The organism is Shinella sp. H4-D48 (assembly GCF_022637395.1).
Taxonomy (GTDB): Bacteria; Pseudomonadota; Alphaproteobacteria; order Rhizobiales; family Rhizobiaceae; genus Shinella; species Shinella sedimenti.
This window is the reverse complement of the sequence record NZ_CP093337.1, coordinates 2,812,501-2,870,171: the sequence shown is the minus strand read 5'-3', so window position 1 is coordinate 2,870,171 and position 57,671 is coordinate 2,812,501. Positions and strand designations below refer to the sequence as shown.

Here is a 57,671-nt window from a genome sequence, read left to right as displayed (position 1 = left end):
CTTGTCTGTCATCTCAGCTTTCCGGCACGCGGCGCTTGAATTTATGTGTTTTCGACAGCATAGGGCGTTAAAAGGCCATCGCACGGTGCCGGCGCGCCGTTAGGGTGCGTGCATCATTGCAGGGAGAGAAACGTGACAACCATTATCGATGGGAAGCAGGTTGCCGCTTCCGTGATTGACGCCGTGAAGTCTGCGACCGCTGCTCTTCAGGCAGAGACGGGCATCAAGCCTGGCCTTGCCGTCATCATCGTCGGTGACGACCCGGCAAGCCATGCCTATGTCTCTTCCAAAAGCCGCATGGCCAAGGAGTGCGGCTTCAATTCAATCCAGCACACGCTGCCGGAAGAAACGACGCAGGAAGAGCTTGCTCGTCTCGTCGAGACGCTGAATGCGGACGAAAGCATCCACGGCATCCTCGTACAATTGCCGTTGCCCCGGCACCTGAATTCCGATCCGATCATCCAGTCGATCCGGCCGGAAAAAGATGTCGACGGCCTGCATGTCGTCAATGCCGGCAAGGTTGCGACGGGCGATCTCGATGGCGGTCTGGTTTCCTGTACACCCGCGGGCGCGATGGTTTTCGTGCGGCGCGTCCATGGCGACGACCTGTCTGGCCTGAATGCGGTCGTGATCGGTCGCTCCAATCTGTTCGGCAAGCCCATGTCGGCACTGTTGCTCGCCGCCAATGCGACGGTCACGACGGCGCATTCGCGCACGAAGGATCTCGCCGGCGTCTGCCGCAATGCCGATATCCTGGTTGCCGCCGTCGGCCGGCCGGAGATGGTGAAGGCGGACTGGGTGAAGCCGGGTGCGACCGTCATCGACGTCGGCATCAACCGCGTCGCCGCACCCGAAAAGGGCGAAGGCAAGTCCCGTTTGGTCGGCGATGTCGCGTTCGAGGAATGCGCCAAGGTGGCGGGCGTCATCACGCCGGTCCCGGGTGGCGTCGGTCCGATGACCATCGCGATGCTGATGGCCAATACCGTCATCGCCGCCTATCGCAAGGCAGGCAGGACCCCGCCGAAATTCTGATCCGGCAACTAAGACAGGCGCCCGCGGGCGCCTTTTTCATTTCTGCTGCTTTATCTCTCGGCTGGCGCAGGGCCGGTCGAGGCGCGCACGATGAGATCCGTCTTCCAAAGTTCATGCTGGGGCAGTGTTTCCAGCTGGAGGATCTGGGCGATCAGCCGACGGGCAATGCGCTGGCCTGCGGCGCGCAGCGACGAGCGCGTCGTCGTCAGCGGCACCATGAAGTTCTCCGGTTTCAGCATGGGTAGCACGTCGTCATGGGCGATCAGGGAGATATCCGAGCCGATCTTCAGCCCCGCCTGGTTGATGGCCCTGACGGCGCCGAGCGCCAGAACCGTACTGGAACAGAGCACGGCCGTTGGCGGCGCCTCGAGCCGCAGGAAAGCCCGCATGGCGCGAAAACCGTGTTCGTCGGTCATCTGCGCATGATTCACGCATTCGTCGCGCAGGGTAAGGTCATGCTCGGCAAGCGCCCGCACCACGCCTTTCCTGCGCCTGACGGAAAACGCCAGATAGTCCGGGCCATTTATGAGCGCGAAGCGCCGATGGCCAAGTTGCGTAAGCAGGCGGGCGGCATCGTAGAACGCGCCCGTATTGTCGATATCCAGATAGGGATAGTCATCCGGTATGCCGATGGATCGCCCATGCACGATGAACGGCGTTTTTAGCGACTTCATCATGGCGATGCGCGGATCTTTCTCGCGCATATAGGCCAGGAACAACGCATCCACATTGCCGCTCGCCACCAGCCTGCGGCAGGTGGCGACCTCGTCCTCCGGATGGCTCGGATTGATGACGAAATGGAAATCGTGCTTGACCGCCTCGTCACCGAGGCCGGCCAGGAATTCGCCGAAATGCACGTCGGATTCGATACCGTCGGCGGTCGGCATGACAAGGCCGATCGAGCCGGCACGGCCGGTGGCAAGGCGCTGGGCGGCGCGGTTGGGACGGTATCCCGTGTCCCGCACCGCATCGAGCACCCGTTGGCGGGTTTCCGCATTGACCTCCGGATAACCGTTCAGCGCGCGGCTCACGGTTGTCTGGGAGAGGCCCAGCAATTGCGACAATTGCTTGAGATTCACATGCTTAGCTTTCTAGAATAATTCGAAGCGCTTTGGATGCCGTCGGCGTCCTCATGCCTTGCGTCGTCGTGGGCCGCATCTAACATCAGAAGAACAAATGGAAAAAGCGGTTTCGGCCATTTTGCGGCGCAAAATGACGCTGCGCTGCATCAACCTCAGTTTTCATGCGTCGCTTTTCGGGGGGCTTGACGAAAGCGGCGGCGAAGTGGGATGAAAGGAAATCCAAAGCGCTTTGAATTTTGGGCTATTTTAGGAAATGCCAGCCCTGGGAGAGGGCGGTTCTGTTTTGGGAGGCAAATCAGGTGAAAAAGACATTGTTGATGACGGCTGCACTCGCTCTCGTGCTGGCAGGCAGCGCCGTCGCGGCCGATTTGAAGTTCAAGCCCGGCGAGGACGCCAAGTTCAACTGGCAGAGCTTTGAGGACTTCAAGAAGGGCCACGACCTCAAAGGGCAGACGCTCACGATCTTCGGCCCGTGGCGCGGTGAGGACGAAACCCTGTTCAAGGCCGTCTACGCCTATTTCAGCGAGGCGACGGGCGTCGAGGTCAAGTATTCCTCGTCCGAGAACTACGAGCAGCAGATCGTCATCGATACGCAGGCCGGCAGCCCGCCTGACGTTGCGATCCTCCCGCAGCCGGGTCTGATCGCCGACCTTGCCTCCAAGGGCTATCTGACGCCGCTCGGCGACGAAACGCAGAAATGGCTTCTCGACAATTATGCCGCCGGCCAGTCCTGGGTCGATCTTTCGACCTACAAGGGCAAGGACGGCAGTGCCGCGCTTTATGCCTTCCCCTACAAGATCGACGTGAAGTCGCTCGTCTGGTACGTGCCCGAGAATTTCGAGGATGCCGACTACGAAGTGCCCAAGACCATGGAAGACCTGAAGGCGCTGACGGAGAAGATCGTCGCTGACGGCGGTACGCCGTGGTGCATCGGTCTGGGTTCGGGCGGCGCCACCGGCTGGCCGGCGACCGACTGGGTCGAGGACCTGATGCTGCGCACGCAGAGCCCGGAAACCTACGACAAGTGGGTGAAGAACGAGATCCCGTTCAACGACGCCGCGGTCGTCGGCGCGATCGATGAATTCGGCTGGTTCGCCAAGAACGACAAGTTCGTCGATGGCGGTGCCGCTGCCGTCGCCTCCACCGACTTCCGCGACAGCCCGAAAGGCCTCTTCGCCTCGCCGCCCAAGTGCTACCTGCACCACCAGGCGTCGTTCATTCCGTCCTTCTTCCCGGAAGGGACAGTCGTCGGTGAGGATGCGGATTTCTTCTACATGCCGCCCTATGCCAGCAAGCCGGAACTCGGCAATCCCGTGCTCGGCGCCGGCACGCTGGCCATGATCACCAAGGACACCCCGGCCTCGCGCGCCTTCATCGAATTCCTCAAGACGCCTATCGCGCATGAGGTCTGGATGGCGCAGTCGAGCTTCCTGACGCCGTTCAAAGGCGCCAACAAGGAAGCCTATGCCAATGGCCCCATGAAGAAGCAGGGTGAAATCCTGCTGGATTCGACGACCTTCCGTTTCGACGGATCGGACCTGATGCCAGGCAAGATCGGTGCCGGCGCGTTCTGGACCGGCATGGTCGATTTCGTTGGCGGCAAGTCGGCCCCCGACGTTGCCGAAGGCATCCAGAAGGCCTGGGACGCTATCAAGTAAATCCCGGTGAACCGGTCGGCATCCGCCGGCCGGTTTTCAAAAGCATGGAAAGTGCAGCCGGACCTGCGGGTGCTTCGCGAAAGCGCCCGTGGGGACCGAAGTGAACGTCTGGGGAAGGTTCCTGGGGAGGGGTTGCCATGCAGCAGTTGTTATTCGCCATTCTCACGATGGTGGCGGGCGTTTTGGCCTGCGTCGTCTATTTTTTCGGAACGAACTGGCTTCTCGACAAGATCTTCCCCTCCAAGGGGCTGACGGGCCCGCAGGCCTCCAAGAACCTCCGGATCACCAATGCCATCCGGCCATGGCTTTTCATGGCGCCCGCGCTCTTCGCGCTCGGCATATATCTGGTCTATCCCGTCTTCGAATCGGTACGCCTCTCCCTCCACGACCGTTCCGGCCAGCAGTTCGTCGGTCTCAGCAATTTCCGCTGGATGCTGGGTGACGGCGAGTTCCGCCAGTCGATCTTCAACAATTTCCTGTGGCTGCTCGTCGTGCCGGCGCTCTCCACCTTCTTCGGCCTGGTGATTGCCGCGCTGACCGACCGCATCTGGTGGGGTAATATCGCAAAGACTCTGATCTTCATGCCGATGGCGATCTCCTTCGTCGGCGCTGCCGTCATCTGGAAATTCGTCTACGACTATCGCTCGGAAGGGTCCGAGCAGATCGGCATCCTCAACGCCATCGTCGTCGCCATGGGCGGCCAGCCCGAGGCGTGGATGACCATCCCCTTCTGGAACAACTTCTTCCTGATGGTGATCCTGATCTGGATCCAGACCGGCTTTGCCATGGTCATTCTCTCGGCGGCGCTGCGCGGCATCCCGGAGGAAACGATCGAAGCTGCCGTCATCGACGGCGCGAACGGTTTCCAGATCTTCTTCAAGATCATGGTTCCGCAGATCTGGGGCACGATCGCGGTCGTCTGGACGACGATCACCATCCTCGTCCTGAAGGTCTTCGATATCGTGCTGGCGATGACAAACGGCCAGTGGCAGACGCAGGTTCTCGCGAACCTGATGTTCGACTGGATGTTCCGCGGCGGTGGCGATTTCGGCCGCGGTGCGTCCATCGCCGTCGTGATCATGGTCCTCGTCATCCCGATCATGATCTGGAACATCCGCAACGCCACCAAGGAAATGGAGCGCTGAGATGATTGCCACGTCCCGTTCGCCCCTCATCATCGTCGTTCACCTTTCCGTTCTGCTGCTCGTCGCGCTCTGGACGCTGCCGACCGCGGGCCTGCTGATCTCGTCCTTGCGGGACAAGGACCAGCTTGCCGTCTCCGGCTGGTGGACGGCGCTTTCCACCTCCTCGCAGAACCTGACCGGCCGCGCGGCCTCGCCCGAAGCGCAGGTCGAGAAGGATGGCAAGTTCGTGATCACGGGCAATCTCATCGAAGGGGGAACGAGCAAGGTGTCCGCCTTCGGCGTCCGGCCCATGCAGCCAGCGGCGTTCGAGGCCGGCACATCCGCCGATATCGGCGATGGCCAGACCCTGACCGTGAATGAGGACGGCAGCTACGAGATCGTTTCGCCCACGCGGATGGAAGGCACCCGCGGCCAGCGCATCTTCTTTACGGCCGCGGTGCCGCCGCGCTTCACCCTCGACAACTATCGCGAAGTGCTCAATGCCGAAGGCATCGGCGCCTCCTTCATCAATTCGCTGACGGTGGCGATCCCGGCAACGATCATCCCGATCCTCGTCGCGGCCTTCTGTGCCTATGCACTGGCCTGGATGCCCTTCCCGGGGCGCGCGATCCTCATCGCCGTCATCGTCGGCCTGCTCGTTGTGCCCTTACAGATGTCGCTGATCCCGCTACTGAAGCTCTACAATGGCGTCGGCGCCTTCCTCGGGGTGCCTGCAAAGACCTATGTCGGCATATGGCTCGCCCATATGGGCTTCGGCCTGCCGCTCGCGGTCTATCTGCTGCGCAACTACATGGCCGGCCTGCCGCGCGAGATCATGGAGTCGGCCCGAGTTGACGGGGCCAGCGACTTCGACATCTTCGTGAAGATCATCCTGCCGCTGTCCTTCCCGGCACTCGCCTCTTTCGCCATCTTCCAGTTCCTGTGGACCTGGAACGACCTGCTGGTCGCCATGGTCTTCCTCGGTACCGGCAACAACGAGCTGGTGCTGACCGGCCGACTGGTGAATCTGCTCGGCTCGCGCGGCGGTAATTGGGAAATCCTCACGGCCTCGGCCTTCATCACCATCATCGTTCCTCTCATCGTGTTCTTCAGCTTGCAGCGCTACCTCGTGCGCGGCCTGCTGGCGGGATCGGTGAAGGGGGGCTGACAACCATTTCCAGCAATATGCGAACCGGCCGGGCGCTGTCACAGCGTCAGGCCGGCGCGCCCAGACAGGACATATGAGAATGACGACGTCGGGTTCAACGCTTCTCCAGCCGGACAAGGACTGGTGGCGCGGTGCGGTGATCTACCAGATCTATCCGCGTTCCTTTCAGGATACCAATGGTGACGGGATCGGCGATCTTCGGGGCATCACCGAGCGGCTTTCCCATGTCGCATCGCTTGGCGTCGATGCGATCTGGATATCGCCGTTCTTCACTTCGCCCATGCGCGATTTCGGTTACGACGTTTCCGATTACCAGGATGTGGATCCCATCTTCGGCGTACTCTCGGATTTCGATGCGCTGATCGAAGAAGCGCATCGTCTCGATATCCGCGTCATGATCGACCTCGTGCTGTCGCACACTTCCGACAGGCATCCGTGGTTCGTCGAAAGCCGCTCGCGGCGCACGAACCCCAAGGCGGACTGGTATGTCTGGGCGGACTCCCGGCCTGACGGCACGCCGCCGAACAACTGGCTGTCGATCTTCGGCGGTTCAGCCTGGCAGTGGGACCCCACGCGCCTGCAATATTACATGCACAACTTCCTGACCTCGCAGCCGGACCTGAACCTGCACAATCCCGAGGTTCAGGACGCGCTGCTTTCGGTCGCCCGCTTCTGGCTGCAACGCGGTGTCGATGGTTTCCGTCTCGACACGATCAACTTCTACTTCCACGACAAGGAACTGCGCGATAACCCGGCGCTCGCGCCCGAGCGGCGCAATGCGCAGACCGCGCCGGCCGTGAACCCCTACAATTACCAGGAACACATCTACGACAAGAACCAGCCGGAGAACCTGGAATTCCTCAAGCGCTTCCGCGCGCTGATGGAGGAATTCCCCGCGATTGCCGCCGTCGGCGAGGTGGGCGACAGCCAGCGCGGTCTGGAGATCGCCGGTGAATATACGTCGGGCGGCGACAAGATGCACATGTGCTACGCCTTCGAGTTTCTGGCGCCGGAGCCGCTGACCCCGGCCTTCGTGGCCGACACGCAGCATGCGCTGGAAAAGGCGGCCCCCGAAGGATGGGTCTGCTGGGCCTTCTCCAATCACGACGTCGTGCGCCACGTCAGCCGCTGGGGCGCGGGCGTGAACGACCATGAGGCGCATGCCAAGCTGCTGTCGAGCCTGCTGCTTTCGCTGCGTGGCTCCGTCTGCATCTATCAGGGCGAGGAACTGGCGCTGCCGGAAGCGGAGATCGCCTACGAGGATCTTCAGGATCCCTACGGCATCCAGTTCTGGCCCGACTTCAAGGGGCGCGACGGTTGCCGGACGCCGATGGTCTGGGAGAGCAATGACCCGACGGGCGGCTTCAGCGCCGGCAAGCCATGGCTGCCCGTGCCGCCAGCGCATCTGGAGCGTGCGGTCAACCTGCAGGCGGGCGACGATGCCTCGGTGCTTGCGCATTACCGCCGCTTCCTGACTTTCCGCAAGGAGCACGTGCCGCTCGTCAAGGGCGAGATCGAGTTTCAGGTGGCGGAAGGGGCGATCCTCTCTTTCGTGCGCTCGCACGGCAATGAGAAGATTTTCTGCACTTTCAACATGAGCCCGGTCGCGCGCATGGCGGATATTCCCGCCGGCACGCTCGAGGCGCTGGAGGGGCATGGCTTCGCCAGCCTCATGCATGACGACTATATCGAACTTCCGGCCTGGAGCGGGTTCTTTGCCCGCTTTGTGTAACCGGTCAGAAAACCAGGGGAGGTAGAGACATGACAGGGCTGGTGCTCAAGGATATCCGCAAATCCTATGGTGCCGTGGACGTGATCCATGGCATCGATCTCGACATCAAGCAGGGCGAGTTCATCGTTTTCGTCGGCCCGTCCGGCTGCGGAAAGTCGACCCTGCTGCGCATGATCGCCGGTCTGGAGGAAATCACCGGCGGGGACATGATGATCGACGGCGAGCGCGTCAACGATGTTCCGCCGTCGAAGCGCGGCATCGCCATGGTGTTCCAGTCCTACGCGCTCTACCCCCATATGACCGTTTACGACAACATGGCCTTCGGCATGCGGATCGCAGGCGAAAGCAAGGAGGAGATCGATCGCCGCGTGCGTGAGGCTGCAGATATCCTCCAGCTCACCACCTATCTCGACCGCCTGCCCAAGGCGCTTTCGGGCGGCCAGCGCCAGCGCGTGGCCATCGGTCGCGCCATATGCCGCAACCCGAAAGTCTTCCTCTTCGACGAGCCGCTGTCCAACCTCGATGCGGCGCTGCGTGTCGCGACCCGCATCGAGATCGCCAAGCTCAACGAGCAGATGGCCGATACGACCATGATCTATGTGACGCACGATCAGGTGGAGGCCATGACGCTCGCCGACCGCATCGTCGTACTGTCCGCCGGGCGTATCGAGCAGGTCGGGCCGCCGCTCGAACTATACGAGCGCCCCGCCAATCTCTTCGTCGCCCGTTTCATCGGCTCGCCTGCCATGAATGTCATTCCTGCGAAGATCACCTCTGCCGGCGCGGCCACCGCGCTGGAGCTGACCGGCGGGCGTACCGTCACCGTCGATATCGCGACGGCAGCATCCGAGGTGGGGACGTCCGCGAGCTTCGGCGTGCGCCCGGAAGACCTTCAGATCTCGACCGGCGACGATTTCCTTTTCGCCGGCACGGTGTCGATCGTCGAAGCGCTCGGCGAAGTCACGCTGCTCTATATCGAGGGCCTGGTGCAGGGCGAGCCGATCATCGCCAAGATCCCCGGCATCCTCGACGTCAAGCGCGGCGATACGATCCGCTTCACGGCAGACAGGACGAAGCTGCATCTCTTCAATGCCGCGGGGCAGAGCTACAGGTCTCTTTGAGAGACGGCGTCTGCTGAAAAAAGGCGTCGGACACCGTGTGGAATGGCAGGATTTAGGCCTGCCGTTCAATACGATGTTAAGCCTTGCGATCGTAGCATTTCCCAGTAATGCAGGGCCGGGGCTAGCAGTCTGATGGGATTTTACGGTGACGTATCGCGGGGAAGCTACCTGAACAAGGAAGAGTCCTTCATGTATGATCGGGAAAAAACGTTCCCGATGGAGGACACCTGCAACGAGGCCCGCATCGAATTCACGGAGACCGGCGGCCTCGTCAACCTCGTCTCCCGCCGTGGTGTGATCATCAAGCTGTCGCGCAGCGGCGCCGTGATCACGATGACGACGAAGTTCCAGCTCCCGCGCAATTTCTACCTTGATATCGTCAGCGCCCGCATCCCGATGATCGGCTGCCTGACGCAGCGCGTATACCCTAACGACATCGTGGAAGCCCGCTTCCTGCGACTGCTCTCCGAAAAGGACCTGCAGCGCATCTTCGTCTATTCCACGCACCGCAACCACCAGAACCGGACGCTGGATATCTACGGCTGACTTTATGGGCGTTCGCCCCTCATCGGGCAGCAGGATGAGGGGCCGCTTCCTCGCCTTACGCGAACAGCACACTCGCTCCATGGTCCGCCGGGCCGGCAATCGCGCGGAACGGAGCGAAGAGTTCGCGACCCATGCCGAATTCGTTGCCGGAAAGATCGGCCGCCGCCTGCGGGCGGGCGGCGAATTCGGCGGCATCCACGAGAACCTCGATCGTGCCGTGTGCGGCATCGAGACGGATGAGGTCGCCATCGCGGATGCGGCCGATCGCGCCGTTGTCCACGGCCTCAGGGGTCACATGGATGGCGGCCGGGACCTTGCCGGATGCGCCGGACATGCGTCCGTCGGTGAGCAGTGCGACGCGCTGGCCACGGTCCTGCAGGATGCCGAGCACCGTCGTCAGCTTGTGAAGTTCCGGCATGCCGTTTGCCTTCGGGCCCTGAAAGCGCACGACGGCGATGAAATCGCCCGTGAGTTCGCCGGCCTTGAAGGCTGCGTTCAGGTCCAGCTGGTCGTGGAAGACCTTGGCCGGCGCCTCGATGACGTGACGCTCTGGCTTTACAGCGGAGATCTTGATGACGGCATTGCCGATATTGCCGGTGAGCATCTTCAGGCCGCCGGTCGGCTGGAAGGGTGTCTCGATACTGGCAAGCACCTTCGGGTCGTGGCTGACCTTCGGCGAGGGCTCGCGCAGGACGGTGCCGTTGGCGCCGAGCCGGGCATCGACCGTATAGGCGTTGAGGCCCTGACCGTAGACGGTGCGCACATCGTCATGCAGCAGGCCGTGCTTCAGGAGTTCCTGGATCAGGAAGCCCATGCCGCCGGCTGCGTGGAAATGGTTCACGTCCGCAAGGCCGTTCGGATAGACGCGGGCGAGCAGCGGAACGACATCCGACAGCTCTGAAATATCTTCCCAGGTCAAGAGGATGCCGGCGGCGCGCGCCATGGCGAGGAGGTGCAGCGTATGGTTGGTCGAACCGCCCGTGGCATGCAGCCCGACAACGCCGTTGACGATGGAGCGCTCGTCGATCATCTCGCCTGCCGGCGTGAATTCGTTGCCCTGCGCGGTAATCGCCAGCGCCCGCTTGGCGGCTTCCTTGGTCAGGGCGTCGCGCAGCGGCGTGCCCGGGTTGATAAAGGAGGCGCCCGGCATGTGGAAGCCCATGATCTCCATCAGCATCTGGTTGGAGTTTGCCGTGCCGTAGAAGGTGCAGGTGCCGGGACCGTGATAGGATTTGGATTCGGCCTCCAGCAGTTCCGCGCGGCCGGCCTTGCCCTCGGCAAAGAGCTGGCGCACCCGCGCCTTCTCGTCGTTCGGCAGGCCGGAGGTCATGGGCCCGGCGGGAATAAAGACCGCGGGCAGGTGGCCGAAGGTCAGCGCGGCAATGGTGAGACCCGGCACGATCTTGTCGCACACGCCGAGATAGACGACCGAATCGAACATGTTGTGCGACAGGCCCACGCCCGCCGCCATCGCGATGAGATCGCGCGAGAACAGCGAGAGTTCCATGCCCGGCTGGCCCTGGGTGACACCGTCGCACATGGCCGGCACGCCGCCGGCCACCTGCGCCACGCCGCCCGCTTCCCGAGCAGCCTCGCGGATCAGTGCCGGGTAGGTCTCGAACGGCTGGTGCGCCGAGAGCATGTCGTTGTAGGAGGTGATGATGCCGAGGTTGGGAACGCGGTCGCCTGCGAGCGCGTCCTTCTCGGCGGGGGAACAGACGGCGAAGCCGTGCGCAAGGTTGCCGCAGGAGAGCGCCGAGCGGTGCACGCCGCTGGCAGCTGCAGCACGCACGCGGCCAAGATAAGGTTCGCGGTGCGGCTTGGAGCGTTCGACGATACGGGCGGTGATGGCTTCAATGCGCTTGTCGGCGGACATGGGATTATCCTGACTTCCTCGATTGCATTTTTACACGGCTGGGCGAGCGCGAAAGCTGCCACGATCCGCGGTTCAATGGCGCCATGCGCCGGGCATGTTCGGCTTCAGCCGGCTGAGTGCGCTCCAGAGCATTGAAAGCCGAAGAAATCTCCGGCGTGGGGCAATGCTCTAGGGCGCCCAGTAGATATCGACCGGCGTTGCCGCGCGCCGTAGAACGGCGCGGATCGGCATGTCGGTTTCCGGCCCGTCACTTTCGGCGGCGGCAAGGACGTCCTTCTTGCCCTGGCCCTCGATATGAAGCACCAGAAGACGGGCATCCTGAAGGCTGGCGAAGGTGAAGGTGAGGCGGGTTTCGCCGGCACCTTCCGCTTCCATCGTGATGACGCCGCGTGGCGTTTCGGCCGAGATTGCGTTGGCGAGATTGTTGCCGCCGGGGAAGAACGACGCGGTATGACCATCCGTTCCCATGCCGAGAATGACAACATCGAACGGCACGCCAAGCGCTTCGGCGTCTCGCGAGACGATTTTGGCGGCCTCGTCGGCGCTTTCGGCCGCACGGTACAGCGGCAGGAAATTCGCTGCTTGTGCCTTGCCCTGAAGCAGGTTCTCGGCGACGAGCAGATGGTTTGAGCGCGGATTGTCGGCCGGTACGAACCGCTCGTCGACAAGCGTGATCGTCACCTTCGCCCAATCGATGCCCCGCGTCGAAAGCGATTTGAAGAAGGCTTTCGGCGTGGAGCCGCCCGATACCGCGATGGTGGCCTTTCCACGGGCGGCCACGGCATCGGCAAGGGCTGCAGATACGCGATCCGCCAGACCTTCGGCCAGCGCCGCACCGTCCTTGAATTCATGCAGTCTCGCGCTCATCGGCCTTCCTTACGTTTCATGCCAGGTGCGGCCGTCGCGCTCGATGAGGGCGATGGCCTGGCTGGGTCCCCAGGTGCCGGCCGTGTAGCCCTGAACCTGCTGGCCGGTCGCTTCCCAGGCCTTGAGGATCGGATCGACCCAGCGCCATGCGGCCTCGACTTCGTCGCGGCGCATGAAGAGCGTCTGGTTGTTCCTGATCACGTCGAGCAGCAGGCGCTCATAGGCGTCGGCATTACGGGCGTCGAAGGCCTGCGCGAAGCTCATGTCGAGCGAGACGTTGCGCAGGCGCATGCCGCCCGGGCCCGGATCCTTGATCATCAGTGACTGCTTGACGCCTTCGTCGGGCTGCAGACGGATGATGAGCTGGTTCGCTTCGATACGGCCGGCCGAGGGGTCGAAGATCGAATGCGGAATCGGCTTGAAGGTGATGACGATCTCGGACATGCGCGCGGCAAGACGCTTGCCCGTGCGGATATAGAAGGGAACGCCCGCCCAGCGCCAGTTGCCGATCTCGGCCTTGATGGCGACGAAGGTTTCCGTGTTGGAAACGCCGCCGTCGAGTTCCTCGAGATAGCCCTTGACCGGGCCGCCGGCGGACGCGCCGGCGCGGTACTGGCCACGCACCGTGAGGCGTTCGACATTGTACTGATCGATGGGCTTGAGGGCTCGCAGAACCTTGAGCTTCTCGTCGCGCACGGCTTCCGCATCCATGGAGGAAGGAACTTCCATGGCCACGAGGCAGAGCAGCTGAAGGATATGGTTCTGCACCATATCGCGTAGCGCACCAGCCTTGTCATAGTAGCCGGCGCGGCTTTCCAGCCCGACGGACTCGGCAACGGTGATCTGCACATGGTCGATATGCGCGGAGTTCCACAGCGGCTCGTAGAGCGCGTTGGCGAAGCGCAGCGCCATCAGGTTCTGCACCGTCTCCTTGCCAAGATAGTGGTCGATGCGGAAGATCTGCTCTTCGCGGAATACCTTGCCGATTGTGTTGTTCAGCTCGTCCGCCGACGCGAGGTCACGGCCGATCGGCTTCTCGACGACGATCCGCGTCTGCTTGGTGATGAGCTTGTGATCGCGGATCTTCTCGGAGATGTCGCCGAAGATCCCCGGAGCGACGGCCAGGTAGAAAGCGCGCACACGCTCCTTGCCCTCGTCGAGCAGCTCCTTCAGCTTGTCCCAACCTGCATCGGACTTGGCGTCGACCGACACGTAGAACAGGCGATCGCAGAAGATCTTGACCTGCTCGTCCTCGAATTCGCCGGGCTTCAGGTGCTCCTTCAGCGCATCCACGGCGAACTTGCGGTATTCCGCATCCGTGAAGGCCGTCCGCGACGCGCCGATGATGCGTGTCGGGTCGGAAAGCTGGCCGGCGAGCTGCCGGTGATAGAGGGCCGGAAGGAGCTTGCGTTCCGCAAGATCGCCGGTTCCGCCGAAGACGACATAGTCAAAGGGCTCAACGGGAATGATCTGGCTGCTCATCGGATATCTCGATCTGTTCTATTGGCGGGTGTTATAATCTAATCGATTTAAAAACGCCAGCGTACCACGCAACAAAATCGACGCTTCGACTCGATCAGAGCTTGTCGCGTAGCGCGTACCACGTCATGGCGAGGAACAGAAGCGGCGAGCGGAACCGCGAGCCTCCGGGAAAGGCCGGGATTTTCAGGGCCTTCAACTGGTCGAGCTCCGCGCTGCCGCCGGTCACGTCCTCCGCGTAGAGCTTGCCACAGTAGTTTGACAGCATGACGCCATGGCCCGAATAGCCGCCGATCGTGGTGATGCCGGGCATGACATCGCGCACATAGGGTTTGCGCGGCATGGTGATGCCGACGGATCCGCCCCAGGCATGGGTAAGCTCTATGCCCTCGAGTTCGGGATAGACCTCCTCGATCTGCCGGCGGATGGGCGGTGTCATGTCGTCCGGGTTGTCGGAGGTATAGGCCTCGCGTCCGCCGAACAACAGGCGACCGTCGCGCGTCTTGCGGAAGTAACGGACGACGAAGCGCGTGTCGGCGATGGATTCCCCGCCCGGAATGATCGACGGGAACTTCCCGAGCGGCACGGTCGCGCCGATGAAGGAGCGGATCGGCATGACATGCGCCGCCGTCTTCGGCTCCAGATTGCCGATATAGGCATTGCAGGCGATCAGGGCCCTGTCGGCCCGGATGGTGCCGCGCGCCGTCGTGATCACCGCTTTTCCTCCGGCCCGCTCGATCTTGAGGGCAGGGGTCCTTTCATGAAGATTGGCACCCGCCTCATGCGCCGCCCGTGCGATGCCGACGATGAGCTTCATGGGATGAATATGGCCGGTGCCGGTGTCGCGGATGCCGAAGAAGAAGCGCTTCGAGCCCACGCGCTCCTCGGTTTCGGCGTGGTCCATGAAGTGCATGTGCGGATAGCCGAAGCGGGTCGCAGCGATCTCGATATGATCGCGGAAGTCCTTTTCGTAGCTTGCCTTGTGGCTCACATTGAGCTGGCCGGGCATGTACTCAATGTCGAGATTCCGGGCAGCGGCGAAATCGTGGATGTGCTTCTTGGCGTTTTCCGCAAGATCGAACAGGGCTCTGGCGCGCTCGTAGCCGAGTTCGGCTTCCAGTTCCTCCGCCTCGGCACGCTGGCCGGTGCCGAGCTGGCCGCCGTTGCGGCCGGACGCACCGTCGCCGAAGCGGTGCGCCTCGATGAGCGTCACGCGCACGCCCTTTAGGGCGAGGTTATAGGCGGCCTGAAGGCCGGTGAAGCCGCCGCCGACAATGGCGACATCTGTCTCCACCGAGCCGTCGAGGGGCTCATATTCGGGGCGGTCTCCAACGCTTGCTTCATACCAGGAGACGCCGGGTGAAATCGGGCTTTGCCAGGGCATAACGCACACTCATAGGGCAAGAGGCTGCGGCGGCGCACCGGGGCGCCGGCCGCTTCTCGGAAGGTTACAGGCGGCCCGGACCGCCGGCCGCTCAGACGTTGAGCAGCAGGAACTCGCGTTCCCAGGGGCTGATCACCTGCATGAAGGTCTCGAACTCGCCGCGCTTGACGCCGGCATAGAGCCCGATGAACTCCGCGCTGAGAACATCCGCCAGTGCGGGATCGGATTCGAGCAGCGACACGGCCTCAAGCAGGCCGCGCGGCAGATCGATCGTACCCTCGTTGGCGGTATCCTCCGTGGGAGGACTCGGTTCGATCTCGTTCATGATGCCGAGCAGGCCGCAGCCGAGCGATGCCGCGAGCGCGAGATACGGATTGGCATCCGATCCCGGCAGGCGGTTTTCGATACGGCGGGCGGCCGCGTCCGAAACCGGCACGCGGAAGGCCGTGGTGCGGTTGTCGTACCCCCAGGCATTGTTGACCGGTGCAGACATGTCGGGCGTCAGCCGGCGATAGGAATTCACATAGGGCGCCATCATGACAAGCGTCTTCGGCACATAGGCCTGCATGCCGCCAATGAAATGGAAGAACTCCTTCGAGGGCGATCCATCCGTATTGGAGAAGACGTTCCTGCCCGTGTCGAGCTCCACCACCGACTGGTGGATGTGCATGGCCGACCCGGCCTGACCCTGCATGGGCTTGGCCATGAAGGTGGCGTAGATGCCGTGCTTCAGCGCCGCCTCGCGGATCGTGCGCTTGAACAGGAAAACCTGGTCGGCCAGTTCGATGGGGTCGCCGTGGCGCAGGTTGATTTCAAGCTGCGCGGGGCCTTCCTCGTGGATCAGCGTGTCGATCTCGAGGCCTTGCTTTTCCGAGAAGTGATAGATGTCGTCGATCAGTTCGTCGAATTCGTTGATGCCGGCAATGGAATAGCCCTGTCCGCCCTGGATGGCGCGGCCGGAGCGGCCCTTCGGCGGATGCAACGGATAATCCGGGTCATCGTTGACGGCAACGAGATAGAACTCGATCTCGGGCGCGACGACCGGCTTCCAGCCGCGCTCGCGGTACATCTGCACGACGTTCTTCAAAACGTTGCGCGGCGTATAGGGCACGTTCTCGCCCGTCGATCCGACGATGTCGCAGATCACCTGCGCGGTCGGATCGCTTTCCCAAGGCACCACGGAAAGGGTGGAAAGATCCGGCACCAGCTTGAGGTCGCTGTCGCGCGGCTCATAACGGAAATTGCCGGTTTCCTCGGGATAGTCGCCGGAGATCGTGTGGCGATACAGCGCCGACGGCAGCGCCAGCGACGTGTTCGAGGTGAATTTCGACGATGGCATCATCTTGCCGCGCGGTACGCCCGCGAGATCCGGCGTGATGCATTCGATGTCTTCAATGCCGCGGGCACGAAGCCAGTCTGCGGCGTCCTTCCAGGTCTTTACTCCGCGGGGCACGCTGATGGCGGGAGGGATTTTCGTGGAGCGTGCTGCTTTCTCTATGGTGGGCGTAACGACTTTCTTCCTGGACGGCATGAGACACCGGGGTTGGTTGATGATGCGTCATCATAGACACAGATTGATGCTTGGCTAGCTCCCCCCTGTGGGTGGAAAGGACGATTCCCATCCTATTTCCCATTTTCCTCCCCGGATTGACATTCTTCGGCTATGGCCGAATGAGAGGGGAAAAGAGGATTTCAACGTGGCAGAGCGGCGGGACGTCGTCATTATCGGGGCCGGCGCGGCAGGCATGATGTGCGCCATCGAGGCGGGCAGGCGCGGGCGCCGTGTGCTCGTTCTCGACCATGCGAAGGCGCCGGGCGAGAAGATCCGGATTTCCGGTGGCGGTCGCTGCAACTTCACCAACATCCATGCCGGCCCGAAGAATTTCCTGTCGGCCAACCCGCATTTTCCCAAGTCGGCGCTCGCCCGCTATACGCCGCGCGATTTCCTCGATCTCGTCGAGCGGCACCGCATCGCCTGGCATGAGAAGACGCTCGGTCAGCTCTTCTGCGACAATTCGGCAAAGGACATCATCGCCATGCTGCTGACCGAGATGAAGGCTGCAGGCGTCGAACTCAGGCTTTCCGTGCCGATCGGCGACATCGCGCATGACGGGACGTCTTTCCGCGTATCGACGGAGCAAGGTGCTGTCGAAGCGGCCTCTCTTGTTGTTGCCACGGGCGGAAAATCCATTCCGAAAATGGGCGCCACGGGATTTGCCTATCGTGTCGCCGAGCAGTTCGGGCTGCCCGTCACCGAAACCCGTGCCGGCCTTGTGCCGCTGATGCTCGATCCCGCCACACTTGCCGCGCATGAGGGCTTGCCCGGCGTCGCGGTCGACGTGGCGGCACGCCATGGCAAGACCGAGTTTCGCGAGGCTGCACTCTTCACCCATCGCGGGCTGAGCGGCCCGGCCATCCTGCAAATCTCCTCCTATTGGCGTGAGGGTGAGGAGATCGGCCTGCATATTCGCCCCGATCTCGACTTTGCCGCGATCATCGTCTCTGCCCGCAAGCAGAACGGCCGGCAGGCGGTGCAGACGGTCCTTGCCGAGCATATTCCGAAGAAGCTCGCGCAACTGATCGTAACCGATCTTGGCATCGATGGTCCGCTCGCCGAACTTTCCGGAAAGCGGACCGATGCGCTGGTGCAAAAGCTGCGCGACTGGCGGTTCCGGCCGCCGGCCTCGGAAGGCTATCGCACGGCGGAGGTCACGCTCGGCGGCATCGACACGGCCGCGCTCGATTCCCGCAGCATGGTGGCCAAGGCGGTGCCGGGGCTCTATTTCATCGGCGAAGCGGTGGATGTTACCGGCTGGCTCGGCGGCTACAATTTCCAATGGGCCTGGGCTTCCGGCCATGCCGCGGGTCAGGAAGCGTAATTCCGTGCCGCTCTTTACTGTCCGTTAAGACCTCGGGGCGGATGCTCTCGAAATGTCGGCGTTTCCCGCCTTTCGGGATGGGAGACAACATGATGTGGGCCGGCAGACCGGATCATCCGCGTTGCCTGTTGTTTCCAAGTAACGGAGTATCGCCGCATGCCTGCCAGACGCCGCCCCGCCCGCGCCATCGCCATTGCCGCAACGGAAGAAATCCGCCGCCGTCTTCTGGCGATCGGCGTCAATTGCGCGCTCGCTGCCCTTCTGGTCGCGGCACTCGCGCTCATCGCCCTTTGACGTTCAAGCCGGGATAAATCGGTTTAAAAAGTCAGGGAATTTTAAAGATTGCCGTCGATGATCTCTGGATAGGGTTCCGGAAGCCGCGTCCCATGATGGATGTATGCGGCTGGCAATGAATGCTCCCCCGGATACGCGGCATTGCAGCCGCATGAAGTCGGTAATCCGGCGTCCGAATCCTGGGGAGGCTCTGAAAGCGAGCAGGGGTGGAGCACGCCGACAATGGATGTTCCGCCATGTTTATTGATCGCATTCTTGCCCGTTTCAAAATCCAGACCAAGGTTCTGGTCTTTATCCTGCCGTTCGTACTGAGCATTTGCGCCGTCGGCTTCACCGGCCTTTATGCCACCGGCCTGCTTCAGGGCCGCATGGAGATTTCCAACAGCGTCCTCCAGTCGCTCAGCGGCTTCAAGGACGTCTATGCCAGCATGAACCGCTTCCTGCAGGATACCAGCAAGGAGACCCGTGATGAGGTCAACCAGCGCCTGAAGGCGCAGGTTACGCTGCTGCGCCAGACCATGGACGGCCTGACACCCGATGTCGATGCCTCCAAACTGCTCGACGCCCAGAAGCAGACCAAGGACATCGAGGCGCGCATGGAGGGTCTGTGGCTTCTCTATACCCGCGAGACCCGTCTGCATGATGCAATGGGCAAGAGCCTCAATTACCTTGCCGCCGAACAGATCAAGATTCTCGAGGAGGCGACCAAGCTGCAGCGGTCTGTCCGTCAGGACGAGAATAGCGCAAAGAGCATGCTGCGCGAGGCGGACCGCCTGACGAATGCAAGCCGGTTCTTTGCCGATTTCCTCAGCGATGTCACCAAGGCCGCAACGCCGGATGACAAGCTGAAGATAGTCAAGGAGCGTTACCCGCTCATTTCCAAGACCGAACGCTCGATTGCGGCCATCCTACCGAAGAATCAGAAAGTCGTGTCCACAACCATCCGCACGACAATCGACGAACTGGGCGGCTACCTGACCTCGAGCGATCCGGCCGATGTCACGATTCCCGAGATCGGGCGCCGCATCAACCGCTTCCGCCAGATCGCCATCCAGCTTCAGGGCGGCGCGGTTGAGAAGATGCGCGAAGCGACCCGCATTTTCGGCGAGCTCGACGAGCCGATCATCAAGTCGGAAGCGGTGCTGTCCGCCACGCGCAAGCTGGTCAACTCGATCTATGACGTCGAAATCATCGCCGCCCGTTTCCTCGGCGACACCTCCGAGGAAAACCGCACCAAACTTCTGGCCTCGCTCTCCATCGTGACGAGCGAGATCGCCACCCTGCGCGGCAGCGCCAACGGCCTGGCCTTCTTCGACGCTGTCGGGGAAGCGGTGACACCCGTCATAGACAAGATCGCTGCCGACAGCGCCACGCTGGTCAAGATCAGTACCCAGCGCACGACCGATTTCGATGTGGCCGGCCAGTCCATCGACAGCATCTGGAACCTGCTCAGCCAGTTTGCCGAGGAGCAGAAGACCAGCGCCGGCTCGGAGCGCGAGAAGGCCAATCAGGTCTCGGTTCTGGCGACCGTCGTCGGCGCGGCCATCGCCGTGCTCGCCGGCATCGCGCTGGTGCTGACGCTGAAGGGGCCGATCGGGCAGATCACCGGCGCCATGCGCCGACTGGCCGACGGTTTCCTCGATACTGGAATATCCGGCCAGAGCCGCGCCGACGAAATCGGCGACATGGCCCGTGCCCTCGGTGTCTTCAAGGAAAACGCCCTGTCCAAGATCCGTGTCGAGGCCGAAAGCGAGCAGCAGCGCGCCGAGGCTGAGGCCGAGCGCCGGCGCAATGACGCCGATAAGCAGGCCATGGATCAACAGATCGACTTCGCGGTCAACGCGCTCGCCGCCGGCCTTGGCCGCCTGGCGCAGGGCGACCTGTCGCGCCAGATCGAGACGCCGTTCTCCGGTCGCCTCGAGCAGCTGCGCCAGGACTTCAACGTCTCGCTCGTGCGCCTTCAGGATACGCTCGGCCAGATCCGCAACAATGCCCTGTCGATCCAGCGCAGCGGCGCCGACATGCTGCATTCGGCCGATGCGCTTTCCAAGCGTACCGAATCGCAGGCTTCATCGCTGGAAGAGACCGCGGCCGCCGTCGAGCAGATCACCGCGACCGTGCGGTCCTCCGCCGAGCGGGCGCATGAGGCGAACCTCGTCGTCGGCGCCACCAAGCGCAGCGCCGACAATTCCGCCGGCGTCGTCAGCAACGCCATAGACGCGATGGGACGTATCGAGGGGGCTTCGCGCCAGATCGAGCAGATCATCGAGGTCATCGACGATATCGCGTTCCAGACCAACCTTCTGGCCCTCAATGCCGGTATCGAGGCTGCGCGTGCTGGCGAGGCGGGCAAGGGCTTCGCCGTTGTCGCGCAGGAGGTGCGGGAGCTGGCGCAGCGTTCGGCGAGTGCCGCGCGCGAAATCAAGGTGCTCATCGAGAAATCGACGAGCGAGGTGAATGCGGGCTCGCATCTCGTGCAGGAGACCGGCGCCGTGCTTGCCGCGATCAGCCAGCAGATCGTCACCGTTAGCCACCATGTGGACATGATGGCGACGGCAAGCCGCGATCAAGCCGCCGCACTCCAGGAGGTCAACGGCTCCGTCAACCAGATGGACCAGATGACCCAGCAGAACGCCTCGATGGTCGACGTCACGACGGCGGCAAGCCGAAAGCTCGCGGGTGAAGCCGACACGCTGATGATGCTGGTCGAGCAATTCCGCCTCGAAGCGGAAGAGCACGATCAGAACGCCTACCGCGCGGCCTGATACTTCCGCCGTTAACTAAGAAAAGGCCTGGGTTTCCAGGCCTTTTTTATGCGTAGACGTCCCGATTTGCAGGATGTTGCGGCGGATTTTCAGTTTTTCTTATACGTTTGATTTTTATCATTTCGGGACAACAGGAGCCCGACAATGAGCAAGGTATTCCGATCTTCGATCGCCTATCAGTATGCGGCGATGACCTTCGCCTTCATCTTTCTCAGTGCCGCCGTCATCGTTGGCGTCATGCACTACAATCTCAGAAACTATGTGCTTCAGGATGCGGCTAACGACGCCCATGACGCCACCCGCAACATGGCCGTTCTCTACGATGCCGTTGTCGAAGGGGCTTCCATGGAGCTGAAGGACGGCGCGCTTGCGGCCGTGAAGAGCGAGGCGATGCCGGAGCTTGCGAACCACGATCTCGTCGATCGCACCGCCAGTTCCATCGCCGGAGTTGCGACCGTTTTTGCCAAGCAGGGAACGGACTATGTCCGCATCTCGACAAACGTGAAGAAGGAAGACGGCAGCCGAGCGACGGACACGAAACTGGCTGCCGAGCATCCGGCTCAGGCCGCGCTTGCCAAGGGCGCGCCATATTTCGGCCCCGCGCAGCTTTTTGGTCGCGACTTCATGACCGGGTACTTCCCGGTCAAGAATGCAGCCGGTGCCAATGTCGGATTGCTTTTCATCGGCATTCCGATGGAGGTCTATTTCCAGAAGATCCACGACCTGCAGCTTCGCGCGATCATCGCGGGCGGCGTTTCCATGCTGCTCTTCGGCTGTCTCGCCTATGTCGCCGTGCGCCGGGCGACGCGCCCGCTGCGCTCGCTGATCGGTGCGGTCGGCGCGATTGCGCAAGGGCGCCTCGACACGGATATTCCCTGCCGGAACAAGGCCAATGAGTTTGGCCAGATTGCGCGTGCGCTGGAAGTTTTCCGCGAAAATGCGCAGCGCCGGATCGAGATGGAGGCTGTCGCCCAGCGTCAGAATGAAGAGGCGGCAGCCGAGCGCGAAAAGGTGGATACGGAAAAGCGCGACACGGACCGGCAGATCGATTTCGCCGTCAACCAGCTCGCAGCAGGCCTCGGTCGTCTCGCGCAGGGCGATCTTTCCGAGACGATCGACGTGCCGTTTGCCGGCCGGCTTGAACAGCTGCGGCAGGACTTCAACGATTCCCTGTCGCGCCTGCAAGGCACACTCGGCAGCATTCGCGCCAACGCGACTGCGATCCAGTCCAGCGGTGCCGAGATGCGCCGGTCTGCCGACGACCTGTCGCGTCGCACGGAATCCCAGGCTGCCTCGCTTGAGGAGACTGCTGCGGCCGTGGACGAGATCACCGTCACCGTCCGCTCCTCCGCCGAACGCGCGCAGGAGGCCAACAGCCGGGTCGCCGAAACCAAAGCGAGCGCCGACAGCTCCAGTGCCGTGGTCACCAGCGCGATCGAAGCGATGGGGCGGATCGAAGAGGCCTCGCGGAAGATCGAGCAGATCATCGAAGTGATCGATGACATCGCCTTCCAGACGAACCTGCTTGCCCTCAATGCCGGCATCGAGGCCGCACGGGCGGGTGAAGCCGGCAAGGGCTTTGCGGTCGTCGCACAGGAGGTGCGAGAACTGGCGCAGCGCTCGGCAGAGGCGGCCAAGGAAATCAAAGGCCTCATCGACAAGTCGACGCAGGAAGTCAGCACGGGAGCAAGTCTGGTGCAGGAAACAGGCGCGGTCCTTGCTGCGATCAGCCGCCAGATCGTCGGCATCAGCGACCACGTCGCGCTGATTGCGACGGCCAGCCGGGATCAGTCCGCAGCACTGCAGGAGGTCAACGGTTCCGTCAACCAGATGGACCAGATGACCCAGCAGAACGCGTCCATGGTGGAATCGACGACGAGCGCAAGCCGTCATCTTGCAGGTCAGGCGGACGAGCTGATGGCACTGATCGGCCAGTTTCGTTTTGAGGCGGGAGAGCGCGATTCCGGGGGGCGGACAGCCCGCGCGGCCTGAGCGTGCCGGGCCACGTTTCTGAAGGGAACGCCAACCCCTTTGCCTCCCTCATCCAATCCCGCCCTGAAACGAAAATCCCCGGCGCAGGGAACGCCGGGGATTTTCCTTGACTGGATTATGCCTGTCAGCCGCGACCCTGCGTCACGATAACCGGGATCAGCAGGTCGCCCCAGTTGCCCTCGCCGCCATGGTGACGGGCGGAGCGGACGAGCTCCACAGACACGCCGGCCTCGACCGCCTTCATGACGGACTGGTTGAGGCGGTGCAGGTCGTTGGCGACCATGCGGATCATGGCCTGCTGATCGGAGGTCATGGCGGACGCCTGTTCTTCAGCACGTTCCTTGACGCGGGTCTGGACTGTCATGGCATTTCTCCTCTTGTAATCAGGGGTTCTTGAAAGGTGGTGGTCTGGCTTACTCGGCGGCCGGGCGGAATTGCTCGTGCTCGGTCGATTCATGCATGGCGGTGGTCGAGGACTGGCCGCCGGTGATGGCCATGGAGACGGCATCGAAGTAGCCGGTGCCGACTTCGCGCTGGTGCTTGGTTGCGGTGTAGCCGTTGATCTCGGCCGCGAATTCCGCTTCCTGCAGCTCGGAATAGGCCGCCATCTGGCGCTCCTTGTAGCCGCGGGCCAGTTCGAACATGCCGTAGTTCAGCTGGTGGAAGCCGGCAAGCGTGATGAACTGGAACTTGTAGCCCATCGCGCCCAGCTCGCGCTGGAACTTGGCGATCGTCGCGTCGTCCAGGTTCTTCTTCCAGTTGAACGAGGGCGAGCAATTGTAGGCAAGCAGCTTGCCCGGATGCGCCTTGTGCACGGCTTCGGCGAACTTGCGGGCCTGGTCGAGGTCCGGCTTGCCTGTCTCCATCCAGATCAGGTCGCAGTGCGGCGCGTAGGAAATGGCGCGCGCGATGCAGGGTTCGATGCCGTTCTTGACCTGGTAGAAACCTTCGACCGTACGCCCCTTGTCCTTGTCGACGAAAGGCTGGTCGCGCTCGTCGATGTCGGAGGTGAGAAGCTTGGCTGCCTCGGCGTCGGTGCGGGCGACGATCAGCGTCGGCACGCCCATGACGTCGGCGGCAAGGCGCGCGGCATCGAGGTTGCGGATATGGGCGGCGGTCGGGATCAGAACCTTGCCGCCGAGATGGCCGCACTTCTTTTCCGACGCCAGCTGGTCCTCAAAGTGAACGCCGGCGGCACCCGCCTCAATGAAGGCCTTCATGATCTCGAAGGCGTTGAGCGGGCCGCCGAAACCGGCTTCCGCATCGGCAACGATCGGGGCGAACCAGGTGTCGACCGAAAGGCCATTGCCCTCGGCGGTCTCGATCTGGTCGGCGCGCTGCAAGGTGCGATTGATGCGCTTGGCAAGCTCCGGTGCCGCATTGGCCGGGTAGAGCGACTGGTCGGGATACATGGCGGACGCGGTATTGGCGTCGGCAGCGACCTGCCAGCCGGAGAGATAGATCGCTTTCAGCCCGGCGCGGACCATCTGCATGGCCTGATTGCCCGAGAGCGCACCAAGTGCGTTGACGAAATCTTCCTCGTGAATGAGCTTCCACAAGCGGTTCGCACCGTTTTCAGCCAGCGTATGGCGGATCTGGACGGAGCCGCGCAGCTTCTCGGCCGTCTCGGCCGTATAGGGGCGTTCGATGCCATCGAACCGGCCCTTGGGGGCGCTGGGAACAAGGTTGTAAAAATCAGTCATAGTATCCTCCAATGCGATGTTGTCAGGACCGGGCGGCGGCTCCTTGATGCCCGATTTCATGTGACAGTATTTACATCGCAGCGCACAATCCGGCGAGGAAAATCCGATAAATCAGCCTGAAAATCGAGTAATGATGTGTTGTCTTTGACAAAGGGGCGCTGTAAAAAAGTAAAGATTGTAAAACCTAATACGTAGGTGTGCATGTAAAGGATTTGACATATGGCAGAGAACAAGATCTTTGCAGGCCCCAAGGTCCGGCGTATCCGCAATACGCTCGGCCTAACCCAGACGGCGATGGCCGAAGGGCTCTCGATCTCGCCGTCCTATCTCAACCTTATCGAGCGCAACCAGCGTCCGCTGACGGTGCAGCTTCTTTTGCGTCTTGCCTCCGTCTACAAGGTCGATCTCGATGAACTCCAGGGCGAAAGCGCGGGCAATGCGCGCCAGTTGCGCGAGGTCTTCGCCGATCCGCTGCTGGCCGGCGAACTGCCCGGAGACCAGGAGCTTCTGGAGATCGCGGACGCGGCGCCGAATGTGGCGAGCGGCATCCTCAAGCTCTACCGCGCCTATCGCGAGCAGGCCGCGCGCCTCACGGATCTCGCGGACATGCTCGCCCGCGAGGGGCGCGCCACCATGCTCGCCGGCACTCTGCTGCCGATGGACGAGGTGCGCGACAAGCTGGAAAATCGCCCGAATTATTTTGGCGCGATAGATGAGGCAGCCGAGAGGTTCCATGCCGCACTCGCACCCGGCGACGAGCTGACCGTCGCCCTTAAAGGATGGCTGCGCAAGGAGCACGGCGTCGTGGTGCGTCTTCTGCCTGTCCATGCCATGCCGACGCTGCGCCGCCGCTTCGACCGGCACTCCATGCGCCTCTTCCTGTCGGAGCGCCTCTCGCCTTTCGACCAGCTGCGCGAGATCGCCATGGAAACGGTGCAGCTGGCGCTTCAGGACGAAGTCTTCGCCGAACTTGATCTGCTTGCCTTCTCCACGGCGGAGGCGAAACGCATCGCGCGCTTCGAGCTGGCGCGCTACGCGGCCCATGCCCTGATGATGCCCTATGAGGCCTTTCACGCCGCGGCACAGCGCGTGCGTTATGATATAGACGTGCTGCGGTCGCGCTTCGGCGTGTCCTACGAGCAGGCGGCAAACCGCCTGACCATGCTCCAGCGGCCGGGCAGGGCCGGTGTGCCATTCTTCATGCTGGAGATCGACAATGCCGGCCATCGGTTCCGTCGTGCCGGCGCACAGGGCTTTCCCCAGGCCCGTTTCGGCGGGGACTGTCCCAAGCTTGGCGTGCACGCGGCCTTCGCGCAGCCGGGCCAAATACTCGTCGATCGCGTGGAAATGCCTGATGGTGCCGCATTCCTCGCCGTCTCCCGCACGCTGGAGGGGCCGCAGGGCGCGTTTGCCGAGCGTGTGCGCCGCACGGCGCTGCTCATTGGCTGCGACGCGGCCCATGCGGACGAGACGGTGTATGCAGAAGCGGTGCGGTGGGAGGGTGCCGTGCCTGTCGGCGCCGCCTGCCGGCTGTGCGAGCGGCAGGGCTGTCTCGCCCGCGCCGAGCCGCCGGTCACGCGCCCGCTCGGGCTCGACGAAATGGTGGCGGGCCTCAGCCTTTTCGACTTCCAGTAAGTTTTAACTTGATTTCCTGCGGATATGCGGGTGAGATATGATAGAAATGGGAACAATGTGATATAAAAATTCGTCGGGCCTTTACGTAGAATGCGGCTTGTCGCCTCCTGAAAAAACTCCATAATCGGCGACAGACGTTCGTGCGAACGCATCGGTCAGTTAAAAAACTGGGAGAAAAATCAATGGTAAGACGTACTCTTTTTGCGACGGCCGCTCTCGCGGCGCTCATGGCGGCCAGCAGCGCTTTCGCGCAAGAGAAGGTTGTGAACGTCTACAACTGGTCCGATTACATCGATAGCTCGATCATCGACGATTTCACCAAGGAAACCGGCATCAAGGTCGTCTATGACGTCTATGACTCCAACGAGATCCTTGAAACGAAGCTGCTGGCCGGTGGCACCGGCTACGACGTCGTCGTACCCACCAACACCTTCCTCCAGCGCCAGATCGCGGCGGGCGTCTACCAGAAACTCGACAAGTCCAAGCTGCCGAACCTCAAGAACATGTGGGACATGGTGGCCGAGCGCATGCAGCCGTTCGACCCGGGCAACGAATACTCGATCAACTACATGTGGGGCACGATCGGCATCGGCTACAACAAGGCTAAGATCAAGGAAGCTCTTGGCGTCGACGAAATCGACAGCTGGAGCGCGATCTTCGATCCGGCCAATGCCGAGAAGCTCAAGAATTGCGGCATCAACATGCTGGATTCCCCAACCGACATGATCCCGGTTACGCTCGCATCTCTCGGGCTCAACCCCGACAGCCATGATCCTGCTGATATCGCCAAGGCCGAGGAAGCGCTTCTGAAGGTTCGCCCCTTCGTGCGCAAGTTCCACTCGTCCGAATTCATCAACGGCCTTGCCAATGGCGACATCTGCATCGCGATCGGCTGGTCGGGTGATATCTTCCAGGGCCGCGACCGCGCCGAAGAGGCCAACAACGGCGTCGAGATCGGTTATGCCATCCCGAAGGAAGGCACCCAGATGTGGTTCGACCAGATGGCAATCCCCGCGGATGCGCCTCATGTCGAGGAAGCACACGCCTTTCTCGATTACATCATGCGTCCGGACGTGATCGCCAAGGCATCGACCTACATCCACTACGCCAATGGCAACAAGGCTTCGCAGGAACTCCTGCCTGAAGACATCATCAAGGACCCGACGATCTACCCGGATGAGGAAACGCTGAAGAAGCTCTTCACCAATACGGCGCTCGATTCCAAAACGCAGCGTCTGTTCACGCGGACGTGGACAAAAGTCGTGACCGGCCAGTAATCGGTCCAGTGCAAATTGCCCGGAAGAACCTTCCGGGCAATTTCATTTGCGCTGCCAATAAAGAGATGGGGACAGGCATGAAATCTCTCGGCAATATCCGTCGTTCCTTTGCGCCGTGGACAGACCCCGACGCAAAGCCGTTCATCACCTTCCGCAATGTCACGAAGAAGTTCGGCGATTTCACAGCTGTCGATAATCTCACGCTCGACATCTACCATCGCGAGTTCTTCGCCCTGCTGGGCGCCTCGGGCTGCGGAAAGTCGACGCTCCTGCGCATGCTGGCGGGTTTCGAGCGGCCGACATCCGGCGAGATCATCCTCGATGGCCAGGATATTGCGAGCATTCCGCCCTACAAGCGGCCCGTCAACATGATGTTTCAGTCCTACGCGCTCTTTCCGCACATGACCGTGGAGAGCAATATCGGCTTCGGTCTGCGCCAGGACGGTATGCCCAAGAACGAGATCGCCGAACGCGTCGCCCAGATGCTCAAGCTGGTGAAGCTGGAGCAGTTCGCCAAGCGCAAGCCCCATCAACTGTCCGGCGGCCAGCGTCAGCGTGTGGCGCTCGCCCGTTCGCTGGCCAAGCGACCCAAGGTGCTTTTGCTCGACGAACCGCTCGGCGCGCTCGACAAGAAGCTGCGCGAGGAAACCCAGTTCGAACTGATGGATCTCCAGCAGGACCTCGGCCTCACCTTCGTCGTCGTCACGCACGACCAGGAGGAGGCGATGACCATGGCCGACCGCATCGCGGTCATGAGCCACGGCAAGGTCATCCAGGTCGCGACCCCCGCGGAAATCTACGAGGCGCCCAATTCGCGCTTCGTCGCGGACTTCATCGGCGACGTGAACATTCTCGACGGCAAGGTCTCCGCAAGCGGCAACGGCAAGATCGAACTGGTGACCAATGACGGCTTCACCGTTCGTACCGCTTCGGCCGGCGCGCCGGCGAGCGGCAGCGCCGCAGGCTTCGCCATCCGGCCGGAAAAGCTGAAGGTCTCGCGCAACGCTCCCGCCGATGCCACCGTCAACGCAGCGGAGGGCGAAGTATGGGATATCGGCTATCTCGGCGACATGACGGTCTTCTACGTCAAGCTCGGCAGCGGGAAGGTGGTCAAAGCCTCCATGCTGAATGCCCAGCGCGAGGTGGAGAACCCCATCGTTTATGATGAAAAGGTCTGGGTTTCCTTCGGCGAGACAGCCGGCGTCGTGTTGAAGGATTGAGCGCATGAGCAAGCTCGGCTCCGCCATCTTCAGCCGCCTTGTCATCATCATCCCCTATGCCTGGCTGCTGTTCTTCTTTCTTGTCCCGTTCCTCATCGTTTTTCGCATCTCGCTGTCCACCACCGCCATCGCGCAGCCGCCCTATGAGCCGGTTTTCGCGCTGGCGGACGGCCTTTCCGGCCTCTGGGCGAAGATCGGGCAGTTCAGCTTCGACAATTTCGTCTGGCTAACCGAGGATGCGCTCTATCTCAATGCCTATCTGTCGAGCGTGTGGATCGCCGGCGTCTCGACGCTTGCCACGCTGCTGATCGGTTATCCTATCGCCTATGGCATGGCACAGGCGCCCCGTTCGCTGCGTCCGACGCTTCTGATGCTGGTCATCCTGCCGTTCTGGACGAGCTTCCTCATCCGCGTCTATGCATGGATCGCGATCCTGAAACCCGAGGGGCTTCTCAACCAGTTCCTGATCGGCACAGGCATCATCGATTCCCCGCTGATCATCCTGGGCACGAACTGGGCGATCTATATTGGCATCGTCTATTCATACCTGCCCTTCATGGTGCTGCCGCTCTATTCTGCGCTGGAAAAGATGGACAACACGCTGATCGAAGCGGCACAGGATCTCGGTTGCCCGCAGATCACCGCCTTCTGGAAAATCACTTTCCCGCTTTCGCTTCCCGGCGTGGTGGCGGGCTGCATGCTTGTCTTCATCCCGGCCGTTGGGGAATTCGTCATTCCCGACCTGCTCGGCGGATCGCAGACGCTCATGATCGGCAAGACGCTCTGGAACGAGTTCAATGCGAACCGTGACTGGCCGGTATCGGCTGCCGTGGCGACGATCCTGCTGCTCATCCTCGTCGTGCCCATTGTGTTCTTCCAGAATGCGCAGGCCAAGGCCGAAGAGCAGGGGAGATAAGCCATGAACACCTGGTCCCGTTTCAATATCGTCTCGGTCGTTCTCGGCTTTGCGTTTCTCTATCTGCCCATTGTGCTGCTGGTCATCTTCTCCTTCAACGAGTCCAAGCTCGTGACGGTCTGGGCCGGCTTCTCGACGAAATGGTACGTCTCGCTGTTCAACAACCGCGGCCTGATGGATGCGGCGTGGGTGACGATCCGTGTGGCGCTGTTGTCCGCTACCATCGCCACGGTGCTCGGCACCATGGCGGCGCTGGCGCTGACGCGCTACACGCGCTTTCGCGGCCGGCTGCTCTTCTCGGGCATGGTCTATGCGCCGCTCGTCATGCCGGAAGTCATTACCGGCCTGTCGCTGCTCCTGCTCTTCGTCGCCATCGGCCTCGACCGCGGCTTCGTCACGGTGACGCTTGCGCACATCACCTTCAGCATGTGCTTCGTGACCGTGGTGGTGCAGTCGCGCCTTCTCTCCTTCGATCGCTCGATCGAGGAGGCGGCAATGGATCTCGGCGCCACGCCAGTCCGTACCTTCCTGGAGGTGACGCTGCCGGTCATTGCGCCCGCCGTGCTGTCCGGCTGGATGCTGGCCCTGACGCTCTCGCTGGACGACCTCGTTATCGCCAGCTTCACCTCTGGCCCGGGCGCCACCACCCTGCCGATGAAGATCTACAGTCAGGTCCGCCTGGGCGTCACGCCCGAGATCAACGCGGCCTGCACCATTCTCATCGGCCTCGTCGCGATCGGCGTCATCATCGCATCGATCATGACGAAAAGGCGCGAAGTGCAGCGCCAGCGTGACGAGCAGGCGGCGATTGCCGGCCGCTGAATGCAACGAGGAATCTTTACTGGCGAGGCTGACGCCCCGTCAGTATCGAGGCCGGAGAGATGACCGGATCCGGCCAGGAGCCGCCGACGAAAAAGCTGATACCCGGTTTGCCGTTCGTGGCATCCGCTGTCGTTCGGTCCTTCAACAGGCCGGCCAGCGCCAGACTGCCTGTACGGTAGGGCACCATGCCGGACAAGGTGAGCAGCGTATCGCTGCCTTCGATCTCCGCTTTTGTCAGCTCGGCCAGCCCTCGATCGAGGCGCGCTTCCACATCGGCCCTGGTGAAGTCGAACGACCCGTCTCCCGCCGCAGACATGCTGAAGAAATCGCCCTGCGCTGCGAGTTTTTCGAAGGATTGCCGGTTGAAATGTGTGAGCGTGCCGGAGCCCATCCGCAGGCGGAACTTGCCGGACATGTCGGAGGGCGTGGTTGCCCAGAGCGGCAGCTTCGTCGAGAGCTCGAAATCCGCCGATCCGATGCCCGACGGCAGTGGCCCCGGAAGTGCTAGTGTGCTGGCGATGCTGCCCATGTCGACATTGCTGAGCGAGAATTGCAGCTTGCCGCCGCCGCGGAAGCCTTCCTCCGCAAGCGCGATGCGGCCCGTCAGGCGACCGTCCAGCAGGGTGCTGTCGCCGATATCGAAGGATGCGCGCCCGTTCTCGATGCGCATGCCGGCGGCAAGGTCCTTCAGGGCAAAGGGCGCGAACGTGGCCGTCCCCGCCGAAAGGCGCAGATCCATGCCGAACTGATGGATGAACGTGGTGTCGATCGTCGGTGCGTTCTGGTCGGCGCCGGGAAGCGGCGAAAATGCCGAGAGAAAGGCACGCAGGTCGATGCGGTCGAAGGCAAGTGTTCCCCCGATCCGCGGCACGCTCTCCGGCGGCATGTTGAGGTCGAGCACGCCGGTCGCCTTCGTGCCGTCGAGCGCCAGCTTGACGTTCTCAAGTCTGGCGGCGTAGCCGGATGTCGCGACATTCGCTTCGACGGTCATCTGGCCGATGGTGCTGACGGCCGGAATGTCCCGGCCCTGCCATGAAAGAAGACGGCTGAGGGACGGCGTTGAAAGCTGCACGGCGCCGTTGACGAAGCCGCTGCCGGAAAGATTGGCGGCGCCTTCGAAGCTGATGGCACCGGGGTCGGCGGTCACGCTCGCGCGAACGGTGGCGTCGCGGCCCGCAAACAGAGCGAGCGGCTGATCGGTGTCGAAAGACAGGCGCGTCATCTCGCCGTTGCTGACACCGGAAAGCGTCATGGACAAGCGCTGCCGCAGGGTCGGCCAGGTGACCGTGCCGTCTATATCAGAGATGCGGTAGGGACGGCTCTCACCGGAGACGATTTCCAGCACGCCGTCCACGAGCGTGATCGTGCCGATGCGTTCTTTGGATGGGTCGGAGGCCGGCTTGCTCCCGGTGGCCTTCGTCGCTTCGATAGCTTCGACGAGCCAGCCGCTGTGCCGCCAGTTGAACGTTCCGTCCGCCTCCCGGCGCAGGCGCACGATGGGCCGCACAAGCTCGAAATCGCTGAACGACGGGTGACCGCGCAGCGCGCCGAGAAGGTCGAACGTCGCCGAGACGGTCTCGGCGGAGATTAGCTCGCCGCTGCCATCCGGCACGACGCGCACGTCGCGCAGCGTGACGCGTGGATAGGGCCAGAAGCTGAAATGCGTTTCCTTGCCGATATGAACCTGCGCACCCGTCCAGTTCTCCATCGCCTGTTCCAGGCCGCGCTCCACCGTCTCCGGCTGGACGAGAAAGGAGAAGCCGATGCGCAGTGCCGTGACCACGACGAGCACGACGAGGATCGACCATACCCAGAATTTCGATCGCACCAGACGGGGAAGGATCATAGGGCGCGGCTCCTCTGCCCGCGGCATTCTCATCTCAAGCGAAATCGGGATAGGCTCTCGTGCGAAAGAAATCAAATCCCGCCATGGCGGAATTGCGTTCGGAGACGGCGCGATCCGGCGTCCGCCACTTTATATTGCGACGCACCATGATATACCAAGGCCGTGGAGTGGAGGATAAGCATGACGTCGGAACTGCCCCTTTGGAAACCCTCGCAAGACATTCTTACCAAGAGCCCCATGGCGCTCTTCATGAAGGCCGCCGGCGCCACCGCCGGACGTGATTTCGAGACCTATGACGATCTGCACACATGGTCCGTGACGGACCGTGGCGCGTTCTGGACGGCGATATGGGACAGGTGCGGTGTCATCGGCGACAAGGGGCAGGTGGCGCTTGAGAATGGCGACGACATGCTTGCCGCCCGCTTCTTCCCCCAGGGCCGGCTGAATTTCGCTGAGAACCTGCTGAGGAAGACCGGGGCGGGGGACGCGATTATCTTTCGCGGCGAGGACAAGGTGTCCTGTCGTTGGTCCTGGGATGATTTGCGCGCCCATGTCTCCAGGCTCCAGCAGGCCTTTGCCGCGATGGGCATCGGTGAAGGCGACCGCGTGGCGGCCATGATGCCGAACATGCCGGAAACCATCGCGACGATGCTGGCGGCTGCATCGCTTGGCGCCATCTGGTCGTCCTGTTCGCCCGATTTTGGCGAGCAGGGCGTGCTGGACCGTTTCGGCCAGATCGAGCCGAAGCTGTTCATCGCCTGCGATGCCTACTGGTACGCCGGTAAACTGCAGGACGTTTCCGCCAAGGTGAAGGCCGTTGCCGCCAGGCTCGGCGCACCCGTTGTCGTCGTGCATTATGCCGGCGATGCCGACGCGCTTGCGGCCGCCCTGCCGGATGGCCGCACCCTCGAAGCCCTCATGGCGCCTTTCGAGGCGAAGCCGCTCGAATTCGCCGCGCTTCCCTTTCGCCACCCGCTCTACATCCTGTTTTCCTCCGGCACGACGGGTGTTCCCAAATGCATCGTGCATTCGGCCGGCGGCACCCTGCTCCAGCACCTTAAGGAGCATCACCTGCATTGCGGCCTCGTGGAGGACGATCGGCTGTTCTACTTCACCACCTGCGGCTGGATGATGTGGAACTGGCTGGTGTCCGGCCTTGCCGTGGGCGCCACGCTCTGCCTTTTCGATGGCTCACCCTTCCATCCTGACGGCAATGTGCTCTTCGACTATGCGCAGGACGAGCGTTTTGCGGTCTTCGGCACATCGGCGAAATATATCGATGCGGTACGCAAGGGCGGCTTCACGCCGCGCACGACGCATGACCTTTCGAGCCTGCGGCTTCTCACCTCGACCGGCTCCCCGCTTTCGCCGGAAGGGTTCTCGTTTGTCTATGAGGGCATCAAGCCGGATGTGCAGCTCGCTTCCATTTCCGGCGGCACGGATATCGTCTCCTGCTTCGTGCTGGGCATCCCGCTGAAGCCGGTCTGGCGTGGCGAGATCCAGGGCCCCGGCCTTGGCCTTGCAATGGATGTCTGGAACGAGGACGGTCAGCCGGTGCGGGGCGAGAAGGGCGAGCTCGTCTGCACCAAGGCGTTCACTTCCATGCCGGTTATGTTCTGGAACGATCCCGACGGGGCGAAATACAAGGCTGCCTATTTCGAGCGCTTCGACAATATCTGGTGCCACGGAGATTTTGCCGAATGGACGAGCCATGGCGGCATCGTCATCCATGGGCGCTCCGACGCCACGCTCAATCCGGGCGGCGTGCGCATCGGCACGGCGGAGATCTACAATCAGGTCGAGCAGCTCGAGGAGATCGTCGAGGCGCTCTGCATCGGGCAGGATTGGGATGACGACGTGCGCGTCGTTCTCTTCGTGCGCCTGGTGCCGGGCAGGGTGCTGGACGAGGCACTGGAAAAGACCATCCGCACAAAGATCCGCACCGGCGCATCCCCGCGCCACGTGCCGGCGAAGATCATCCAGGTCGCGGACATTCCGCGCACCAAATCCGGCAAGATTGTCGAGCTTGCGGTGCGCGAGGTCGTGCATGGCAGGCCCGTCAAGAACAAGGAAGCGCTCGCCAATCCCGAAGCGCTGGACCTGTTTGCCAATCTGGACGCGCTCAAGTCGTGACCGGCGCCAGCGTTAACGATTTGACGCCTGTCAAATTAACCAAGATTGCGAAGTTGTGAACGAAAGGTTTGTGCCGCAACCGGTCAGGTAAGGATTTGTTAAGGTGGGCTGGCACAAGGTCGTCCCAACTTGAGCGCGCCCGATGACGGGCGTATCGGTCGACCGACCCCGATGGCATGATGCCGTTCACACTGGCTTTCGTTGGACAGCATGCAAACTATCGGGGCGGCCTTAGGGTCGCCCTTTTTTTATCCGTTTGCCTTGTCGAGCGAGCGCGACACCAGAAACACCGGAATGAGCCCGACCGCGACGATGATCATGGCCGGTACGCCCGCATCCTCCACCTTCGCCCGTGAGGCGTCCTCGTAGACCAGGGTCGCGAGCGTATTGAAGTTGAACGGCCGCAGCATGATCGTGGCCGAAAGCTCCTTCATCGATTCGATGAAGACGAGCAATGCCGCCGTCAGCGTCGCCGGCCGCATCATCGGCACCAGCACGCTCCAGAGCGTCTGGCTGCTGGTGCGCCCAAGCGTGCGCGCCGCCATGTCGAGATGCGGCGAAAGCTTGTGGAACCCCGCATCGATCGTGCCCTCGGCCATGGTGAGGAAGCGCACGGTGCAGGCGTAGATGATCGCAAAGCCGGTGCCGGACAGCAGAAGTCCGGTCGAAATGCCGAAATTCGCCCGCAGGAAAGCGTCCAGCGCATTGTCGAAATTGGCGAGCGGAATGAGCACGCCTATAGCCAGAACCGTTCCCGGGACGCCATAGCCGAACGAGGCGAAGCGGCCTGCAGCGGCGTTTAGCCGGGAACGCGTGGTGCGCGCCGCATAGGCCAGCAGGAAGGCGAGAAGCACGGCGATGATGGCGGTCGACCCGGAGACCAGCACACTGTGCCAGAGCGCCGAAAGAAGACGTGGCGATGCGAATTGCTCCACCCGGCGCAGCGCATAGCCGCCCAGCACGAAGACTGGAATGGCAAAGCCGATGACGGGCGGCAGCAGGCAGGTGAGGCTGGCCGCCCAGCGCTTCCAGCCCGCGAGCCTGAGGCGGACGGAATCATGCACCGCCGCTGTCGTCTTCTGGCTGGCGAAGCGTTGCCGCCGGCGCGCGGCGCGCTCCACCATCATCAGGCAGACGACGAAGACGAGCATGATGCAGGCGATCTGCGCGGCGCCCGCAAGGCTGCCGCGATTGAGCCAGGTGTCGAAGATCGAGAAGGTCAGGGTCTGGACACCCAGATATTCGACCGCGCCGATATCGTTCAGCGTTTCCATCGCTACCAGAGTCAGCCCGACCATGATCGCCGGCCGCGCCATGGGAATCTGGATGCGCGCGAAGACCTTCAGCGGCCCCGCACCGAGCGTGCGCGCCACATCCGCTGCCGCCCGGCCCTGCATCAGGAACATCGAGCGGGCGGAGAGGTAGACATAGGGATAGAGCACGCTCGACAGCACCAGCATCGCGCCGCCGGTCGTGCGCACTTCCGGGAACCAGTAGTCTCGGCTGGTCTGGAAGCCGAACAGCGCGCGATAGGCGCTCTGGATCGGCCCGGTGAAGGAGAAGAACTCTGCAAACGCATAGGCGCCTAGATAGGCGGGAATGGCAAGCGGCAGCACGAGCAGGCCCGACAGGATCCGGCGCCCGGGAAACTCGCAACTCGCCACCAGCCAGGCCGTGACCACGCCCACGACTGCCGCGATGGTGGCGACGCCGGCCAGCAGGGTGAAGGTGCGCAGCGTGGCGCGGGGAATGACGTTGCTGAGGAGATGCGGCCAGTTGTCGGTGCCGCCGGTCGCGGCAATCACCACTATGGCGATGGCCGGCATCAGCACGATGGCTGCTGCCAGGACGGCGGAGATGGAAAGAACCGGATGTCGGGCGGCGCCGGACCGGCGGCGCAGGCTGCGCGCCGGTACGTTTTCAGAAAGGACCTGCACTGCGTTACCTCGACGATGCGGCCCGCCCGAAAAAACCGGGAGAGCCGAAAGGCGTTTGCGCCGGTCTAGACCAATCCGGTCAGTCTGCCAACACACGCGGCGAGGGAAAGATCACTTCGACCAGCGTGCCTTCGTTCGGAGTGGAGTTGATCGCGAAGTTCGCCCGGTTGGCATCCACCATCGCCTTGGTCAGCGGCAGGCCAAGCCCGGTGCCGTCGCCGCGCTTGCGTGCGCCGGTCGTCACCTGCCTGAACGGCTTCATCGCCTGCTCAAGCTCGCTGCGCGTCATACCCACGCCGGTGTCGCGAATGCGCAGCACCACGCTTCCATTCGCCTCATAGGCCGTCGAAACGACGATCTGTCCACCGGACGGGGTGAAGCGGATGGCATTCGACAGGATGTTGAGCGCGATCTGCTTGATCGAGCGCAGGTCCGCGACGATCTGCGGCACGTTGGTCGACAGCGAGGTACGAATGATGACGCGCTGGGCATTGGCCTGCGGCTGCACGAGCGACACGGCCTCCGAGATTGTCTCGTTGAGGCCGACCGCGGTGAACTCCATTTCCATCTCGCCCGCCTCGATCTTGGAAATGTCGAGCAGGTCGTTGACGATATCGAGCACGTGGCGGCCGGAGCGGCCGATGTCGTTGGCATATTCTATGTAGCGCGGATGACCGATCGGTCCGAACCGCTCCGTCGCCATCATGTCGGAAAAGCCGATGATGGCATTGAGCGGCGTGCGGATCTCGTGGCTGACGCGCGCCAGGAAATCGCTCTTGTGGGCATTCGCGGTCTCGGCGGCGCGCTTGGCGTTGCGCAGCTCCTCTTCCGTGCGCTTCCACTGCGTGATGTCGCGGATCACGGCGCAGAAGCCGGCGGAGGAGGAGAGGCGCCCCATGGTCATGAACAGCGGAATGAACCCGCCGGATGCCTCGCGGCCAATGACCTCGCGCCCGTCATTCAGCACGCTTGCCACGCCATGCCCGGAAAGACCGGTGAGATAATCGAGCACCGCCTTCTGGCTCTCGTGAGCAAACAGCATGGCGAAGGGCCGCCCACGCGTTTCGTCTTCGTCATAGTTGAAAAGCGCGCTGGCCGAGCGGTTCATCGAGCGGATATCACCATCCTGGCCGACGACGACCACGCCGTCGGTCGCGGTTTCCAAGATGGAGCGAAGCTCGCTGACCTCGATTCGCAAGGCCGATGCGGCGGCCTGTTCCTCGGTCCTGGCTTCTGCGTCCGAAGGTGCAGGCGCGGTCTCGACGAGCGAGAGCACCGGCTTTTCCTGGATCGGCGTCAGTGCCAGCATCAGCGCGGTGCCGTCCTCCCAGCGGATGGACTGGAGACGTGCGCGAACGGTGCTAGTGCTTTCGCCATCGGCGTGCCGCAGCATCATGGCGCCGTCATGGTGCTCGGCATCCTCGTCCCGGCCCGCAAGCAGGATGTCGATGCCGCCGGAGGCCTCCAGATCGGCGAGATCCGCATAGCCGGTCAGGCGGAAGAATTCTGGATTGGCGTGAATGAGCCGATCGCCGACATGCACCAGCAGGGCAACAGGAAGGGCATCCACCACGGCGGCGGTAAGGCCGTAGTCCATCTGCCGCCGCGAGGGGGCGAATCCGCTGCGCTCGCTTGCCGGCTCCTCATGCAGCATGTCGTCCGCATGCGGACCGACTTCGAGGCCGGGCATTTCCGTCTCGGTTTCGGCGAGAGCGGTCGCCTCGGCTGTCTCGTCGATGCCAGCCGTGTCTTGGACGTTCGCGGTCTCGTCATCCTGCGCATCGAGCGAAGCGTCGTCCGTCGGGCGGTCCTCCGCCTTGCGCTTGCCGAAGGTCTCGCCAAGCTGGCGGGCAATCTCGCGGAATGCGGCTTGCTCGCCGGTGGAAAGACCATCGAGAAGGCCGCCGCGCGTGCGACGGCTTTCAAACTGCACGACCTTGTCGGAATGGCGCCGGGCCGGCGTCTCGACCAGGCGAAGCGCCGGGCGTTCGCCGCGAAACGCATCCTCGCCCTCGGGAGCCGGTTCCAGTGTCGCGGTCGGAGCGGCGTCGACGTCCTCGCTGCGTGCGGGTGTATCCTCGGCAGGAAGCTGTGTGTCGTCCAACGGCGCGGGATCGGTGTCCGTTTCCAGATCGTCCGCCGCCTTCTCCAGCAGCACCCCGGTTTCTTCCGTCAGGACCTCCTCCACCAGCGTGTCCTGTTCGGTGGGCGTTGTGACGGCGCCGAGTGTCAGGCCGCGCGCATGGACGTCGGCCACCGCATCGGCAATGCGCACGATGCCGAAACCCCGGAAGCCGTCGAATTCGCGGTTACGTGAATAGGTCGGCAGCGCGGCCAGATCGACCGGCACAACAAGGTTGGTGCCCTCGACCGGCCAGAGGATCGTCTTGCCCGACCAGGTGTCGCGCCGGCGCAGAAGATCGCCGATCTTGCCATCCGGGTCGAGATCGAAACGCGCGGCCACATCACTGAAGCGCTCGCCGGAAATGCCAGCGGCGCGCGGGCCGACCGCGGCGGCGAATTCGTCTGAAATCTCGCTGAACCGGCCCTCGGCATCGATCTTCCAGACGAAGCGGACTGGACGCCCCTGCCGATTGAAGACAAAGCCTGAGGGAACGACGTCCAAGTTCGATGTGTCATCGCTTTCAGGCGCGGTCGGTTCTTCGTCCGCCGTCTCCACCAATGTCTCATCGATCACGGGTTCAGCCGTCACTGTTTCGGCATTTTCGAGCTCGACGACCGTGTCTTCGGCAACAGGTGCGTCCGAAGGAAGATCGTCTTCGGAGGCGACGGGTTGCTCCGGAATCTCCTCGGCGATCAGGTGATCAGTCGCAGGTTCTTCGCCCGGAACGGGTTCAACAGGTGCACCTTCGGCTGCATCCGCATGCGGTTCGGCGTCGGCCTCATCGGGATCGAGATGGCCGAGGATTGTTTCGACGGCAAACAGCAGGTGCAGTGCCGGGTCGCTGGAAATACGGCCGATGGCGGCGGGAAGATGCCCGCGGCCGGTGGCAATGGGGCGCTTGACGAGATGGTCGGCGCTGCGGCCTGTGGCCTCTACCAAGGTTCGGCGCGTTTCAGGGCTGATCGCCAGCGCTTCGAATTTTTCGGAGGCCGCAATCACTGCACCGTCACCGTCGAGAACGGCCATGTGGGTGTCCGGATCGTCCAGCCCCGCAATCATCGCCGCGGCGGCTTCCGCCGCGCTCTGCCTGTTGTCGGAAACCGGCGCGCTGAACAGGATTGCGTTCTCGCCCGGACGCAGGGTGATGCCTTCGACGGTGGCGGTCACGGTCGCGCTGCGGAAGCCGCTGCCGATACGCATGAGAAGCGTGCGCCGTTCGCCGGGCGTGCGGACCTGCCGGCCGGCGGCGAGAAGCTGGCGAAAGGCGACATCGGTGCGATCCGGGCCGGCATCCAGAAGGTCGTAGACGTTGTCATGGCCGAAAAGCGTGGCGCCGCGGCCGTTCGACCAGAGCACGCGTTCGAGATCCTGCGAAAACAGCACGACGGCTTCACCCCGCGCAAACGGCAGGCGCACCCGTTCATGGACGGCGACGTCGATAAAAGGATACTGTTTTGCGGACATGTTCAGGCCTGAATCTCGATCCGGCACCCCGGCTTTCCATTAACGCTTTATTAATAGCGGTCAGGCGGCAAAGGGTCCAGCGGCGGCGGCCGGCAGCCCCGCGCTTTCGGGCGAAAGGGTTAACGGCTCAGGTCATAATTGTGCACTGCACAATTATGTTGCAATGCGAAAGAGAATCGCCTATATCAAGCTCACTCGAAACATGGCGCCTCTGAAGAGGGCCACACCAAAGGAGCGCAGACAATGGCGACCAAGAAGATCGACGACGTATTCTCCATCGCATCCATCGACCCGAGCAAGTTTTCCGAAAGCTTCCGTGATTTCGCCGAAAAGGGCGCCGCGCAGACCAAGGAAGCCTATGCCAAGATGAAGGAAGCCGCCGAAGACGCCACCAAGACCGTCGAATCGACGCTTGAGAGCGCGCAGGCCGGCTCCGTCGAACTCGGCCTCAAGGCCATCGAAGCTTTGCGCACCAATGCTGAAAACTCGCTTTCGCACATGGAAGCCCTGCTCGGCGTGAAGTCGGTCGCTGAACTGTTCGAACTGCAGACCGCCTTCCTTCGCAAGCAGGCCGAAGTCGCCGTCGAGCAGGCCAAGACCCTTCAGGAAACCTCCAAGAAGGTTGCCGAAAAAGTCTCCGCTCCCGGCAAGTCGGCTGCCGAAAAGGCCATGAAGTCCTTCAAGGCCGTCTGAACCGCATATCGCGCGGCCTCGGCCCGCAAGGTTTGAATGACCGGGCCATCGCCCGGTCATTTTCGTTTGATACCGGGTAAAAAGAGCTTGAAAAAAGGTGCGGCTGCCCGTATGTGACGCACCAAGCGCGGAACACGCGCCGTGTGCGGTTGTAGCTCAGTTGGTTAGAGCGCAGGTTTGTGGCACCTGAGGTCGGTGGTTCGACCCCACTCAACCGTACCATTCCCCTCTCCCGATAAGTCTAGTAGTCATAACGACTTACCGGGAGAGGGGAAGCTTTCGCTTTTTCGTCGTTTCATCCTGCATTTCAGCCGATGTCCGCGCGCGGTGGCTCGTGCGAAGCGCCGCCGCTCGGACTCAGAGAAAGATGTCGTGCTCCTGCCGCACGAGTTCCTGAAGGAATTCGGCGACGGTGCGCACGCGGGCAAGGTCGCGCGCGCTTTCGTGCCAGGTGGTCCAGTAGGCGCGACGGATGGTGTTTGCGGGGAGTACCCGCACAAGCTCGTGATGCTGTCGGGCAATATAGTCGTGCAGGATGCCGATGCCGGCCCCGGAGCGCACGGCCTCCGTCTGGCCCGTGGCGCTCGAGATCTCGAAGCCCGCGTCCCAGCTGCGCATGATTTCGCCGGTAAAGTTGAGCGAGGCGGTGAAGATCAGGTCCTCCACATAGCCGACGCGCCGATGCGCTTTCAGTTCGTCCACCGTTTCCGGCGTTCCGTTCTCCGCAAGGTAGTCGCGCGACGCGTAAAGCCCGAGCGTATAATCCGTAAGCTTGGAGGAGACGAGGCGGCCCTGTTCCGGTCGTTCGAGCGTGATTGCGATATCCGCCTCCCGCTGTGACAGCGAGAAGGAGCGGGGCACCGGCACAAGCTGGATCTTGAGCTCCGGGTGCCGCGCCGTCAGCTTGCCGAGACGCGGTGCGAGAAACGAGACGCCGAAACCGTCAGGCGCGCCCACGCGCACGGTGCCGGCGACGGCGGTATCGATACGACCGATGCTCGCCTGCGCTGCCAGCATTTCCGTTTCCATCCGCTCGGCGGCCCGCAGGAACGTCTCGCCCTCCGCCGTCAGGTCGCAGCCATTGGTGCGCCGGATGAGGAGGCGGGTCTTGAGCGCCTCTTCCAGCGCGCTGACGCGACGGCTGAGCGTGGCGTGGTTGACCCCGAGCCGCCGCGAAGCCGCAAGGATCTGGCCGGTGCGGGCCACGGCCAGAAACATGCGCACATCATCCCAGTTCATGCAGCCTCCGACTTCAATTCTTGCACAACGGTTCCTTATCTCAGGCGATTGTGTTGTGCAAATTGAAGTGCGATCATCTGCCCATAACCAAGGAGGACTCCCATGTATCAGATCGGTCACTTTATCGACGGCAAGCAGGTGCCCGGCACCAGCGGCCGCACGGCCAATGTCTACAACCCGGCAACCGGCGAAGTGCAGGCGCAGGTCGCGCTGGCCAGCGAAGCAGAACTCCAGGCCGCCGTCGACAGCGCGAAGGCCGCGCAGCCGAAGTGGGCCGCCACCAACCCGCAGCGCCGCGCCCGCGTCTTCATGAAGTTCGTCGAACTCCTGAACAAGCATATGGACGAGCTGGCGGTTCTGATCTCCAAGGAGCATGGCAAGACGGTCGAGGACAGCAAGGGCGACGTCATCCGCGGCCTGGAAGTCTGCGAATTCGTCATCGGCATTCCGCACCTCTCCAAGAGCGAATTCACCGAAGGCGCCGGCCCGAACATCGACATGTATTCGATCCGCCAGCCGGTCGGTATCGGCGCGGGCATCACGCCGTTCAACTTCCCGGGCATGATCCCGATGTGGATGTTCGCGCCGGCCATCGCCTGCGGCAACGCCTTCATCCTGAAGCCGTCCGAGCGCGATCCGTCGCTGCCGATCCGCCTCGCCGAACTGATGATCGAGGCCGGTCTGCCGGCCGGCATCCTCAATGTCGTCAACGGCGACAAGAGCGCCGTCGATGGCCTGCTGACGCACCCGGATATCAGCGCGATCTCCTTCGTTGGTTCCACGCCGATCGCTCGTTACGTCTATGGCACGGCCGCCGCCAACGGTAAGCGCGCACAGTGCTTCGGTGGCGCTAAGAACCACATGATCATCATGCCGGATGCCGATCTCGACCAGGCCGCCAACGCCCTGATGGGCGCCGGCTACGGCTCGGCCGGCGAGCGCTGCATGGCGATCTCGGTTGCCGTTCCGGTCGGTGAGGAAACCGCCAACCGCCTGATCGACAAGCTGACGCCGATGATCGAGAGCCTGCGCATCGGCCCGTATACCGATGACAAGGCCGACATGGGCCCGGTCGTGACCAAGGAAGCCCAGACGCGCATCCTGGGCCTCATCGACAAGGGCGTCGAGGAAGGCGCCAAGCTCGTGGTCGATGGCCGCGGCTTCAAGCTGCAGGGCTATGAAGACGGCTATTTCGTCGGGGGCTGCCTGTTCGACAACGTCACGCCCGACATGGAGATCTACAAGACCGAAATCTTCGGCCCGGTTCTCTCCGTCGTTCGCGCCAAGAACTACGAAGAAGCGCTCGACCTGCCGATGAAGCACGAATACGGCAACGGCGTCGCCATCTATACCCGTGACGGCGATGCCGCCCGCGACTTCGCCAGCCGCATCAATATCGGCATGGTCGGCGTCAATGTTCCCATCCCGGTTCCGCTGGCCTACCATTCCTTCGGCGGATGGAAGTCGTCGTCCTTCGGCGACCTGAACCAGCACGGCACGGATTCCATCAAGTTCTGGACCCGTACCAAGACCGTGACGAGCCGCTGGCCCTCGGGCATCAAGGACGGCGCCGAGTTCGTCATGCCGACGATGAAGTGATCCACCCGGATTGATGATGAAGGGCTCCCTGGCGGGAGCCCTTTTGCATTGCCGCTTTTTTGTGCTTTGCGAAGAATAGGGCGGAAGTCAGGTCCGTTACCTCCGTGATCATGCATTTCGGAAGGGACAGAATATGGCATTGGCAGAATCGGCGCCGCCCGCCGCCACGGCAGGCGTGTTCTATCGCATCGGGTTTACCGGCAGGGCTTCGGAGTATTTCGGTATCTGGATCGTCAATGTTCTCCTGACGATCCTCACGCTCGGTATCTATTCGGCCTGGGCGAAGGTAAGGCGTAACCGCTACTTCTACGGCAACACCGTGCTGCTTGGCCGCTCCTTCGAATATCACGCGCGTGGCCTGCAGATCCTTATCGGCCGCCTGATCTTGATCGGAGCGATCGCCGTGCTCAACCTCGTCGGCTTTTTGAACCCGTTTCTGGCCCTGTTGCCGGCGATTGCCTTTCTCATCGCGCTGCCGTGGCTGGTCGCCAGGGGCCTGCGCTTCAGCGCGCGGGTGACGAGCTACCGCAATGTGCGCTTCGATTTCGTCGGCGGCCCCGGCGGGGCTTTCAAGGCATTTATTCTCGGCGGCCTGATCGCCACCCTTACGCTCGGTATCCTCACGCCGCTCGCCAGCCGCTGGGTGGCGCGCTATGTCGGCTCCAATCTGCGTTACGGTGGGAAGGCTTTTGATACTGATCCGAAGTTCGGCCCGCTGTTCAAGGCGTGGCTGATGTCGGCCGGTGTGGCAGTCGCTGGCCTTGTTGTCGTTGCAGGCTTCGTGGCCCTTAACTTGGAGGCGATTGTCGGTGCGATTGCGGGTTCGTCGGCTGCAGGCCAGATCTCCTTCTCGATCTGGCATATTTTCATCGTCGTCGCCTATATCGGCTTTTTCGCCCTGTTCGGCGTGGTGGGGCTCTTCTATCGTGCCGCCGTGCGCAACATCGTCTGGTCGTCGACGACTTTCGACGGCCGGCACAGGCTGCTGAGCGACATGTCGCGGACACGCTACACCTGGATCGCAATCTCGAACGTTATCGTGACGATCCTGACCCTCGGCCTGATGCGGCCATGGGCGGCGGTGCGTCTGGCGCGCTACACCTATGAACACACCGGCGTCACCTTCGTTGGCGATATCGGCGAATTGTTCAGCGTTATCGAGGCGCAGGGATCGGCTGTCGGCGCCGAGTTCATGGACTTCGAAGGATTCGATTTTGGCTTCTGAACCCGTTGCCAACGCCGGTGGGGCCATTGCCAAAGGAGACTGGCACCCCGCCGGCTCCAGCCGTTCCGTAGAAGCCCTGCTTGTCGAAGGGGCGGGGGAAGTCCTCGCCCAGCCGGCCGCAGGCGGCAAGGCGCTTGCCGGCGCCGGTCTCTCGTGGCTGGACATATCCAGCCGCGTCGGGTCCATTCCCCGCCGCGTGACCTTTCCCGACGGATCGATCTTCGAGACGTGGGACAATGACGGCATAGACCGCTATCTCGCCATGCGCGGCAAGGGCGGAGCCGGTTTCGTGCATTGGCTGGAGCAGTTCCGCCTGCGCCTGATGGTCATCGTGCTCGTCGCCTTCGCGCTTGGCAGCGTCATCTACCGCTGGGGTGTTCCCGCCCTTGTTGAGGTTGCCATGCTGACGACGCCGCCCATGGTTCCGCAACTCATGGGGCAGGGGACATTGGCGACGCTCGACAAGACGACGTTTTCCCAGACGAAGCTGCCCGAGGCGCGCCGCAAGGAAATTATCGACGGTTTCGCCAGGATTGCCGCCCAGTCGCCACGCGGTGCCAAGGCTTACAATCTCAACTTCCGCGATGGCGGTTTCATCGGGCCGAATGCCTTCGCTCTGCCCGATGGGACGCTTGTTATCACCGACCAGCTGGTGGAACTGGCGGGCACCGACACGGAAATGCTGGTCGGCGTGCTGGCCCACGAGATCGGCCATGTCGAACTCGAGCACAGCCTGCGGCAGTTCTATCGCGCTGCGGGCATGACCGGCCTCATCATGCTGATCGCCGGTGATGTCGGCTCGGCGATGGAGGACGTGCTGGTGCAGGGCGGCGGCCTTCTGGCCTTGTCCTATTCGCGGGCGGCGGAAGCGGAGGCCGATCGGCGCTCGGTCGAGCTGATGGCGAAGGCCGGCTACGATCCGGCGGCGATTGCCCGGTTCTTCGGCCTGCTGGAGGAGAAGCTGGGTGACAGGTCGAACACCAGCCTCCTCTCGACGCATCCGGGTACGCCGGAGCGCAAGAAGGACATCACTGATTACGCGCGGATCATTTCCGGCCAGTCGGACCCGGACCTTCAGTAAGGCACCACGACACCGGCAGCGAGGGACGGAAAACAAAAACGGCGGCCAGAGGCCGCCGTTTCCGTTTGCCTTGGGAGGCAGGGATATTACTGCGAAGGGCCGTCGTTGTAGCCGACCTTGTCGACGAGCTCCGAGGCCTTCTTGCGATTGGCCGCGATTTCCGACAGCGGCAGCGGATCGGCCTTGAGCGTGCCGAAGGCCTTGACCACGTCGGAGGGCTCGGCGCCCGGCAGAACCGGATATTCGTAGACCTGCTCGGCATAGATCTGCTGCGCGGTGCCGGCCGACAGGAATTCCATCAGCTTGAGCGCGTTGTCCTTGTTCGGGGCGTTCTTGGCCATGGCCATGCCGGAAACATTGACGTGCGCACCGCGGTCGTTGACGTTCGGGAAGAGCACCTTGATGGCAGCTGCCCATTCCTTCTGTTCCGGCTCCTTCTCGTTGGTCTGCATGAGACCGACATAGTAGGAGTTGCCAAGCGCGAGGTCGCATTCGCCGGCGAGGATTGCTTTCGCCTGGTCGCGGTCGCCGCCGTCGGGCTTGCGGGCGAGGTTGTTCTTCAGGCCCGTCAGCCACTTTTCGGTTTCGGCTTCGCCGTGATGGGCGATCATGGAGGCGATCAGGCCGATATTGTAGGAGTGCTGGCCGTCACGGGTGCAGATCTTGCCTTTCCACTTCGGATCGGCAAGTTCCTCATAGGTGATTTCGTTCTGCTCAACGCGATCCTTCGAGGCGTAGACGACGCGCGAACGGGTGGTCAGGCCGAACCAGTCGCCGTCGGGATCGCGATACTGCGTCGGGATGTCCTTGTTGATGACGTCGCTCTGGACCGGCTGCGTGACGCCACCATCCTTGGCTTCGGTGAGACGCGAAATGTCCACGGTCAGGATGACGTCGGCCGGTGAATTGGCACCTTCCGCCTGGATTCGCTCGACAAGACCCTTGTCGAGAAACAGCACGTTGGTTGCGATGCCGGTTTCCTTGGTGAATTCGTCGAGCAGCGGCTTGATCAGGTCCGGCTGGCGATAGGAATAGATGTTGACTTCACCGTCTGCGTGCGCCGGTGCCGCAGTGGCGAGACCAGCGGCCGAGAGGGCAAGGGCGGCGAGAGAAGTCTTGAGCAGTTGCATCGGGTCCTCCTGGTGCATTATTCTTTACTGCAAAAGTCTCCTTTAAAGGCTTGCCAACCGCAGTCAACTGTACCCATCATAACATGACTGTGATTTTCCGCTTTTTGGAATTGTTCTAAACCACGAAGTGCCCTATATGTGATCTCACTGAAACCCGGATTCGGAGTTCCCGATGCGTCTGACGAAACAAACCAACTATGCCGTACGCATGTTGATGTACTGTGCGGCGAATGGTGACAGGCTCAGCCGCATCCCCGAGATTGCCAGGGCCTATGGTGTTTCCGAACTATTCCTCTTCAAGATCCTCCAGCCGCTGACGCGTGCAGGCATCATCGAGACCGTTCGTGGCCGCAATGGCGGCGTGCGTCTGCCCAAGCCTGCCAGCGAAATCACGCTGTTCGACGTGGTGCGTGTGACCGAGGATTCCTTCGCCATGGCGGAATGCTTCGAGGCAGGCGAGATCGAGTGCCCGCTGGTCGACAGCTGTGGTCTGAACGCGGCGCTGCGCAAGGCGCTGAACGCCTTCTTCGAGGTGCTCCAGCAGTACACCATCGACGATCTTGTGAAGGCGCGCCCGCAAATCGGGATGCTGCTCGGTTTGGAAGCGACGGCGGCAGCCCGCCAGCCTGCAGCCTGAATTCAGGCTTCCGCCTTCGGCGCTCCCTCCGCAATGGGGATCGCTTCTTGGCGTTAAAATCCACTATAAACGAATTGCTTGCTAGCCAGCGCTTGCTTCGCGCCGGACGTATTCCCGCAGGAGGAATTCGATCGCGGTAGGATCGAGTTCGGCCTTGTCGATACGGAAGTCGACCCCGTAGTCGTCGATTTTCTGAAAATAGGCGTCGCTGATCGATGACGAGATGACGCCGACCGGGCCGATATAACCGGCGCGGCGCAGTTCCGGCACGGTTTCCCGGAAATCGGCCTGCGGTTGAAGCCGGTTGTCCATCAGGATCATATCCAGTGCGATGCCCGAGGAGCGGATGAAATCCAGCGCCCCATCGATCGTTTCCACATAGTGCAGAGTGATCGCGTAGCTCGTGACCTTGCGCATCAGAGCGCTGAGAATGACGTTTTCAGCCGGGTCGTCATCAACGAGCAGAATATTTACGTGTGCTGCCATGGTGGGAATGAACCTGTTTGCGAACGCTTTGGTCTCGCCGCGACTACTCTTGTCCAGACGGTGAATATTAACAAGTCCCTAAGTCTACTATCCCAAACGCTGTACCATTCTCTTACAGTGTTACTGGATGATCTGTTCGCGGATCGCCTTGGCCACCATCTGCGTGCGATTGACCACATCGAGCTTCTTCAGGATCGTCGCGGTGTGCGAGTTGACCGTATGCTCCGAGACCGAGACGATAAGCGCGATCTCGCTGGCGGTCTTGCCGTAGGAAATCCAGCGCAGGATCTCCGTTTCGCGTGGCGTGAGGCCCATGCCCGCCTTGTTGGCGAGGACCTGTCGATGAAAATAGTCGAAGGCGCAGGCCGCCTCGTAGCAGATCTCGAAATGCTCGGTTCTGCCTATGTCATCGCCATCGCCAAGAAACAGAATCACAAACCGCGTCCCGGCGACAGAGTGGACCGGCACGGACAGCGCCATGTCGAACCCGATCTGGTCGAGAAAACTTTCATGCGGACTGCCTTGGTCCGCGGCACGATCTCCATCACGCCAGACCGTGGAGATCGTGGAGACGTAGAAGCTCTTGAAGAGGTCGCTGTCGTTGAAGCGATGGCGCTTGTCATAGGCTTCGGCAAGGCCGGCGGGCAGGTCGTGCAGCGTCAGCCGCTGCGCCAGCAAGCTCGTCTCATGCTCGTTCGTCAGCTGCAGCACGCCAAAATGCTCGAAGCCGTACCGAAGAGCCATCGTGTGAAAGATACGGAAGAAATCGACACGGTTGAGAGCCTTCTCAAGGTCGCTTTCAAAATCATACCTTCTGAAATGTTCGTTCAATGCAATCACGTGGCGTCCACCCCCAGAGTCCACGTGAGCAATCTAACGCCGCAATCTCTGGCAGCAAAGGGTTTTGCGGGACAAATTCATGGTGTCTCTCCAGTTTTCTCGGAGATATCAGCGCAATGTGTTGAGTTGTATGGATAATTTAAGTTGGGGCCGTGTGGTGCCGCTTCCAGTCTACGCTGTGGTGTATTGCCGCCCCGCCAGTCAGAAATGGAAGCATAACATGTGACGGGAATGCCCGGTTCCGCGGGACCTGCGACCAGTATCGAGGCTGTGGAGAAGGATGTTCTTCCGGTTTTTTCCGTTTGGACAAAATTGTGGTCCGACTTATTGCAATCCGGCGGCAAATGTCGTTCCATCCAGCCCAAGGCTGGCGCAGGACATGCGCATGAGCCTGACAAGAGAACAAAAAAGCAAACCTGGGAAGCTCACTATGAAAAAGCTGACTACTCTCCTCGCAGCGACGGCGCTCGCCTCGATGATGGCGACGGCCGCCTGGTCGAAGACTCTGGTCTATTGCTCGGAAGCGTCGCCGGAAGGTTTCGACCCCGGCCTTTACACCGGCGGTCAGACCTTCGATGCCGCATCGCGCACCGCCTATAACCGCCTCGTCGAGTTCAAGCATGGCAGCACCGAACTGGAGCCGGGCCTCGCCGAGAGCTGGGAAGTTTCGGCTGACGGCAAGGAATACACCTTCAAGCTTCGCCCGGGCGTCAAGTTCCAGACGACCGAATACTTCACACCGACCCGCGAGCTGAACGCCGACGACGTCATCTTCTCGTTCGAGCGCCAGTACAAGGAAGACAATGCCTGGAACAAGTATGTTGCCGGCGCTTCCTGGGAATACTTCGCGGGCATGGGCTTCCCGGAACTCATCGAAAAGATCGAGAAAGTCGACGATCTCACAGTCAAGTTCGTGCTGAAGCGTCCCGAAGCGCCGTTCCTGGCGAACCTCGGCATGGACTTCGCCTCGATCCTCTCCAAGGAATATGCCGACAAGCTGCAGGCTGACGGCAAGATGGAGCTTCTGAACCAGCAGCCGCTTGGCACCGGTCCGTTCACCTTCGTCGCCTACCAGACCGACGCGGCGATCCGCTACAAGGCCAACCAGGACTACTGGAACGGCAAGCAGCCGGTCGACGACCTCGTCTTCGCCATCACTACGGACGCTGCCGTTCGTGCGCAGAAGCTGAAGGCCGGTGAGTGCCACATCATGGCCTATCCGAATGCGGCTGACGTGGAAGAGCTCAAGAAGGATGAGAACCTGACGGTTGTCGAGCAGGAAGGCCTTAACGTCGCCTACCTCGCCTACAACACGCTGGTTCCGCCGTTCGACAAGGTCGAGGTCCGCAAGGCACTCAACATGGCCGTTAACCGCCAGGCCATCGTCGACGCCGTTTTCCAGGGCGCGGCGACAGTTGCAAAGAACCCGATCCCGCCGACCATGTGGTCGTACAATAATGCCGTCGAAGACGACAAGTACGATCCGGAAGCGGCCAAGAAGATGCTCGAAGACGCTGGCGTCTCCGGCCTCAAGATGAAGATCTGGGCCATGCCGGTCGCCCGTCCGTACATGCTGAACGCGCGTCGTGCAGCAGAACTGATGCAGGCCGACCTCGCCAAGATCGGCGTCGAGGCCGAGATCGTCTCCTACGAATGGGCCGAGTACCTGAAGCTCTCGTCCGCCAAGGACCGCGACGGCGCGGCCATCCTGGGCTGGACGGGTGACAACGGCGACCCGGACAACTTCCTCGATACCCTGCTCGGCTGCGATGCCGTGGGCGGCAACAACCGCGCTCAGTGGTGCAACGAGGAGTTCGATGCGCTGGTGACCAAGGCGAAGGAAACCGCCGACATCGGCGAGCGTACGAAGCTCTATGAACAGGCGCAGGTCGTGTTCAAGCGCGAGGCGCCCTGGAACACGCTGGACCACTCGCTCGTCGTCGTTCCCATGAGCAAGAAGGTCACGGGCTTCAAGATGGACCCGCTCGGCATTCACCGCTTTGACGGTGTCGATATCGCCGAGTAAGATCGCACGGAAGAACGGCACGCCGCAAAGAGCGTGCAATGGCCGGCGGCCCGAGATTTTCGGGCCGCCGGTTTTTCAAAAATAAGAAGGGATTGGCTCCCATGTTTCGCTTTATCTTCGGACGGCTCGCCGTCCTGATACCCACGTTCCTCGGGGTATCGATCATCGCGTTCTCCTTCATTCGACTTCTGCCGGGCGACCCGGTCATGCTGATGTCGGGCGAACGCGTGATGTCGCCGGAACGGCATACCCAGATCATGCACCAGCTGGGGCTCGATCGGCCGATATACATCCAGTACTTCGATTATCTCACCGGCCTGCTCACCGGCGACTTCGGTTCGTCCATCGTGACCAAGCGCCCGGTTCTGGACGATTTCCTGCAGCTCTTTCCGGCGACGCTGGAACTGGCGTTCTGTGCGATCATTTTCGCGGTGCTGCTCGGCATTCCCGCCGGCGTCTTTGCTGCGGTGAAGCGTGGAACCTGGCTGGACCAATCGATCATGGGCGTCGCGCTGATCGGATATTCGATGCCGATCTTCTGGTGGGGGCTTCTGCTCATCATCTTCTTCTCCGGCTATCTCGGCTGGACACCGGTTTCGGGGCGCATATCCTTCATGTACTTCTTCCCGCAGGTGACGGGGTTCATGCTGATCGACAGCCTGATCTCTGGGCAGGCGGGCGCCTTCAAGTCAGCGGTGACCTATCTGATCCTGCCGACAACCGTGCTGGCGACGATCCCGCTGGCGGTCATCGCACGCCAGACGCGTTCGGCCATGCTCGAGGTGCTCGGCGAGGACTATGTCCGCACCGCCCGCGCCAAGGGTCTTTCGCCGTTCCGCGTGATCGGCGTGCACGCCCTGCGCAATGCCATGATCCCCGTCATCACCACGATCGGCCTGCAGGTCGGCGTACTGCTTGCGGGCGCCATTCTCACGGAATCGATCTTCTCCTGGCCGGGCATCGGCAAGTGGATGGTCGATAGCGTCTTCAAGCGCGACTATGCCGTGGTGCAGGGTGGCCTGATGCTGATTGCCGGCGTCATCATGATCGTCAACCTCGTGGTCGACCTGCTTTACGGCTGGATCAACCCGCGCATCCGGCACTAGGAGACGGCCCATGAGCATCGTTCAGAACACGGCCGAAACCAAGACGGGTGGCACGCCGCCCTCCGGCCTTTCCGAATTCTGGTATTACTTCTCACGCAACAAGGGCGCCGTCATCGGCCTCTTTGTCTTCCTCTTTATCCTGTTCATGGCGATCTTCGCGCCCTTGGTTGCTCCGCACAGTCCGAGCATCCAGAATCGTGACCTTCTCCTCATGCCCCCGGTATTCCAGCAGGGCGGCAGTTGGGGGCACATCCTAGGCACGGATGCAGTCGGGCGCGACATCCTTTCGCGCATCATCTACGGCGCGCGCTTCTCGCTGTTCATCGGCCTTGTCGTCGTCACTTTGTCGGTGGTCTCGGGCGTGCTGATCGGTCTCGTCGCGGGCTATTTCCGCGGGAAGGTCGACACCTTCATCATGCGCATCATGGACATCATCCTGGCGTTTCCCTCGCTGTTGCTGGCGCTCGTGCTGGTGGCTGTTCTGGGACCGGGCCTGGTCAACGCCATGATCGCCATTTCGCTCGTCAACCAGCCGCACTTCGTGCGCCTGACGCGCGCGGCGGTGATGACCGAAAAGTCGAAGGACTATGTCGTCGGCTCGAAGGTCGCCGGCGCGGGCACGCTGCGCCTGATGTTCCTGACCATTTTGCCCAACTGTCTGGCACCGCTGATCGTCCAGGCAACGCTCGCCTTCTCGGCGGCGATCCTCGACGCGGCGGCACTCGGCTTCCTCGGCATGGGCGCCCAGCCGCCGACGCCGGAATGGGGCACGATGCTCGCCGAAGCGCGTGAATTCATCCAGCGCGCCTGGTGGGTCGTCACGTTCCCCGGCCTTGCCATCCTTATCACCGTGCTTGCCATCAACCTCATGGGTGACGGCCTGCGCGACGCCCTCGATCCCAAGCTGAAGAGGTCGTGATGTCGCTTCTCGAAGTCAAAAACCTCACCGTCGAATTCCAGACGGCCTCCGGCCCCTTCCGCGCCGTGGACGGTGTCTCGCTCAAGGTCGACGATGGCGAGGTTCTCGCCATCGTTGGTGAATCCGGTTCGGGCAAGTCGGTCTCCATGCTCGCCGCCATGGGGCTTCTGCCCTGGACGGCGAAGGTGACGGCGGACGTTCTGACCTTCAACGGCCGTGACATGCGGGCGATGTCGGATGCAGAGCGCCGCAAGATCATCGGCAAGGACATCGCCATGATCTTCCAGGAACCGATTGCCAGCCTCAACCCGTGCTTCACGGTCGGTTACCAGATCGAGGAAGTCCTGCGTATCCACACGGATCTCTCGCGCAAGGCACGGCGGGACCGGGCAATCGAACTCTTCCAGTCCGTCGGTATTCCGAACCCGGAAGAGCGCCTCGGCCACTTCCCGCACCAGATGTCGGGCGGTCAGTGCCAGCGTGTAATGATCGCGACGGCGCTTGCCTGCAATCCGAAGCTCCTGATCGCCGACGAGCCGACCACCGCGCTCGACGTGACGATCCAGAAGCAGATCCTCGACCTCCTGATGAATCTCCAGGCCGAACACGGCATGGGCCTCATCATCATTACCCACGACATGGGCGTTGTCGCCGAAACAGCCGACCGCGTCATCGTGCAGTACAAGGGCCGCCAGATAGAGGAAGCGGATGTGCTGTCGCTCTTCTCGGCTCCGAAAAGCGTCTACACCAAGGCCCTTCTGGCAGCTTTGCCGGAAAACGCAACGGGCGGACGCCTGCCGACGATCACGGAAAAGCTGACCGACGCCGAGATTTTCGCGGGAGCCTTGCGATGAGCCCAGTTCTCGAAGCCAAGAATCTGAAGCGTGACTACCATATCCCCGGCGGTATGCTGAAACCGTCCAAGACCGTTCATGCCGTCAAGGGCGTGAGCTTCAAGGTCGAGCAGGGCAAGACGCTCGCCATCGTCGGCGAAAGCGGCTGCGGCAAGTCCACCGTGGCACGCATGATCACGATGATCGACCCGATCACCTCGGGCGAAATGCTCATCGACGGCCGCAGGATCGACATTGCCAGCGAGCCGCTGACGCCGGAAATGCGCAGCAAGGTGCAGATCGTCTTCCAGAACCCTTATGGTTCGCTCAATCCGCGCAAGAAGATCGGCGACATCCTCACCGAGCCGCTGGTCATCAACACCAAGGTCCCGGCCGGTGAGCGGCGCGATCGGGCCATGGCGATGCTCAGGAAGGTCGGCCTCGAGGAGAAGCATTACGGGCGCTACCCGCACATGTTCTCCGGGGGCCAGCGTCAGCGTGTGGCCATCGCCCGCGCGCTGATGCTTAATCCACGCCTTCTGGTGCTGGACGAGCCGGTTTCCGCGCTCGATCTGTCGGTGCAGGCGCAGGTGCTCAACCTGCTCGCGGATCTGCAGGACGAGTTCCAGCTGACCTATGTCTTCATCAGTCATGACCTTTCGGTCGTGCGCCATATCGCCGACGATGTGATGGTGATGTATTTCGGTGAGGCCGTTGAATATGGCAGCCGCGACCAGGTCTTCGACGACCCGCAGCACGATTACACCAAGACGCTGTTTGCCGCGACGCCTCGCGTTGACGTGGACGCCATTCGCGCCCGGATCGAACGGCGCAAACGCGTCGCGTGACGCGACAATCCGCCGGCCGGATCCGTGCCGGCGGATTTTGCCACTGGCGTCGCTGCCGGCGGCCCCGTATAGACGGCTACCGCTTTTGCGGACAGATTTCCCACACCTGACAGGAACGAGACATGGACATCAAACGCTTTGAAACCGGCCCGCGCATGAGCCAGGCCGTCGTGCACAATGGCACCGTATATCTGGCCGGTCAGGTCGGCGAAGCCGGCTCCGATGTTGCCGAACAGACGAAGCAGGCCCTGGCTGAAGTGGACCGCCTGCTGGCGCTTGCCGGAACTGACAAGACCCGCATCCTCTCCGCCCAGATCTGGCTGGCCGACATGGCAGACTTCTCCAAGATGAACGCCGTCTGGGACGCCTGGGCGCCGCAGGGCCACACGCCGGCCCGCGCCACCGGCGAATCCAAGCTCGCCACGCCGGATTACCTGGTCGAAGTCATCGTCGTCGCTGCACTTTGAGTTCGGCAACGAGACTGAAATGAAAAAGGCCCGCGCAAGCGGGCCTTTTTGTTGGAGCCTGTCGTGTCAGGCCGATTTCGACAGGCGGGACTGCTCATCGAAGAACAGGGCCTGACTGATCAGCGCCTTCACCATGTCCGGATTGAACGGCTTGGTGACAAGGAAGGCCGGTTCCGGCTTTTCGCCCGTCAGCAGGCGTTCCGGGAAGGCGGTGATGAAGATCACCGGGATCGTGCTGGTCTTGAGGATGTCGTTGACCGCATCGATCCCCGAGCTGCCGTCGGCGAGCTGGATATCGGCCAGCACCATGCTAGGCGCGGTACGATTGTAGAGCTCCACGGCTTCCGCATGCGTGCGGGCGATACCCGTCACGTTGTGGCCGAGACCCCGCACCATGTCCTCGATGTCCATGGCGATCAGCGGCTCGTCCTCGATGATCATGATATCGGTCGCGACCTGGCTGGAAATATCGCGGGACGCTTCTTCCAGAAGTGCGGCGAACTCTTCTTCCGAAACGTCGAGAATATCGGCGCCCTCTGCGACGTCGAAGCCTTCGACGGCAACAAGCAGGAAGGCCTTGCGCTCTGCCGGCGGCAGATTGGCAAGGTTGGCCGCGGCCTGCCGCTCCCAGCCGAATGGAGAGGTGTTTTCCGGCAGCGCGATGTCGAGGTTCTCGAACAGCGTGCAATAGAGCCGGTAAAGGGCATTCCGATCGCTACGGCCCTGCGGATAAAGGGATATATCGGCGACGAGCGCTTCCAGCATGGCGGCCACATAGGCATCGCCGGATGTCTGGGAACCCGTCACAGCCCGGGAAAAACGCCTCAAATAGGCGAGATGCGGTGCGATACGGGTGGACAGTGACATTTCGTTCTCCCTGAGTGTGTTCCTCATCGGAACAGTTTCCGCTAGAGTTCATTATACGGAAACCAATTGGTAGCATGCTGGCGCTGAGTGACTATTGGTAATGTTGGGCAAAAGGAAGATAACGGGCGGTAGACGATGGAAGCAAGACCATGATCGAGCCCGGTAAGAACAAGAGTGAGACCGATGGCCTTGCCGCGGACACGACGTCCTTCGACCCCAACGGCCCGATTGGCCGCAAGCTCAAGTCTTTTTATGACGTGATTGAAACGGAAGCTGTGCCGGACCGTCTTCTCGACCTTCTGGAGAAGCTCGACGAAGCAGAGCGCAAGGCAACGGGCGGGTCCTGACGGCATTCAACGTTCCTGATGGCAGACACCAAGAAACGGGCCGGCAGGCCCGTTTCTTGTTTTCGTAGCGATGAGGCTCAGCGGCAACGGGCTTCGTAGCGGTGGCCGCGACGGTCGCGATAAACGCAGTAGCCGCTACGGTCGGAGCGGGCGATCAGGTATCCGGCGGTGCCGCCTACGGCTGCACCCACCAGCGCCCCTCCGGCGCGACCGGTCACCGCACCACCAATAATGGCGCCGGATGCAGCGCCGATAGCGGTGCCGCGTTCGGTCTGGCTGCATGCGGAAAGCGTGATGGTCGAGGCCACGAGGGCGAGGGCTACTATGGTCTTCTTCATGGTTCCGGCTCCGGTCTTGGGTTTCTTGGTCAGATACGTCCCATCAGGACAAGGATAAGAAGGATGACGACGATGAGGCCCAGGCCGCCGGACGGGCCGTAGCCCCAGCTGCGGCTGTATCCCCAATTCGGCAGGGCGCCGATCAGAAGAAGGATCAGGATGACGAGGAGAATGGTGCCGAGCATGTATGCGTCCTTTCATGTCCCACGCAGTCGAGCGATGGCATGAAAACGCCGCAATTCGAAATTTGTTCCAGAAAATATGACAGGCGCAATCGACCAGTCCGCTTTCACGCGCCGAGTTGTGGTGTTCGTCATCGGCGCGGAACTTTTTTCTAGGGCCTTCGTTTTCCTGCCATCAACGGAAGGAGTTCGAAAATGCTTTATTACGCTGTCGTCTTTCTCGTGATCGCACTCGTTGCCGGTCTTCTTGGCTTTGGCGGCATCGCCGGTGCCTCTGCCGGTATCGCGCAGATCCTGTTCTTTGTCTTCCTTGCCCTTCTGGTGCTTTCGCTCATTGCGGGCCTGTTCCGTAGGGCATAAGGCGAACATGGATTAAGACAATAAAAAGCGGCGTCCAAGGACGCCGCTTTTTGCATTTCAAGCCGTCTTGCGGGCTTCATCGGCATTGGCTAGTCATCGCGGTGTCCCTCAATTCCTGTGAGTCCCACCGATGAAATCCCTTGAACTTCTGGTCGAGCGCATCATCCTGTCGAGCCGCTGGGTGCTGGTCGTGTTCTATCTCGGCCTTGTCGCGGCGTTGGGCGTCTATGCCCTGTCCTTTCTTTCGAAGTTCATCAAGGTCGCAAAGAACGTGTTCGTCTATGATGATGCGGAGATGATTCTTGCGATGCTCGGCCTGATTGATGCCGCGCTCGTCGCGAGCCTGATCCTGATGGTAATGATCGCAGGCT

The 57,671-nt window shown here is 62.1% G+C and carries 50 protein-coding genes and 1 tRNA gene (2 of these 51 only partly in view); 32 read left to right on the top strand and 19 right to left on the bottom strand.

What is annotated here, in order from left to right:
* Positions 1-12, bottom strand: the beginning of a protein-coding gene (locus MNR02_RS14080; protein ID WP_241947234.1) for a hypothetical protein. It extends 147 nt beyond the left edge of the window; the window shows 12 of its 159 coding nt (coding positions 1-12); the start codon lies at positions 10-12; the stop codon falls past the left edge of the window.
* Between the two features lie 120 nt (positions 13-132).
* Between MNR02_RS14080 and folD the strand changes: the two genes are divergently transcribed.
* Entirely contained in the window at positions 133-1,032 is a 900-nt protein-coding gene (gene folD / locus MNR02_RS14075; RefSeq protein WP_241947233.1) for a bifunctional methylenetetrahydrofolate dehydrogenase/methenyltetrahydrofolate cyclohydrolase FolD, read from the top strand.
* Between the two features lie 50 nt (positions 1,033-1,082).
* Here folD and MNR02_RS14070 read toward each other — a convergent pair whose 3' ends face one another.
* Positions 1,083-2,111, bottom strand: coding sequence for a substrate-binding domain-containing protein (locus MNR02_RS14070; RefSeq protein ID WP_241947232.1), 1,029 nt, complete (start codon positions 2,109-2,111; stop codon positions 1,083-1,085).
* Between the two features lie 320 nt (positions 2,112-2,431).
* On the opposite strand from MNR02_RS14070, the gene MNR02_RS14065 reads away from it, so the two are divergent.
* The 6 genes from MNR02_RS14065 to MNR02_RS14040 all read left to right on the top strand — a co-directional run bounded on the left by MNR02_RS14065 (position 2,432) and on the right by MNR02_RS14040 (position 9,463).
* On the top strand, positions 2,432-3,772 hold the full coding sequence (locus MNR02_RS14065) for an ABC transporter substrate-binding protein (RefSeq protein ID WP_371746753.1): 1,341 nt from the start codon (positions 2,432-2,434) through the stop codon (positions 3,770-3,772).
* Positions 3,773-3,909: 137 nt separating this feature from the next.
* Positions 3,910-4,917, top strand: a complete 1,008-nt coding sequence (locus MNR02_RS14060) for a carbohydrate ABC transporter permease (RefSeq protein WP_241600510.1) — start codon at positions 3,910-3,912, stop codon at positions 4,915-4,917.
* A gap of 1 nt (position 4,918) precedes the next feature.
* Positions 4,919-6,064 carry a carbohydrate ABC transporter permease gene (locus MNR02_RS14055; RefSeq protein WP_241600512.1) on the top strand — a complete coding sequence of 382 codons (1,146 nt, stop codon included), beginning with the start codon at positions 4,919-4,921 and terminating at the stop codon, positions 6,062-6,064.
* A 79-nt stretch (positions 6,065-6,143) separates the two neighbouring features.
* Positions 6,144-7,796 (top strand): alpha-glucosidase, encoded by a 1,653-nt coding sequence (locus MNR02_RS14050; RefSeq protein WP_241947230.1) that lies wholly within the window; start codon positions 6,144-6,146, stop codon positions 7,794-7,796.
* Positions 7,797-7,825: 29 nt separating this feature from the next.
* Positions 7,826-8,917: an ABC transporter ATP-binding protein gene (locus MNR02_RS14045; RefSeq protein ID WP_241600515.1), complete on the top strand. Its 1,092-nt coding sequence runs from the start codon at positions 7,826-7,828 to the stop codon at positions 8,915-8,917.
* A 132-nt stretch (positions 8,918-9,049) separates the two neighbouring features.
* On the top strand, positions 9,050-9,463 hold the full coding sequence (locus MNR02_RS14040) for a hypothetical protein (protein ID WP_241947229.1): 414 nt from the start codon (positions 9,050-9,052) through the stop codon (positions 9,461-9,463).
* Between the two features lie 55 nt (positions 9,464-9,518).
* Here MNR02_RS14040 and edd read toward each other — a convergent pair whose 3' ends face one another.
* From edd to MNR02_RS14015, 5 genes are all read right to left on the bottom strand, one after another.
* Positions 9,519-11,339, bottom strand: coding sequence for a phosphogluconate dehydratase (edd, locus tag MNR02_RS14035; RefSeq protein WP_241600519.1), 1,821 nt, complete (start codon positions 11,337-11,339; stop codon positions 9,519-9,521).
* Between the two features lie 168 nt (positions 11,340-11,507).
* A complete protein-coding gene (gene pgl, locus MNR02_RS14030; RefSeq protein ID WP_241947228.1) occupies positions 11,508-12,206 on the bottom strand; it encodes a 6-phosphogluconolactonase in 699 nt (232 codons plus the stop codon).
* A gap of 9 nt (positions 12,207-12,215) precedes the next feature.
* Positions 12,216-13,688 carry a glucose-6-phosphate dehydrogenase gene (gene zwf / locus MNR02_RS14025; protein ID WP_241600523.1) on the bottom strand — a complete coding sequence of 491 codons (1,473 nt, stop codon included), beginning with the start codon at positions 13,686-13,688 and terminating at the stop codon, positions 12,216-12,218.
* Positions 13,689-13,782: 94 nt separating this feature from the next.
* The gene (locus MNR02_RS14020; RefSeq protein WP_241947227.1) at positions 13,783-15,069 is read right to left on the bottom strand and encodes an FAD-binding oxidoreductase; all 1,287 of its coding nucleotides are present in this window, start codon (positions 15,067-15,069) and stop codon (positions 13,783-13,785) included.
* A 91-nt stretch (positions 15,070-15,160) separates the two neighbouring features.
* Positions 15,161-16,600 carry a glutamine synthetase family protein gene (locus MNR02_RS14015; RefSeq protein ID WP_241600534.1) on the bottom strand — a complete coding sequence of 480 codons (1,440 nt, stop codon included), beginning with the start codon at positions 16,598-16,600 and terminating at the stop codon, positions 15,161-15,163.
* Between the two features lie 166 nt (positions 16,601-16,766).
* Between MNR02_RS14015 and MNR02_RS14010 the strand changes: the two genes are divergently transcribed.
* The 4 genes from MNR02_RS14010 to MNR02_RS13995 all read left to right on the top strand — a co-directional run bounded on the left by MNR02_RS14010 (position 16,767) and on the right by MNR02_RS13995 (position 22,999).
* Positions 16,767-17,948, top strand: a complete 1,182-nt coding sequence (locus MNR02_RS14010) for an NAD(P)/FAD-dependent oxidoreductase (protein WP_241947226.1) — start codon at positions 16,767-16,769, stop codon at positions 17,946-17,948.
* Between the two features lie 156 nt (positions 17,949-18,104).
* Positions 18,105-18,242, top strand: coding sequence for a hypothetical protein (locus MNR02_RS14005; RefSeq protein ID WP_241947225.1), 138 nt, complete (start codon positions 18,105-18,107; stop codon positions 18,240-18,242).
* 236 nt (positions 18,243-18,478) lie between these two features.
* Entirely contained in the window at positions 18,479-21,007 is a 2,529-nt protein-coding gene (locus MNR02_RS14000; protein WP_241600540.1) for a methyl-accepting chemotaxis protein, read from the top strand.
* A 144-nt stretch (positions 21,008-21,151) separates the two neighbouring features.
* The gene (locus MNR02_RS13995) at positions 21,152-22,999 is read left to right on the top strand and encodes a methyl-accepting chemotaxis protein (RefSeq protein WP_241947224.1); all 1,848 of its coding nucleotides are present in this window, start codon (positions 21,152-21,154) and stop codon (positions 22,997-22,999) included.
* 124 nt (positions 23,000-23,123) lie between these two features.
* Here the strand turns inward: MNR02_RS13995 and MNR02_RS13990 are convergent, their stop codons facing one another.
* Together MNR02_RS13990 and aceA are read right to left on the bottom strand one after the other, a co-directional pair.
* The gene (locus MNR02_RS13990; RefSeq protein ID WP_069059911.1) at positions 23,124-23,363 is read right to left on the bottom strand and encodes a hypothetical protein; all 240 of its coding nucleotides are present in this window, start codon (positions 23,361-23,363) and stop codon (positions 23,124-23,126) included.
* A 49-nt stretch (positions 23,364-23,412) separates the two neighbouring features.
* Positions 23,413-24,702 (bottom strand): isocitrate lyase, encoded by a 1,290-nt coding sequence (aceA, locus tag MNR02_RS13985; RefSeq protein WP_241600545.1) that lies wholly within the window; start codon positions 24,700-24,702, stop codon positions 23,413-23,415.
* Positions 24,703-24,921: 219 nt separating this feature from the next.
* Between aceA and MNR02_RS13980 the strand changes: the two genes are divergently transcribed.
* From MNR02_RS13980 to MNR02_RS13960, 5 genes are all read left to right on the top strand, one after another.
* Positions 24,922-26,337, top strand: a complete 1,416-nt coding sequence (locus tag MNR02_RS13980; RefSeq protein WP_241947223.1) for a short-chain fatty acyl-CoA regulator family protein — start codon at positions 24,922-24,924, stop codon at positions 26,335-26,337.
* Positions 26,338-26,504: 167 nt separating this feature from the next.
* Positions 26,505-27,614, top strand: a complete 1,110-nt coding sequence (locus MNR02_RS13975; protein WP_269470864.1) for a polyamine ABC transporter substrate-binding protein — start codon at positions 26,505-26,507, stop codon at positions 27,612-27,614.
* A gap of 77 nt (positions 27,615-27,691) precedes the next feature.
* Positions 27,692-28,834: an ABC transporter ATP-binding protein gene (locus MNR02_RS13970; RefSeq protein ID WP_241947222.1), complete on the top strand. Its 1,143-nt coding sequence runs from the start codon at positions 27,692-27,694 to the stop codon at positions 28,832-28,834.
* Positions 28,835-28,838: 4 nt separating this feature from the next.
* Positions 28,839-29,750: an ABC transporter permease subunit gene (locus tag MNR02_RS13965; protein WP_241947221.1), complete on the top strand. Its 912-nt coding sequence runs from the start codon at positions 28,839-28,841 to the stop codon at positions 29,748-29,750.
* 3 nt (positions 29,751-29,753) lie between these two features.
* Positions 29,754-30,572, top strand: coding sequence for an ABC transporter permease (locus tag MNR02_RS13960; RefSeq protein WP_160870011.1), 819 nt, complete (start codon positions 29,754-29,756; stop codon positions 30,570-30,572).
* 16 nt (positions 30,573-30,588) lie between these two features.
* Here MNR02_RS13960 and MNR02_RS13955 read toward each other — a convergent pair whose 3' ends face one another.
* Positions 30,589-32,418: an AsmA-like C-terminal region-containing protein gene (locus MNR02_RS13955; protein WP_241947220.1), complete on the bottom strand. Its 1,830-nt coding sequence runs from the start codon at positions 32,416-32,418 to the stop codon at positions 30,589-30,591.
* A 180-nt stretch (positions 32,419-32,598) separates the two neighbouring features.
* On the opposite strand from MNR02_RS13955, the gene MNR02_RS13950 reads away from it, so the two are divergent.
* Positions 32,599-34,551 (top strand): acetoacetate--CoA ligase, encoded by a 1,953-nt coding sequence (locus tag MNR02_RS13950; protein WP_241947219.1) that lies wholly within the window; start codon positions 32,599-32,601, stop codon positions 34,549-34,551.
* A 248-nt stretch (positions 34,552-34,799) separates the two neighbouring features.
* On the opposite strand, the gene MNR02_RS13945 is transcribed toward MNR02_RS13950, so the two are convergent.
* Positions 34,800-36,377, bottom strand: coding sequence for an iron ABC transporter permease (locus MNR02_RS13945; protein ID WP_241600733.1), 1,578 nt, complete (start codon positions 36,375-36,377; stop codon positions 34,800-34,802).
* Between the two features lie 190 nt (positions 36,378-36,567).
* Positions 36,568-40,077 carry an ATP-binding protein gene (locus MNR02_RS13940; RefSeq protein ID WP_241947218.1) on the bottom strand — a complete coding sequence of 1,170 codons (3,510 nt, stop codon included), beginning with the start codon at positions 40,075-40,077 and terminating at the stop codon, positions 36,568-36,570.
* 243 nt (positions 40,078-40,320) lie between these two features.
* Here MNR02_RS13940 and MNR02_RS13935 point away from each other — a divergent pair, with 243 nt between their 5' ends.
* A complete protein-coding gene (locus tag MNR02_RS13935; RefSeq protein WP_241600560.1) occupies positions 40,321-40,770 on the top strand; it encodes a phasin in 450 nt (149 codons plus the stop codon).
* A 145-nt stretch (positions 40,771-40,915) separates the two neighbouring features.
* Positions 40,916-40,992: transfer RNA gene (locus MNR02_RS13930), tRNA-His, on the top strand.
* Between the two features lie 135 nt (positions 40,993-41,127).
* On the opposite strand, the gene MNR02_RS13925 is transcribed toward MNR02_RS13930, so the two are convergent.
* Positions 41,128-42,009 (bottom strand): LysR family transcriptional regulator, encoded by an 882-nt coding sequence (locus MNR02_RS13925; RefSeq protein WP_241947217.1) that lies wholly within the window; start codon positions 42,007-42,009, stop codon positions 41,128-41,130.
* 102 nt (positions 42,010-42,111) lie between these two features.
* Between MNR02_RS13925 and MNR02_RS13920 the strand changes: the two genes are divergently transcribed.
* The 3 genes from MNR02_RS13920 to MNR02_RS13910 all read left to right on the top strand — a co-directional run bounded on the left by MNR02_RS13920 (position 42,112) and on the right by MNR02_RS13910 (position 45,914).
* Positions 42,112-43,608: a CoA-acylating methylmalonate-semialdehyde dehydrogenase gene (locus MNR02_RS13920; protein ID WP_241600590.1), complete on the top strand. Its 1,497-nt coding sequence runs from the start codon at positions 42,112-42,114 to the stop codon at positions 43,606-43,608.
* A gap of 133 nt (positions 43,609-43,741) precedes the next feature.
* Complete coding sequence (locus MNR02_RS13915) at positions 43,742-44,833, top strand: YjgN family protein (RefSeq protein WP_241947216.1); 1,092 nt, start codon at positions 43,742-43,744, stop codon at positions 44,831-44,833.
* Complete coding sequence (locus MNR02_RS13910; protein WP_241947215.1) at positions 44,823-45,914, top strand: M48 family metallopeptidase; 1,092 nt, start codon at positions 44,823-44,825, stop codon at positions 45,912-45,914. Before MNR02_RS13915 ends, MNR02_RS13910 begins: the two co-directional genes overlap by 11 nt.
* A gap of 86 nt (positions 45,915-46,000) precedes the next feature.
* Here MNR02_RS13910 and MNR02_RS13905 read toward each other — a convergent pair whose 3' ends face one another.
* Positions 46,001-47,044 carry a Fe(3+) ABC transporter substrate-binding protein gene (locus MNR02_RS13905; RefSeq protein WP_241947214.1) on the bottom strand — a complete coding sequence of 348 codons (1,044 nt, stop codon included), beginning with the start codon at positions 47,042-47,044 and terminating at the stop codon, positions 46,001-46,003.
* Positions 47,045-47,216: 172 nt separating this feature from the next.
* On the opposite strand from MNR02_RS13905, the gene rirA reads away from it, so the two are divergent.
* Positions 47,217-47,681 (top strand): iron-responsive transcriptional regulator RirA, encoded by a 465-nt coding sequence (rirA, locus tag MNR02_RS13900; protein WP_241600607.1) that lies wholly within the window; start codon positions 47,217-47,219, stop codon positions 47,679-47,681.
* A gap of 81 nt (positions 47,682-47,762) precedes the next feature.
* On the opposite strand, the gene MNR02_RS13895 is transcribed toward rirA, so the two are convergent.
* Both MNR02_RS13895 and MNR02_RS13890 read right to left on the bottom strand, forming a co-directional pair.
* Positions 47,763-48,167, bottom strand: a complete 405-nt coding sequence (locus MNR02_RS13895) for a response regulator (RefSeq protein ID WP_241600608.1) — start codon at positions 48,165-48,167, stop codon at positions 47,763-47,765.
* Positions 48,168-48,287: 120 nt separating this feature from the next.
* Complete coding sequence (locus MNR02_RS13890; RefSeq protein ID WP_241600611.1) at positions 48,288-49,007, bottom strand: LuxR family transcriptional regulator; 720 nt, start codon at positions 49,005-49,007, stop codon at positions 48,288-48,290.
* A gap of 430 nt (positions 49,008-49,437) precedes the next feature.
* Between MNR02_RS13890 and MNR02_RS13885 the strand changes: the two genes are divergently transcribed.
* From MNR02_RS13885 to MNR02_RS13860, 6 genes are all read left to right on the top strand, one after another.
* Complete coding sequence (locus MNR02_RS13885) at positions 49,438-51,033, top strand: ABC transporter substrate-binding protein (RefSeq protein WP_241947213.1); 1,596 nt, start codon at positions 49,438-49,440, stop codon at positions 51,031-51,033.
* Positions 51,034-51,134: 101 nt separating this feature from the next.
* Positions 51,135-52,139 carry an ABC transporter permease subunit gene (locus MNR02_RS13880; protein ID WP_241947212.1) on the top strand — a complete coding sequence of 335 codons (1,005 nt, stop codon included), beginning with the start codon at positions 51,135-51,137 and terminating at the stop codon, positions 52,137-52,139.
* A gap of 10 nt (positions 52,140-52,149) precedes the next feature.
* Positions 52,150-53,058 carry an ABC transporter permease subunit gene (locus tag MNR02_RS13875; RefSeq protein WP_241947211.1) on the top strand — a complete coding sequence of 303 codons (909 nt, stop codon included), beginning with the start codon at positions 52,150-52,152 and terminating at the stop codon, positions 53,056-53,058.
* A complete protein-coding gene (locus MNR02_RS13870; RefSeq protein WP_241947210.1) occupies positions 53,058-53,912 on the top strand; it encodes an ABC transporter ATP-binding protein in 855 nt (284 codons plus the stop codon). The genes MNR02_RS13875 and MNR02_RS13870 overlap by 1 nt, the downstream gene beginning before the upstream one ends.
* Positions 53,909-54,739 (top strand): dipeptide ABC transporter ATP-binding protein, encoded by an 831-nt coding sequence (locus tag MNR02_RS13865; RefSeq protein ID WP_241947209.1) that lies wholly within the window; start codon positions 53,909-53,911, stop codon positions 54,737-54,739. The genes MNR02_RS13870 and MNR02_RS13865 overlap by 4 nt, the downstream gene beginning before the upstream one ends.
* A 122-nt stretch (positions 54,740-54,861) precedes the next feature.
* A complete protein-coding gene (locus MNR02_RS13860; protein ID WP_241600623.1) occupies positions 54,862-55,206 on the top strand; it encodes a RidA family protein in 345 nt (114 codons plus the stop codon).
* A 66-nt stretch (positions 55,207-55,272) separates the two neighbouring features.
* Here the strand turns inward: MNR02_RS13860 and MNR02_RS13855 are convergent, their stop codons facing one another.
* Complete coding sequence (locus MNR02_RS13855; RefSeq protein WP_241600625.1) at positions 55,273-56,073, bottom strand: response regulator; 801 nt, start codon at positions 56,071-56,073, stop codon at positions 55,273-55,275.
* Positions 56,074-56,222: 149 nt separating this feature from the next.
* Here MNR02_RS13855 and MNR02_RS13850 point away from each other — a divergent pair, with 149 nt between their 5' ends.
* Positions 56,223-56,420 (top strand): NepR family anti-sigma factor, encoded by a 198-nt coding sequence (locus tag MNR02_RS13850; RefSeq protein WP_241947208.1) that lies wholly within the window; start codon positions 56,223-56,225, stop codon positions 56,418-56,420.
* Positions 56,421-56,497: 77 nt separating this feature from the next.
* Here the strand turns inward: MNR02_RS13850 and MNR02_RS13845 are convergent, their stop codons facing one another.
* The gene (locus tag MNR02_RS13845) at positions 56,498-56,758 is read right to left on the bottom strand and encodes a YMGG-like glycine zipper-containing protein (protein WP_241600629.1); all 261 of its coding nucleotides are present in this window, start codon (positions 56,756-56,758) and stop codon (positions 56,498-56,500) included.
* A gap of 29 nt (positions 56,759-56,787) precedes the next feature.
* Complete coding sequence (locus MNR02_RS13840) at positions 56,788-56,943, bottom strand: DUF3309 family protein (RefSeq protein WP_134649756.1); 156 nt, start codon at positions 56,941-56,943, stop codon at positions 56,788-56,790.
* Between the two features lie 192 nt (positions 56,944-57,135).
* On the opposite strand from MNR02_RS13840, the gene MNR02_RS13835 reads away from it, so the two are divergent.
* On the top strand, positions 57,136-57,300 hold the full coding sequence (locus MNR02_RS13835; RefSeq protein WP_023514833.1) for a DUF1328 domain-containing protein: 165 nt from the start codon (positions 57,136-57,138) through the stop codon (positions 57,298-57,300).
* Positions 57,301-57,430: 130 nt separating this feature from the next.
* Positions 57,431-57,671: the start of a TIGR00645 family protein gene (locus tag MNR02_RS13830; protein WP_241600639.1), read on the top strand. 260 nt of this gene lie beyond the right edge of the window; only the first 241 of its 501 coding nucleotides appear in the window; the start codon lies at positions 57,431-57,433; its stop codon lies beyond the right edge, outside the window.

Coding starts and splice junctions, on each gene's coding strand:
- MNR02_RS14055 (WP_241600512.1), top strand. CDS start 4,919: ATGATTGCCACGTCCCGTTCGCCCCTCATCATCGTCGTTCACCTTTCC.
- pgl (WP_241947228.1), bottom strand. CDS start 12,206: ATGAGCGCGAGACTGCATGAATTCAAGGACGGTGCGGCGCTGGCCGAA.
- MNR02_RS13855 (WP_241600625.1), bottom strand. CDS start 56,073: ATGTCACTGTCCACCCGTATCGCACCGCATCTCGCCTATTTGAGGCGT.
- MNR02_RS13920 (WP_241600590.1), top strand. CDS start 42,112: ATGTATCAGATCGGTCACTTTATCGACGGCAAGCAGGTGCCCGGCACC.
- MNR02_RS14045 (WP_241600515.1), top strand. CDS start 7,826: ATGACAGGGCTGGTGCTCAAGGATATCCGCAAATCCTATGGTGCCGTG.
- MNR02_RS13945 (WP_241600733.1), bottom strand. CDS start 36,377: ATGCCGGCCATCGCCATAGTGGTGATTGCCGCGACCGGCGGCACCGAC.
- MNR02_RS13905 (WP_241947214.1), bottom strand. CDS start 47,044: ATGCAACTGCTCAAGACTTCTCTCGCCGCCCTTGCCCTCTCGGCCGCT.
- MNR02_RS14020 (WP_241947227.1), bottom strand. CDS start 15,069: ATGCCCTGGCAAAGCCCGATTTCACCCGGCGTCTCCTGGTATGAAGCA.
- zwf (WP_241600523.1), bottom strand. CDS start 13,688: ATGAGCAGCCAGATCATTCCCGTTGAGCCCTTTGACTATGTCGTCTTC.
- MNR02_RS13990 (WP_069059911.1), bottom strand. CDS start 23,363: ATGACAGTCCAGACCCGCGTCAAGGAACGTGCTGAAGAACAGGCGTCC.
- MNR02_RS13940 (WP_241947218.1), bottom strand. CDS start 40,077: ATGTCCGCAAAACAGTATCCTTTTATCGACGTCGCCGTCCATGAACGG.
- MNR02_RS13965 (WP_241947221.1), top strand. CDS start 28,839: ATGAGCAAGCTCGGCTCCGCCATCTTCAGCCGCCTTGTCATCATCATC.
- MNR02_RS13845 (WP_241600629.1), bottom strand. CDS start 56,758: ATGAAGAAGACCATAGTAGCCCTCGCCCTCGTGGCCTCGACCATCACG.
- MNR02_RS14040 (WP_241947229.1), top strand. CDS start 9,050: ATGGGATTTTACGGTGACGTATCGCGGGGAAGCTACCTGAACAAGGAA.
- MNR02_RS13955 (WP_241947220.1), bottom strand. CDS start 32,418: ATGATCCTTCCCCGTCTGGTGCGATCGAAATTCTGGGTATGGTCGATC.
- MNR02_RS13885 (WP_241947213.1), top strand. CDS start 49,438: ATGAAAAAGCTGACTACTCTCCTCGCAGCGACGGCGCTCGCCTCGATG.
- MNR02_RS13865 (WP_241947209.1), top strand. CDS start 53,909: ATGAGCCCAGTTCTCGAAGCCAAGAATCTGAAGCGTGACTACCATATC.
- MNR02_RS13995 (WP_241947224.1), top strand. CDS start 21,152: ATGAGCAAGGTATTCCGATCTTCGATCGCCTATCAGTATGCGGCGATG.
- MNR02_RS13870 (WP_241947210.1), top strand. CDS start 53,058: ATGTCGCTTCTCGAAGTCAAAAACCTCACCGTCGAATTCCAGACGGCC.
- MNR02_RS14005 (WP_241947225.1), top strand. CDS start 18,105: ATGCCTGCCAGACGCCGCCCCGCCCGCGCCATCGCCATTGCCGCAACG.
- edd (WP_241600519.1), bottom strand. CDS start 11,339: ATGTCCGCCGACAAGCGCATTGAAGCCATCACCGCCCGTATCGTCGAA.
- MNR02_RS13835 (WP_023514833.1), top strand. CDS start 57,136: ATGCTTTATTACGCTGTCGTCTTTCTCGTGATCGCACTCGTTGCCGGT.
- MNR02_RS13970 (WP_241947222.1), top strand. CDS start 27,692: ATGAAATCTCTCGGCAATATCCGTCGTTCCTTTGCGCCGTGGACAGAC.
- MNR02_RS14000 (WP_241600540.1), top strand. CDS start 18,479: ATGTTTATTGATCGCATTCTTGCCCGTTTCAAAATCCAGACCAAGGTT.
- MNR02_RS13960 (WP_160870011.1), top strand. CDS start 29,754: ATGAACACCTGGTCCCGTTTCAATATCGTCTCGGTCGTTCTCGGCTTT.
- rirA (WP_241600607.1), top strand. CDS start 47,217: ATGCGTCTGACGAAACAAACCAACTATGCCGTACGCATGTTGATGTAC.
- MNR02_RS14060 (WP_241600510.1), top strand. CDS start 3,910: ATGCAGCAGTTGTTATTCGCCATTCTCACGATGGTGGCGGGCGTTTTG.
- MNR02_RS13925 (WP_241947217.1), bottom strand. CDS start 42,009: ATGAACTGGGATGATGTGCGCATGTTTCTGGCCGTGGCCCGCACCGGC.
- MNR02_RS14015 (WP_241600534.1), bottom strand. CDS start 16,600: ATGCCGTCCAGGAAGAAAGTCGTTACGCCCACCATAGAGAAAGCAGCA.
- MNR02_RS13915 (WP_241947216.1), top strand. CDS start 43,742: ATGGCATTGGCAGAATCGGCGCCGCCCGCCGCCACGGCAGGCGTGTTC.
- MNR02_RS13980 (WP_241947223.1), top strand. CDS start 24,922: ATGGCAGAGAACAAGATCTTTGCAGGCCCCAAGGTCCGGCGTATCCGC.
- MNR02_RS13850 (WP_241947208.1), top strand. CDS start 56,223: ATGATCGAGCCCGGTAAGAACAAGAGTGAGACCGATGGCCTTGCCGCG.
- MNR02_RS13895 (WP_241600608.1), bottom strand. CDS start 48,167: ATGGCAGCACACGTAAATATTCTGCTCGTTGATGACGACCCGGCTGAA.
- MNR02_RS13875 (WP_241947211.1), top strand. CDS start 52,150: ATGAGCATCGTTCAGAACACGGCCGAAACCAAGACGGGTGGCACGCCG.
- MNR02_RS13840 (WP_134649756.1), bottom strand. CDS start 56,943: ATGCTCGGCACCATTCTCCTCGTCATCCTGATCCTTCTTCTGATCGGC.
- aceA (WP_241600545.1), bottom strand. CDS start 24,702: ATGACTGATTTTTACAACCTTGTTCCCAGCGCCCCCAAGGGCCGGTTC.
- MNR02_RS13935 (WP_241600560.1), top strand. CDS start 40,321: ATGGCGACCAAGAAGATCGACGACGTATTCTCCATCGCATCCATCGAC.
- MNR02_RS13880 (WP_241947212.1), top strand. CDS start 51,135: ATGTTTCGCTTTATCTTCGGACGGCTCGCCGTCCTGATACCCACGTTC.
- MNR02_RS13950 (WP_241947219.1), top strand. CDS start 32,599: ATGACGTCGGAACTGCCCCTTTGGAAACCCTCGCAAGACATTCTTACC.
- MNR02_RS13860 (WP_241600623.1), top strand. CDS start 54,862: ATGGACATCAAACGCTTTGAAACCGGCCCGCGCATGAGCCAGGCCGTC.
- MNR02_RS14065 (WP_371746753.1), top strand. CDS start 2,432: ATGACGGCTGCACTCGCTCTCGTGCTGGCAGGCAGCGCCGTCGCGGCC.
- MNR02_RS14050 (WP_241947230.1), top strand. CDS start 6,144: ATGACGACGTCGGGTTCAACGCTTCTCCAGCCGGACAAGGACTGGTGG.